The sequence below is a fragment of the uncultured Bifidobacterium sp. genome, assembly GCF_959020155.1.
In the GTDB taxonomy this organism is placed as follows: domain Bacteria; phylum Actinomycetota; class Actinomycetes; order Actinomycetales; family Bifidobacteriaceae; genus Bifidobacterium.
The window spans coordinates 1-42,266 of record NZ_CAUERC010000015.1; the positions used below are offsets into that span (position 1 = coordinate 1).

General features: G+C 60.3%; 34 protein-coding genes, 1 other RNA gene and 1 pseudogene. 27 read left to right on the forward strand and 9 right to left on the reverse strand.

Annotation, left to right across the window (positions count from 1 at the left end):
- Positions 1-81: 81 nt before the first annotated feature.
- A complete protein-coding gene (locus Q5H31_RS05200) occupies positions 82-909 on the reverse strand; it encodes an aldo/keto reductase (RefSeq protein WP_131214911.1) in 828 nt (275 codons plus the stop codon).
- A gap of 105 nt (positions 910-1,014) precedes the next feature.
- On the opposite strand from Q5H31_RS05200, the gene Q5H31_RS05205 reads away from it, so the two are divergent.
- The 8 genes from Q5H31_RS05205 (at position 1,015) to priA (ending at position 8,408) form a co-directional block, all read left to right on the forward strand.
- Positions 1,015-2,490, forward strand: a complete 1,476-nt coding sequence (locus tag Q5H31_RS05205) for an FGGY-family carbohydrate kinase (RefSeq protein WP_193020049.1) — start codon at positions 1,015-1,017, stop codon at positions 2,488-2,490.
- Between the two features lie 12 nt (positions 2,491-2,502).
- The gene (locus Q5H31_RS05210) at positions 2,503-2,796 is read left to right on the forward strand and encodes an acylphosphatase (RefSeq protein WP_060662257.1); all 294 of its coding nucleotides are present in this window, start codon (positions 2,503-2,505) and stop codon (positions 2,794-2,796) included.
- A 101-nt stretch (positions 2,797-2,897) separates the two neighbouring features.
- Positions 2,898-4,295 (forward strand): histidinol dehydrogenase, encoded by a 1,398-nt coding sequence (hisD, locus tag Q5H31_RS05215; protein ID WP_060662256.1) that lies wholly within the window; start codon positions 2,898-2,900, stop codon positions 4,293-4,295.
- Positions 4,292-5,452, forward strand: coding sequence for a histidinol-phosphate transaminase (locus Q5H31_RS05220; RefSeq protein ID WP_007052518.1), 1,161 nt, complete (start codon positions 4,292-4,294; stop codon positions 5,450-5,452). Before hisD ends, Q5H31_RS05220 begins: the two co-directional genes overlap by 4 nt.
- 85 nt (positions 5,453-5,537) lie before the next feature.
- Positions 5,538-6,137 carry an imidazoleglycerol-phosphate dehydratase HisB gene (gene hisB, locus Q5H31_RS05225; RefSeq protein WP_007052519.1) on the forward strand — a complete coding sequence of 200 codons (600 nt, stop codon included), beginning with the start codon at positions 5,538-5,540 and terminating at the stop codon, positions 6,135-6,137.
- On the forward strand, positions 6,137-6,931 hold the full coding sequence (locus tag Q5H31_RS05230) for a hypothetical protein (RefSeq protein ID WP_021975231.1): 795 nt from the start codon (positions 6,137-6,139) through the stop codon (positions 6,929-6,931). Before hisB ends, Q5H31_RS05230 begins: the two co-directional genes overlap by 1 nt.
- Before the next feature lie 34 nt (positions 6,932-6,965).
- Positions 6,966-7,613, forward strand: a complete 648-nt coding sequence (hisH, locus tag Q5H31_RS05235) for an imidazole glycerol phosphate synthase subunit HisH (protein ID WP_007054384.1) — start codon at positions 6,966-6,968, stop codon at positions 7,611-7,613.
- Between the two features lie 69 nt (positions 7,614-7,682).
- Positions 7,683-8,408 (forward strand): bifunctional 1-(5-phosphoribosyl)-5-((5-phosphoribosylamino)methylideneamino)imidazole-4-carboxamide isomerase/phosphoribosylanthranilate isomerase PriA, encoded by a 726-nt coding sequence (gene priA / locus Q5H31_RS05240; RefSeq protein WP_007054385.1) that lies wholly within the window; start codon positions 7,683-7,685, stop codon positions 8,406-8,408.
- A 103-nt stretch (positions 8,409-8,511) separates the two neighbouring features.
- Here priA and Q5H31_RS05245 read toward each other — a convergent pair whose 3' ends face one another.
- A complete protein-coding gene (locus Q5H31_RS05245) occupies positions 8,512-9,945 on the reverse strand; it encodes a DUF2252 domain-containing protein (RefSeq protein ID WP_007052523.1) in 1,434 nt (477 codons plus the stop codon).
- Positions 9,946-10,093: 148 nt separating this feature from the next.
- Here Q5H31_RS05245 and glnA point away from each other — a divergent pair, with 148 nt between their 5' ends.
- Positions 10,094-11,431 (forward strand): type I glutamate--ammonia ligase, encoded by a 1,338-nt coding sequence (glnA, locus tag Q5H31_RS05250; RefSeq protein ID WP_007052524.1) that lies wholly within the window; start codon positions 10,094-10,096, stop codon positions 11,429-11,431.
- A gap of 217 nt (positions 11,432-11,648) precedes the next feature.
- Positions 11,649-12,104 (forward strand): annotated as a pseudogene (locus tag Q5H31_RS05255) (MFS transporter); the annotation flags it as partial.
- A gap of 79 nt (positions 12,105-12,183) precedes the next feature.
- Here Q5H31_RS05255 and Q5H31_RS05260 read toward each other — a convergent pair.
- From Q5H31_RS05260 to Q5H31_RS05270, 3 genes are read right to left on the reverse strand one after another with little or no spacing between them, the layout of a single operon-like run.
- Positions 12,184-13,155 carry a hemagglutinin gene (locus Q5H31_RS05260; protein WP_302457560.1) on the reverse strand — a complete coding sequence of 324 codons (972 nt, stop codon included), beginning with the start codon at positions 13,153-13,155 and terminating at the stop codon, positions 12,184-12,186.
- Positions 13,152-17,288, reverse strand: coding sequence for a DUF3418 domain-containing protein (locus Q5H31_RS05265; RefSeq protein WP_302457561.1), 4,137 nt, complete (start codon positions 17,286-17,288; stop codon positions 13,152-13,154). Before Q5H31_RS05265 ends, Q5H31_RS05260 begins: the two co-directional genes overlap by 4 nt.
- Positions 17,278-17,934, reverse strand: coding sequence for a class I SAM-dependent methyltransferase (locus tag Q5H31_RS05270; protein WP_007054390.1), 657 nt, complete (start codon positions 17,932-17,934; stop codon positions 17,278-17,280). The genes Q5H31_RS05265 and Q5H31_RS05270 overlap by 11 nt, the downstream gene beginning before the upstream one ends.
- A 158-nt stretch (positions 17,935-18,092) precedes the next feature.
- Here Q5H31_RS05270 and hflX point away from each other — a divergent pair, with 158 nt between their 5' ends.
- Positions 18,093-19,598 carry a GTPase HflX gene (gene hflX / locus Q5H31_RS05275; protein ID WP_007052532.1) on the forward strand — a complete coding sequence of 502 codons (1,506 nt, stop codon included), beginning with the start codon at positions 18,093-18,095 and terminating at the stop codon, positions 19,596-19,598.
- A gap of 180 nt (positions 19,599-19,778) precedes the next feature.
- On the forward strand, positions 19,779-20,741 hold the full coding sequence (locus Q5H31_RS05280) for an L-lactate dehydrogenase (protein WP_007052533.1): 963 nt from the start codon (positions 19,779-19,781) through the stop codon (positions 20,739-20,741).
- 141 nt (positions 20,742-20,882) lie between these two features.
- Here Q5H31_RS05280 and Q5H31_RS05285 read toward each other — a convergent pair whose 3' ends face one another.
- Together Q5H31_RS05285 and lexA are read right to left on the reverse strand one after the other, a co-directional pair.
- The gene (locus tag Q5H31_RS05285) at positions 20,883-21,821 is read right to left on the reverse strand and encodes a cation diffusion facilitator family transporter (RefSeq protein ID WP_060620859.1); all 939 of its coding nucleotides are present in this window, start codon (positions 21,819-21,821) and stop codon (positions 20,883-20,885) included.
- A gap of 165 nt (positions 21,822-21,986) precedes the next feature.
- A complete protein-coding gene (lexA, locus tag Q5H31_RS05290; RefSeq protein ID WP_007052535.1) occupies positions 21,987-22,712 on the reverse strand; it encodes a transcriptional repressor LexA in 726 nt (241 codons plus the stop codon).
- A 150-nt stretch (positions 22,713-22,862) separates the two neighbouring features.
- Here lexA and Q5H31_RS05295 point away from each other — a divergent pair, with 150 nt between their 5' ends.
- Complete coding sequence (locus Q5H31_RS05295; RefSeq protein ID WP_053495491.1) at positions 22,863-23,213, forward strand: LysM peptidoglycan-binding domain-containing protein; 351 nt, start codon at positions 22,863-22,865, stop codon at positions 23,211-23,213.
- A 16-nt stretch (positions 23,214-23,229) separates the two neighbouring features.
- On the forward strand, positions 23,230-23,706 hold the full coding sequence (gene nrdR, locus Q5H31_RS05300; RefSeq protein WP_060620860.1) for a transcriptional regulator NrdR: 477 nt from the start codon (positions 23,230-23,232) through the stop codon (positions 23,704-23,706).
- A gap of 134 nt (positions 23,707-23,840) precedes the next feature.
- Here the strand turns inward: nrdR and serA are convergent, their stop codons facing one another.
- Positions 23,841-25,040: a phosphoglycerate dehydrogenase gene (gene serA / locus Q5H31_RS05305; RefSeq protein ID WP_302457562.1), complete on the reverse strand. Its 1,200-nt coding sequence runs from the start codon at positions 25,038-25,040 to the stop codon at positions 23,841-23,843.
- A gap of 10 nt (positions 25,041-25,050) precedes the next feature.
- Positions 25,051-27,330, reverse strand: coding sequence for an AAA family ATPase (locus Q5H31_RS05310; protein ID WP_302457563.1), 2,280 nt, complete (start codon positions 27,328-27,330; stop codon positions 25,051-25,053).
- Between the two features lie 332 nt (positions 27,331-27,662).
- Here Q5H31_RS05310 and mraZ point away from each other — a divergent pair, with 332 nt between their 5' ends.
- From mraZ to ssrA, 13 genes are all read left to right on the forward strand, one after another.
- A complete protein-coding gene (gene mraZ / locus Q5H31_RS05315) occupies positions 27,663-28,184 on the forward strand; it encodes a division/cell wall cluster transcriptional repressor MraZ (RefSeq protein WP_012577222.1) in 522 nt (173 codons plus the stop codon).
- On the forward strand, positions 28,184-29,263 hold the full coding sequence (gene rsmH, locus Q5H31_RS05320; RefSeq protein WP_302457564.1) for a 16S rRNA (cytosine(1402)-N(4))-methyltransferase RsmH: 1,080 nt from the start codon (positions 28,184-28,186) through the stop codon (positions 29,261-29,263). Before mraZ ends, rsmH begins: the two co-directional genes overlap by 1 nt.
- Positions 29,264-29,269: 6 nt before the next feature.
- Positions 29,270-29,719, forward strand: a complete 450-nt coding sequence (locus Q5H31_RS05325) for a hypothetical protein (RefSeq protein ID WP_012577224.1) — start codon at positions 29,270-29,272, stop codon at positions 29,717-29,719.
- Positions 29,716-31,518, forward strand: coding sequence for a penicillin-binding protein 2 (locus Q5H31_RS05330; protein ID WP_302457565.1), 1,803 nt, complete (start codon positions 29,716-29,718; stop codon positions 31,516-31,518). Before Q5H31_RS05325 ends, Q5H31_RS05330 begins: the two co-directional genes overlap by 4 nt.
- Positions 31,519-31,544: 26 nt before the next feature.
- Positions 31,545-32,417 (forward strand): hypothetical protein, encoded by an 873-nt coding sequence (locus tag Q5H31_RS05335; RefSeq protein WP_011067982.1) that lies wholly within the window; start codon positions 31,545-31,547, stop codon positions 32,415-32,417.
- Between the two features lie 48 nt (positions 32,418-32,465).
- Positions 32,466-33,917 carry a UDP-N-acetylmuramoyl-tripeptide--D-alanyl-D-alanine ligase gene (murF, locus tag Q5H31_RS05340; protein ID WP_302457566.1) on the forward strand — a complete coding sequence of 484 codons (1,452 nt, stop codon included), beginning with the start codon at positions 32,466-32,468 and terminating at the stop codon, positions 33,915-33,917.
- 44 nt (positions 33,918-33,961) lie between these two features.
- Entirely contained in the window at positions 33,962-35,068 is a 1,107-nt protein-coding gene (gene mraY / locus Q5H31_RS05345) for a phospho-N-acetylmuramoyl-pentapeptide-transferase (RefSeq protein WP_060620866.1), read from the forward strand.
- Positions 35,069-35,122: 54 nt separating this feature from the next.
- The gene (gene murD, locus Q5H31_RS05350; RefSeq protein ID WP_302457567.1) at positions 35,123-36,568 is read left to right on the forward strand and encodes a UDP-N-acetylmuramoyl-L-alanine--D-glutamate ligase; all 1,446 of its coding nucleotides are present in this window, start codon (positions 35,123-35,125) and stop codon (positions 36,566-36,568) included.
- Positions 36,555-37,772 (forward strand): putative lipid II flippase FtsW, encoded by a 1,218-nt coding sequence (gene ftsW / locus Q5H31_RS05355; protein ID WP_060620867.1) that lies wholly within the window; start codon positions 36,555-36,557, stop codon positions 37,770-37,772. Before murD ends, ftsW begins: the two co-directional genes overlap by 14 nt.
- Before the next feature lie 15 nt (positions 37,773-37,787).
- Positions 37,788-38,969: a glycosyltransferase gene (locus Q5H31_RS05360; protein ID WP_302457568.1), complete on the forward strand. Its 1,182-nt coding sequence runs from the start codon at positions 37,788-37,790 to the stop codon at positions 38,967-38,969.
- A gap of 100 nt (positions 38,970-39,069) precedes the next feature.
- Complete coding sequence (gene murC / locus Q5H31_RS05365) at positions 39,070-40,608, forward strand: UDP-N-acetylmuramate--L-alanine ligase (protein ID WP_302457569.1); 1,539 nt, start codon at positions 39,070-39,072, stop codon at positions 40,606-40,608.
- 134 nt (positions 40,609-40,742) lie between these two features.
- Positions 40,743-41,672 (forward strand): cell division protein FtsQ/DivIB, encoded by a 930-nt coding sequence (locus Q5H31_RS05370; RefSeq protein WP_065436265.1) that lies wholly within the window; start codon positions 40,743-40,745, stop codon positions 41,670-41,672.
- A gap of 196 nt (positions 41,673-41,868) precedes the next feature.
- Positions 41,869-42,265, forward strand: a transfer-messenger RNA (tmRNA) gene (ssrA, locus tag Q5H31_RS05375).
- The last annotated feature ends 1 nt before the right edge of the window (position 42,266 follow it).

Here is a 42,266-nt window from a genome sequence, read left to right on the forward strand (position 1 = left end):
CGCGGTCTAGGGCTGTATCCTAATTAACAACGTCCAACAAACGGGGCGCAGTTCACTTTGCGTATCTGGACCGATAAAGGTCTAGAAATTGAAATTGTCCGGATCAGCACCGTTGCGCTTGCCGGTGTTGATGGCGGAGATGGCGGTCATATCATCGACCGATAGGTTGAAGTCGAAGACCTCGAAGTTCTGCTTGATACGCTCGGCATGAGTGGACTTGGGCAGCACGATGATACCGCGCTGGATGTGCCAACGAATCACTACCTGTGCAGCAGACCTGCCGTACTTGGCACCGATTCCGGCCAGTACTGGGTTGCTGAGTAGGTTACCGCCGGTGCCGCCGAGCGGACTCCAAGCTTCAGTGTGAATGCCCTTGGCACGCAGCTGGCCAATAAGCTCTTGATTGGTGAATTGTGGGGAAGACTCAACCTGGTCTACAGCAGGCACCACATCGCTATGGGTCAGTAGCTCATCGATATGATGCTTTTGGAAGTTGCTGACGCCAATGGCCTTGGCACGGCCAGAGGCATAAATCTCCTGCAAGTCGTCCCATGCCTGCTGCCAGCCGTCTGCTGGCCAGTGAATCAGATACAGATCCACATAATCCACGCCCAAGCGGTCGAGGCTTTCTTGGAATGCATCCTTGCCGCGGCGTGCGCGAATATCGTCATTCCACAGCTTGGTGGTCAAGAAGAAATCGCTGCGCGGCACACCAGCACGGCGAATACCTTCACCCACTGAAGCCTCGTTGTGGTAAATCATTGCGGTATCGATATGGCGGTAGCCATTCTCCAGAGCCGTCTGCACCGCGTTCACCGTAGTATCGCCATCCGGTGTCTGGAATACGCCCAAGCCCACCTGCGGGATGACAGTGCCGTTGTTCAGCATAATTGTCGATTGAATTGCCATAATGCCTCACTAGTCGTAGTATTCGTTCAATTTCCCATTCTAGAAACAAGACGATGCAATAAGCCGCGTTTTGCTGGCAAAGAATGATTCTTTTTCAGCGCTACGATGAACGATATGACTACGGAATATGTGGCTGCATTTGATGCGGGGACCACGGCGTTGAAGGGTGCCTTAGTTAATGGGCAGGGTTGCATTGTAGCTAGTGCGAGTAGCGAACTTGACCTTATTATCAACGGTGACTATCGGGAGCAGAGCCCCGATCAATGGTGGCAAGCTTTCTGCTCGGCCTCCAGGCACATGATTGAGCAGGCGCGGCAATCCGAGTCAGAATTCAATGTGACTCGCATTCGTGGCATCATTTTCAGCGGTCAGATGCAGGATGTTATTGCTTTGAACGGCGAGCTCAATCCCGTCCGCAATGCCATTCTGTATTCGGATGGCCGAGCCGAGGAACAGGCCAAGCAACTCGCCGAGACATATCAGGGCGGTGCAGAACGTTTCCTGAACACCGTTGGTAACCGGCTCGAAGGCTGCTTGCCGTTGCCCAAGTTGATGTGGCTGCGTGAACACGAGCCGGAAACGTACGCGCGCATTCGTCATGTATTGATCAGTTCCAAGGACTACTTGATCGCCCAATTAACCGGCGAATGCGTGGGCGATGTGGCGGCTTGTTCCACAGCCGGTGCCATGAATATCCGTAATGGCCAATGGGATGTCGAATTGTGCGAGGCCGCAGGGATCGACATGACCATATTGCCGCAACTGCATAATCCGCAGGACTGCATTAGCATAGTGACGGAATCCGCTGCACAACGCACCGGTTTCTCCGCCGGAACTGCGGTATACACGGGCATTGGAGACGCGGGTGCCACCACACTTGCCAGCGGTGTCAGCCACCCTGGTCAATACAACATCAATATCGGCACCTCAGGCTGGATCGCCACCGTTTCGCCCGAGCCGTTCACTGACAAGCCAGGTGCTGAGAATCTGGCATTTGGCGTGGAAGAAGGCTTCGTGAATGCCGTGCCATTCCTCAACGCCGGTGACGTGCATAAATGGGTTACCGGCGTATTCGCTGATGGCGATTACGCAGAGGCGCATCGTCTTATCGAAACATCCAAACCCGGCTCCAACGGTGTGATGTGCCTGCCCTATTTGGTAGGGGAGCGGTTCCCCGTAATGAACCCGAATATTCGCGGGGCCTATGTAGGCCTCGATCCAGACACCACCAAGGCAGACATGATGCGTGCCGCGCTTGAGGGTGTGGCCTTCTCCATTCGTCAAGGTATGGAAAGTTTTGACGCCAAACCCACCGAGATTTCCCTGATTGGCGGCGGAGCCAGAGAAAATGCGTGGTGCCAGATTCTGGCCGATGTGTTGGAGCATCCTATTGAAGTGTTCGCCAATGCCGATATTCTGCCAGCAGTGGCAATGGCCTCGTTGGTATTCAATGTACCAGACCTGCTGCAATCAGTATGCGAATGCACTGTATACCAGCCGAATCCTGACACCGCACGCACATATGCCGACGCATACCGGCGATTCCTGAGCCTCTACCCAATGCTGCGAACGATGGATTAGGAACTGAGCATCATGAGGCAATCGGCGAATTTGGTCCGCAAACATATAGTGGTCACCGGACTGGTGCAAGGCGTGGGATTCCGTTATTTTACGGTGACTCAGGCACGTCGGCTTGGTGTACAGGGCTGGGTGCGTAATTGCCGCGATGGCTCGGTTGAGCTGGAAGCACAAGGCAGCAGCGACGCAGTGCAAGCCTTGGTTGAGCAATTAGCCATTGGCCCGCGATGGTCCGAAGCGAGTCACGTCGCCGTGCATGACATGCCGATTATCGATGAGACCGCTCGGGCATTTGGCGTGCGTCAATAACCTGTATCACGAACCCACATCACGCACGATAATCTCACGATACGGGTGAACATGGGCGTTCCTCGCCGCTTAGGCCTCGCACATTGCTACGATGGGGCGTTATGAGTGAGAACATCATGCGAATCATTGACCTGCGTGGTCAGAACCTGTCCCGTGCCGAACTGCTCGCCGCGATGCCGCGTGCTGCAATGGGTACTTCCGAAGCCACCGATTTGGTGCGTCCGATTCTGGACGATGTCAAAGAACGCGGCGCCGCTGCCCTGCGCGACTTCGAGGAGAAGTTCGATCACGTGCGTCCCAAGAACCTGCGCGTGCCGGTCGAGGCGATCAAGGACGCCCTGACCACGCTCGACCCCGAAGTGCGCGCCGCCATCGAGGAATCGGTGCGCCGCGCCCGCGCCGTGGCCGCCAACCAGGTGCCGAAGGACTTCTACACCGATCTCGCCGAAGGCGCCCGCGTGGCCGAACGCTGGATTCCGATTCAGCGCGTCGGCCTGTATGTGCCCGGCGGCAAGGCCGTCTACCCGAGCTCCGTCATCATGAACGCTGTGCCGGCCCAGGCCGCCGGCGTCGAATCGCTGGCCATCGCCACCCCGCCCGCCCGCGACAATGAGGAAGGCCTGCCGAACAAGACCATCCTCGCCACCTGCGCCATCCTCGGTGTTGACGAGGTATACGCGGTCGGCGGCGCTCAGGCCATTGCCATGTTCGCATACGGCGCCAAGGGCAGCGAGCCGCAGGACGGCGACATCCTGTGCGATCCGGTTGACAAGATCACCGGCCCGGGCAACATCTTCGTGGCCACCGCCAAGTCGCTGGTCTCCGCATTCGTGGGCATTGACGCGGTTGCCGGCCCCACCGAAATCGGCATCATCGCCGACGAAACCGCCAACCCGAGCCTGCTGGCCGCCGACCTCATCGGCCAGGCCGAGCACGATGAGCTCGCCGGTTCCGTGCTGTTCACCGACTCCACCGAGATTGCCGACAAGGTGCAGGAGAACCTCAAGTACCGCGTGCCGCGTACCGAGCACGCCGAGCGCGTCCACACGTCGCTGTCCGGCACCCAGTCTGCCATCGTGCTGACCGACGGTCTCGACCAGTCCATCGACGCGGCCAACGCCTACGCCGCCGAACACCTTGAGATTCAGACCAAGGATGCCGATGCGGTCGTCAAGCGCATCAAGAACGCCGGTGCCATCTTCCGCGGTCCGTACTCCCCGGTGCCGTTGGGCGACTACATGTCCGGCTCCAACCACGTGCTGCCCACCGGCGGCACCGCCCGCTTCGCCGCAGGCCTCGGCGTGCACACCTTCATGAAGCCGGTCGAAGTCATCGAATACGACGAGGAAGGCCTCAAGGCCCTCGCCGCCCGCATCAACGCCTTCGCGGTATCCGAGGACCTGCCCGCCCACGGCGAGTGCGTGCTCTCCCGCTTCGTCAAGGATCCGTATGACAAGGCCACCCTGCGCGAGCAGGAGAAGGAAGCCGGTCTGCGATGAGCTCGATTCCTGCAAACCTGCCGCTGCGCAACGACCTGATCGGTGAGGAGCCGTACGGCGCTCCCCAGCTGGACGTGCCGGTGTGCCTGAACGTCAACGAGAACCCGTATGCGCCGGACCCGGCCGTATGCGACACCATCGCCAAGCGTGTGCGTGAAATCGCCCCCACACTCAACCGATACCCGGACCGTGAGCACATCGAATTGCGTCAGGCATTCTCCGATTACCTGGCCCGCGAATCCGGTACCCGTCTGGACGTGGACGAGCTGTGGGGTGCCAACGGCTCCAACGAGATCATGCTCCAGCTGTTCCAGGCTTTCGGTGGCCCGGGCCGCACCGCACTCGGTGCCGACCCGACGTACTCCATGTACCCGGAGTACGCCCGCGACACCTTCACCGGTTGGAAGCTCGCCCACCGCAACGCCGACTTCACGCTGAACGTCGACAAGGTGCTTGAGGCCATCGCCGAGGTCAAGCCCTCGATGGTGCTGCTCACTAGCCCAAACAACCCGACCGGCACTCCGTTGCCGATGGAGGATATCGAACGTATTCTCGCCGCCTGCGAAACCGCTGAAGTGGTCGGCGCGGGCGAGGGCGTGCATCCGATTCTCGTCATCGACGAAGCGTACGTGGAATTCCGCAAGCCCGGCACCCCGAGCGCCGTGAGCCTGATCAAGGACCACCCGAACTTGGCCGTCAGCCGCACCATGAGCAAGGCCTTCGCCTTCGCCGGTGCGCGAGTCGGCTACCTGGCCGCGTCCAAGGGCATCATCGACTGCGTGCGTATCGTACGTATGCCGTACCACCTGTCCGCCGTGACTCAGGCCGCCGCACTGGCCGCCTTCGAACACACCGACGAGCAGCTGAGCCGTGTCGAGCACCTGCGCGAAACCCGCGAGGCCACCGCCGCATGGCTCAAGGAACAGACCTACAAGGACCAGCCGCTTGAAGTGGCCGAATCCGGCTCGAACTTCCTGCTGTTCGGCGGGCACTTCGACAAGCGTGAAGCCATCTTCGACGAGCTCCTGAAGCGCGGCGTACTCATCCGCGTGGTCGGACCGGACGGTTGGCTGCGCGTGTGCATGGGCACCGACGAGGAGATGGAAACCTTCCGTAACGCCCTTGTTGAAGTGCTTCGTATAGTGGAAGCAGCATAAGGGACGTTTCTTTCCGATTGCGGCGAGACCCGAAGCGATTCGAGTCCCGCCGCAATCCAATATGACGAATCACACAGGAGACATGATGGCAAGAACCGCGCACATCGTCCGCGAAACCAGCGAATCACACATCGACCTCGAACTGAACCTCGACGGCACAGGCAAAACCGATATCGATACATCCGTGCCGTTCTACAACCATATGATGACCGCGCTCGGCAAGCATTCGCTGATCGACCTGACCATCCACGCCCACGGCGACACCGACATCGACGTGCACCACACTGTGGAAGATACGGCCATCGTGTTCGGCGAAGCTCTGAAGCAGGCTCTCGGCGACAAGAAAGGCATCCGCCGCTTTGCCGACGCCACCGTGCCGCTCGACGAGGCGCTGGCCAAGGCCGTGGTCGACATTTCCGGCCGCCCGTACTGCGTGTGCAGCGGCGAGCCCGAAGGCTACGAATTCTGCATGATCGGCGGCCATTTTACCGGCTCGCTGGTCCGCCACGTCATGGAATCCATCGCCTTCCACGCCGGCATCTGCCTGCACATGCAGGTGCTCGCCGGCCGCGACCCGCACCACATCGCTGAAGCCGAATTCAAGGCGCTGGCCCGTGCGCTGCGCTTCGCCGTGGAAATCGACCCGCGTGTAGACGGCGTGCCCAGCACCAAGGGAGCCCTGTGATGACCGACGACAAGTTCGATCCGGACGAATCGCACTTCTCCGACGAGGAGCTTGAGGCTGCGCTCGCCGGATTCGAGAAAGAATTCGCGGACGATTCGGTATCCGGCGATGCCAGTGATACCAGTGATGCCGATAAAACAGCGGACGCTGCTTCAGCGAAGTCCGATTCCGACGCGAATGATGATACGGCTGATAAGGCTTCCGCTGATTCCGGCCGGCCTATGACCGACGACGTCACCGGGTCCGTTGCGGATGCGGTGAACGAGGCCATGGCCGATGTGGTCGACCCCTCGCTCGGCTTCGACAACGAACTCGCTGGACTGTTGGGTAACAAGGCGAAGGTGGCGCTGATCGTTACCCGTCTTGCCTCCGCCGAACTGTTGGCCGCGTTCTGCCAGCTGTCGGACATCTCCGCCGCATGCATCGGTGCCAATCAGGGGGCCGTCGCGGTGCTGAAGAATCTGGACGGCGACGGCCCGGAAGCCGCAGCCAAGGACCTGACCACCGTGGTATCCGGCATGGCCGTGATTCTTGCAGTCAATCGTGCCGACAAGCTCGAAGTGGCCATGTACGTGCAGGGAGAGGCCGGCCAGAGTTTCGCGCCGCCCGTGCTGTTCACCTCCACACCGCGCTTCGTCGAGGACCTGATGCTCGGCATCGTAACCCTGAACCAACTCAAGACCCAAGGGTTCGAAGTGGTGGATTCCGCTGGACTCGACCATGATCAGGCGATGCAGATTCTCGCCAACCACACTAGGCGCGGACGTGGCGGGCGCGGCTCCCGCATCGAATAGACGCCAACCAAACCAGTAGGGGATAGGAGAGCAGATGACCACAGCGGTTGTTTTCGATTACGGTTTCGGCAATGTACGTTCCATGGTGCGTGCGCTCGCCAATCTTGGCGTCGACACCACCCTCACCTCCGACTACCGGCAGTCGTTGGAGGCCGACGGCCTAGTCGTGCCGGGCGTGGGTGCGTTCGCCGCATGTATGGAAGGACTGAAGAAGGTCGACGGCGACCGTGTGATCTATGATCGCATCCGCGCTGGCCGCCCGGTGCTCGGCGTGTGCGTGGGCGAGCAGATCATGTTCGAACACGGTCTGGAGCACGGTGCCCATGCCGCAGGCATCGGACTGATCGGCGGTTCGGTGAACCTGCTGGACGCCGACGTGGTGCCTCACATGGGATGGGACACGATCGAGGCCGCCCCCGATTCGGTGCTGCTCAACGGCGTGGAGAACGAACGGTTCTACTTCGTGCACTCCTACGCCGCGATGGAAGTGAAGCCGGCGGATACGTCCCGCTTCGACATCGATCTGAGCGATTCGCCCGAACGCGTGAGCTGGTGCTCGTACGGCCGATCGCGCTTTGTGGCCGCCTACGAACACGGCCCGCTGTCCGCCACGCAATTCCACCCGGAAAAGTCCGGGGACGCTGGCTCCCAGCTCCTCAAGAACTGGATCGCCACGCTGTAAAAAAGCATGAAGCTCCCTCTGACGAGGGAGCTCAAATTGTGTATAAGTAACTGAAGAAAGGCTCTTCTTATGTCGTTGACTCTGCTGCCCGCCGTCGATGTACGCGATGGCAAGGCCGTGCGCCTGCGCCAAGGCGAATCCGGTTCCGAAACCGATTACGGTTCGCCGTTCGAGGCCGCCCGTACTTGGGTTGAGGCCGGTGCCGAATGGATTCACCTGGTCGACCTTGATGCCGCTTTCGGTACGGGCAACAATCGCGATCAGCTGCGAGAAATCGTTCATGAGCTCGGCGACCGCGTGAACATCGAACTGTCCGGCGGCGTGCGCGATGACGCTTCGTTGGACGCGGCCCTTGAGGCCGGTGCCGCCCGAGTGAACATCGGCACCGCCGCTTTGGAGAATCCGGATTGGACCGCCTCGGTCATCAAGAAGTACGGCGACCGCGTGGCTGTTGGTCTGGATGTGCGCGGTCACACACTGGCGGCGCGCGGCTGGACGCGCGAAGGCGGCGACCTGTTTGAGACCATGAAGTTCCTTGACTCCGTGGGCTGCTCGCGTTACGTGGTAACCGACGTGGCTAAGGACGGCATGATGTCCGGCCCGAACATTCAATTGCTGAGTGAAGTCGCTGAACGCACCGACGCCAAGGTCACGGCTTCCGGTGGTATCTCCAAGCTGGACGATTTGCGCGCCATCAAGGAACTGGCTGAAATTGGTGTTGATTCTGCCATCCTCGGCAAGTCCCTCTATGCACGTGCGTTCACGCTCCAGGAAGCGCTTGAAGTAGCGAAGTAGGCAAAGGACTCGCCTTAGCGAGACTGTTAATCTACCTTCGCTCAGCTATCGCTTCACTCAGACCCCTCCTACGGACAGCCCATTGGGCTGTCCGCTTAACGGCTCAGCAAGGGAGGTCGCCGGATTTGAGGAGCTTTTTGAAGACGGCGTAGTCTTCATCATTCTGTTCGGCGTAGCTGACGGCGAATGAGGCGATGGCCTGATCGAATTCGTCGGTGCCACCCATGTAATTGGCGATCGCAATCGAATCGCCGGTGCGGGCGTGGGCGTGCGCCAACGACCATGCGCACATGCGTGACAGATCGCTCAATCCCGAAGCGTTGAGATTGTCGATATCAATCGACCCCTTGCCATTCCACAACTGGCGCACGTAATAGTCGCGCGGTCGGCCATCCTCGGCCATAAAGCTCGACCAACCCAACAGCACATCGGCCGTATTCTGAATCAGCTTCTGCCCCTGAACCACGCGCTCACCGTGCGTGGCGTACGGCGACGCGCCGCAGTAATGCTCGAGCACGGAATACGTGGCCTCCTTCATCTGAATCATCATCGGATCGTCGATATCACGCGCGATCCACACCGACGTCCACGCGCGCTGGCCCACCGAGCCCACGCCCACCACCTTGCGGGCCGCGTCCTGATAGCGCAAATGATCGAACACCCAACGGCGATCGTCGTACAGGGAATGCCGGTAGCTCTCGAACAGCGTGTCTATACGTGCCTGCAACGCATCCAAGTCGGCGTAATCATCCAGCTGATTGATCGGCACCAGCTCGGGCGGATTGGATTTGAACCTGAGCTTGCCGCTCTCATAACGGCACAGTTTGGCCGCCGCCGCGTCGTTATCCTTCAGCAGCGCCTTCATGGCCGCCTCGCGCAGCACACGGCTGCGTTTGGAACCGGTGGTCTCGAAGCGGTCGAGCGTCTCCTCCACGTCCAGGTGCTCGTACCACGCGTCAAGGTAATCCATTTCGGAGAACCACTTCATGCGTGTGCGGTACGTGTGTACGCACTGGACCACGGCGGCGCGACGGTCCTTCTCCTTGATTTTGTTGGCGCGTCCGCAGATCTCCACCGAGGCGGCGAGACGTTTCAGATCCCATTCCCACGGGCCGATAGCGGTTTCGTCGAAATCATTGATATCGAACACCAGACGGGCGGAAGGGGAGCGGAAAATGCCGAAATTGCCGATATGCGCGTCGCCCACGCACTGCACCGGAATGCCAGTGACCGGCGTGGAAGCCAGGTCATTGGTCATGATGAGCACGGTGCCCCGGTAGAAGGTGAAGGGGCTGGCGCTCATACGCTTGTAACGCAGCGGAATCAGATCCGGTACGCGAATCGCGGACTGCTCCTCCAAAAGGCTGATCGCCTCACGCCGGCCCTCCTTGACCTTCCAGATGGCATGTGCGTCCAGCGGCGCCTTGGTACGAGTGGCGATGCCGGCGCGCGAACGGTCGCGCGGGTCGGTGGCCTGTGTCCAGCTGGTCACGTCGACGGGCGGATTGGCGGATGGGGTGAGATGATCTTCGCTCATAGTCACTACCATAGTGCCGTGCCGGCATGGGCCTGAACCATGCCTGACATGCGGACCGGGGCATGTTGATGAAATCTCGCGACTCGCAGGTGACGAACAGTGAGATGTTAACGCCCTTCGTAACACGGTTATGGAACGATAGGCGACTATGGATAAACAGCAGGAGTTTGCGCTGCGCACGGTCGAAGAACGCGACGTGCGCTTTATTCGTCTGTGGTTCACGGACGTGTTGGGAACACTGAAGTCCGTGGCGATTGCTCCGGCCGAACTGGAAGCCGCGTTTGAGGAGGGTCTCGGCTTCGACGGTTCCGCCATCGAGGGCATGACCCGCGTGTCCGAAGACGATATGATCGTTCAACCCGATCCCTCGACGTTCCAGATCCTGCCGTGGCGCGGTGGCCCGCAAGGTACCGCCCGCATGTTCTGCGACATTCTGACCCCGGACGGCGAGCCTTCGCTCGGCGATCCACGTCACGTGTTGAAGCGCACGCTCGCCAAAGCCAAGGACAAGGGCTTCACGTTCTACGTGCATCCGGAAATCGAGTTCTACCTGTTCGAAAGCCAGGACGACTGGTCCAAGGCCCCGACCCCGATCGACGAGGGCGGCTACTTCGACCACGTGCCGCGCAGCCCAGGCATGGACTTCCGCCGCGCCACCGTGAACATGCTCGAGCAAATGGGCATCTCGGTGGAATACTCGCACCATGAGGCGGGGCCAGGCCAGAACGAGATCGATCTGCGATACGCGGACGCGCTCACCATGGCCGACAACATCATGACATTCCGTACGGTGGTCAAGGAGATTTCCTTGGAGCGTGGCATTCACGCCAGCTTCATGCCCAAGCCCCTGGCCGACGCGCCCGGTTCCGGCATGCACACGCACCTGAGCCTGTTCGAAGGCGATTCCAACGCCTTCTACGAGGCCGGTCAGGAGTTCAACATGTCCCTGACCGCCCGCCAGTTCGCCGCCGGCATCCTGTACCATGCGGCCGAAATCTGCGCGGTCACCGACCAGTACGTCAACTCGTACAAGCGCCTGTGGGGCGGTAACGAGGCACCAAGCTACATCTGCTGGGGCCACAACAACCGTTCCGCGCTGCTGCGTATCCCGCAGTACAAGCCGGGCAAGGGCAACTCCGCGCGCATGGAGTTCCGTGCGCTCGACCCGGTGGCCAACCCATACCTTGCCTACTCGGTGCTGCTGGCCGCCGGTCTCGACGGCATCGATAAGCAGATGCAGCTGGGCGAACCCACCAGTGATGACGTGTGGGAGCTCACCGACGGCGAACGTCAGGCTATGGGCATTCAGCCGCTGCCGCGCTCGCTGGACGAGGCGCTGAAGATCATGGAGAAATCCGATTTCGTGGCCGACGTGCTCGGCGAACACGCCTTCGGCTACTTCCTGGACAACAAGCACCAGGAATGGGAGGAGTACAACCAGCAGGTCACGCCTTACGAGCTGAAGAAGTATCTGCCGAAGCTGTAATCGCAAGCGTTGCACATGTGCCAAACCCCGTCGATGATTGGTCATCGGCGGGGTTTTCTATGGCGTGTCGTGGTGGTGGGTAGTGGGCAGAGGTGGGAATAACGTTGTCGCTGAGTTGGTACGAAAAAACGATTGACATAACCGACGAATCAGCTTGTAGTACGAGCGAGAGCACTCAAGAGAGCACCCATGACGAACGCACCTGCGAACACCGCGCGTACCGGCCGGCACTTGGGTGGCCGATACCTTTGGTTGGCGTGTCACCTTTGCCTTGGTCTCGGTGCTCACCGCCGTGCTGATGGCATCGATGGCAGTGTCTCTGCCACGCAACTCGCATCCGGCGAAGATCGGTTTCCTGAGGCAATTCCGCCTGTTCTTCGACCGCCGCATCCAGCTCGGCGTGGCGGATGTGGTCTTCGGCGCAGCCGCCTCCTATGTCTTCTACACGTATCTTTCGCCGATCATGCGCGACGAAATCGGCGTGCCCGAACGCTATATCAGCATCGGCTTGGTGATTTACGGCTGCGCCTGCCTGTGGAGCAACCTGTACGGCGGCAAGCTGGCCGACAAAGGTCATGGCGTGGAACCATTGACCCACATTCGACCGATCTACTGCGTGCAGGCCGTCTGCCTGTGTCTGCTGGCTTTCGCCTCGCTGCTGGCGGTTGGTGCCACGACCCTGCTGCGTCCATACGTCGAACGCTGACAGTGTTGGCCGAGTCCAATCGGACAAGACCGGTCAGCTGCCGTTATCAGCTTCGCGGCGAACCGAACCAGCTGGTGTAGATAAGCGCGAAGTTGCGGTTGCCATAACTGGAGCAGGAATCGCCGGTACCGTTGCCAGCGGCCAGTGCGGCGATGTTCGGCTGGTAGGGCGTATAGATGTAGAGCAGGGCGGTCGCCTTGTTCTCGATATACACTTGTGCGCCGCCGCATGCCGCGTTCGGATGATATTGGATGTAGTTGAGATTGTGCGCCGTATACCCGTACTGTTCCTCGTGCTCGAGATAGTAACGGTACCGCTTGGCCGCGCCATACACCTGCCGAAAGAATCCGGCATAGGCGGGATCGCAGTCGGCGGTATCCGGACAGTTCAACCCCATCGCCGCCATAAGCTGATAGTCGCTGGGATCGACGGCAGTGACCAGATGCTGCTCCTTCTGCATCACGGTGAGCAGCACTTTCTGGCTCACCTTGCAGGCGCGGGCCGACTGGTCGATGATTGCCGCCGCCGACTCGCCTTTGGTGCCTGTATAGTCCGCGCACAGGCCTTCGCCTGACTCGTTCGATGTGTCGAAGGTCATCGCGGCCAGCGAGCCACCTTGTGTGTCCAAAAACGATTGGACTTCGGCCTGACTCATCGCCGAACCGTTGAAGAACTGACCATCCGAAATAATATTGCCCGGATTGAAATCGTATGTTCGCGTCAGTTCCAGCTGTGCCGCCTCGGCTGCGCGAACCTGTGCCCGCCAGTTTGTGAAACGAACCAGCCCGGCCACCAGCGCTACGACAACGACCACCGCCACCGTGGGAATCAGCACCATCTTGATACGGGTCGGCCAGTTCGCCTTACGCCAGGAACGCTTCAGAACATTGATCGGACCGTGCCTACGATTGCGTTTCCTGTTCCGATTGCCGAGGCGTCCGCGCACTTGCCCACGCTGTGATGACGGCTTGCGCGTGCGCTGGCGCGTGGCCTGGCGACTTGTTTGCCGTCCGGTCACGCCAGCGCTTTCTTGATACGGTTGAGCGAAGCCGGCCCCTTGGTGCCAAGCTCCTGCGCCCATAGGGACACGTAGAACTCTTCAAGCATCCAACGGGCCTGTTCGGCCTGCTTCATCAATGCCTCATGCTTCGGGCCGGCCGGCTCCGCCTTGGCACGGGCCAACGCCTTATCAACCACCTGACGGGCCTCGTCGGCCTGCCAAGCCCACTTGACATCACGGTTCTTATCGGTTTTCGCCTTATTGAGTCGGCTCAGATCGGCTCTCAAATATCGGCTCAACGACTTCAGCGCATCCGGGGGAGTGCGCCCGATGAATCCGGGGTAGACGAGCGTGGCGATATGGTCGCGAATCGACTGCAACACCGAAAGCATCGGCAGATCAGCCTTGCCGCCAGTGGCCTTGTCGACCTCGGCATAAGCCTTGAGCACGGCGATCACGTCATGCGCCACCTGATAGACGGTGTCCTCGTACACTTCGCGCACATCGAGCACCGCATTGGCTAACGCCTCATCGTCCGAGAGCCTGTCGACATTCGGCATCAGCCGTTTGACCGTGGCCAGCTGCAGGTCTTCGACCAGATCCTTGGTGGACTTGTACGGAGCAGAAGCCAGCATCAACGCCTCGGTACCCAGCCAGCGCGACGAAATGCGTTCGGCCGGCAATCGCAACGCATCCAATGCGCCACGCCAGAGCATCGTGGCCCGGGACTCGGTGGTGGCACCCGCCTTATGCAACAGGTTCGCCTGACTGACCAGCTTGCCCTGTTCTCCAGCCTGATCGGCCTGCTTCTTGACCATTTGACGGGCCGACGCCTCCGCCTGCGCGGCGAACTTGCGTTGCAGCGCCTTCAGATCCTTGGACACACCCAGCACCTTGATGGGGCCGCGCGCATGCCGGCGTCCACGAGGGTGCTTGCCGGCCGGCAGTTGCTGCTCCACCGAGAACGTGACTCTGAGATACGGGGAAAGACGCTCGACCAGTTCCGGCCCCAACACTTCGGGATGAATCTGCGCACCCTTGGTGGCGATGGCCGCCTTGGTGAACACATGTGCCAGATCGGGCCAGCCAACGGTCGTGCCATCCTCATCCACCGGCGGCAGATTCGGCTTCTGCTGCGAGCCCGAGCCCGGCAGATCCGGGTAATGCTCGTCGATCCAGTCACGAATCGCACGCGCGGCATCCGGGGCTGGCACGAACTGGACGCGCAGCTGCTTGGGTAGCGCCTTGATCATCGACAGGATCAGCTCATCCAACAGACCCGGCACATTCCATGTGAACTGGTCGGGCGTGATACGCGAGAGCGCCTTCAACGGCACATGCACGGTGACGCCGTCGGCCGGGTCGGCCGGATCGTACACGTAGCTCAGACGCAGGTCGATGGGTTGGCCGTCCGATCCGGTCGTATGCCAATGGTCGGGGTAATCGTCCAGACTCACCGAATCGCTGGATGCCAGACGCTCCACCTTGGCCGGGTCGAAATCAAGCAGATTCGGCTGACGGTCATGCTCGGACTTCCACCATTTCGCCAGATCGGCCACGCTGGTCACATCGTTGGGAATGACCGCGTTGTAGAAGTCGAACAGATCCTCGTCGGACACGGTATCCGCCAGCTGGCGGGTGCGGCTCGCATCATCGGCGGCATCCTCGAGAATGTCGCGGTTTTTGCCCACGAAGTCGTCGTAACTGAAACGCTGCTGAATATCGCCCTCGACCAGACCCTGGCGAATCAGGAAGTCGCGCGCCTCAAGTGGATTGATGCGTCCCCACTGCACGGCACGGTCCTGTACGATCGGCAGACCATACAGCAGCACGCGCGCGGTGGCCACAGCCGAGCCACGCGAACCCGACCAGTGCGGATCCGCATACGTGGTGCGGGTCAATTGGCCGGCCAACGGTTCGGCCCACGCGGGGTCGATGGCCGCCGAATAGCGGGCCCACAGGCGAGAGGTTTCCACCAGTTCGGTGCTCATCACCCATGACGGGGTCTTCTTGGCCACGGCGGAAGCGGGGAACAGGGCGAAACGGGTGCCGCGTGCGCCCTGATAATCGTTCTTCGACTGCTTCTGGGCGCGTTTCATCGCACGGGCGCGCGCCGAACCGGTCAGCCCCGCGAAATCGGAGGCCTTGGGCTCGCGCACCACCTGCATGCCCATCATCGACAGCAATCCGGCGAGCATCGACTTGTGGATGCCGTCCGCATCCCACGCGCAGCACAGCGAATGCGCGGCCTGCTGATTCAACGGCAGCTGGCGGATCTCCAAGCCTGGGCGGGAGGCGGGCAGCGGGTCGCCGACCTTGAACTTCAGCTCCTTGCACATCTGGCGTAGCTGGGAGACGAGATCTTTCCACTGGCGCATCCTCAGCCAGCTGAAATACTCGGTTTTGCAGATACGGCGCAGCGCGTTGTTGCTCGGGTCGCCGTCTGCTTGGAACACGCGGTCCCAGATATTCAGGGCCGTCAGGAAGTCGGAGGTCTCATCCGCATACCGGTTGTGGATGCGGTCGGCATCCTCACGCTTGTCGTCCGGGCGTTCACGTGGGTCCTGCAAGCTCAGGAACGCCACGACCACGAGCACCTGGGCCAGAAGATTCGGCGAACCGGTTTTCGCGGCCTCGATAACCATACGTCCCAGACGCACGTCGATGGGGATGCGCGCCAGCTGACGACCGGTATGGGTGAGCGTCACCTCGCCGCGCTTGCGGCCGATGGCCTTGAGCTCGGTGAGCTCATTGAAACCGTCCGACACGGCCTTCATATCCGGCGGATCGATGAACCCGAAGTTCGTGACGTCCTCGGCCGTGCGGGCCACGCCCACCGACAGCATGTGGAGTACCACGGCACCCAGCGAGGTACGCAGGATTTCCGGCTCGGTGAAGCGCGGACGGGTCTCGTAATCCTCACGCGAATACAGGCGGATCGCGATGCCGTCGGCCACACGGCCGCATCGGCCGGACCTCTGGTCGGCACTGGCCTGGCTGATCGGCTCGATCGGCAGACGCTGAACCTTTGCGGTCTTCGAATACCGGGAGATACGGGCGGAACCGGGGTCCACCACATACCGGATACCGGGCACGGTCAGCGAGGTCTCAGCCACATTGGTGGCAATGACGATGCGCTGGTGAAGGTGCGATTCAAACACCTTATGCTGGTCGGCGGCGGACAGTCGCGCGAACAGCGGCATGATCTCGATGGCATCCGGCCGGCGCATGTCGTCGGCGCGCGGGCCGTAATGATGCCGCAGTGCGGCCTCGAACTCGTGGATGTCGCGCTCGCCGGAGGCGAAGACCAGAATATCGCGGGGACCGCGCTCGTGGGAGGAGTGAATCACCAGCTCGGCGCAGGCTCGAGCCACGGCGGTAGGCATATCGGTGATGCCGTCATCGGCATAGGAGGCACCGGACCGGCCGCGGGGCCGGTCGGAATCGGATTCCGCGATGGCGCTGGCCAGCTCGTCGTAATCGGCGTCGCCGGGGCGGGCGCCCACCGCGAATCCCGGCACTTCGCGCATCAACGCGGGCGCGGTGCCAAGCGGCTCGTAGACCACCTGCACGGGGAAGGTGCGGCCGGAAACCTCGATTACCGGCACCTTCTCATGCAAGGCGTGCTCGAAATGCTCCTGGAACTTGACCGAATCGATGGTCGCGGAGGTAATGATGAGCTTCAGATCGCGGCGCTGAGGCAGCAGTGCCGTCAGATAGCCGAGCAGAAAGTCGATGTTAAGACTGCGCTCATGCGCCTCGTCGATGATGATCGTATCGTATCGGGTGAGTTTCGGATCGCGCTGGATCTGGGCGAGCAGAATACCGTCGGTCACGACCCTCAATCGTGTGCCGGGCGAGCTTTCGTCGGTGAAACGCACCTGATAGCCGACCTCGTCACCGAGCTTCACGCCCATCTCCGAGGCGATACGTTCGGCCACCGTGCGTGCGGCGATACGGCGAGGCTGGGTGTGCACGATCTGCTTGCCGTGCGTGCCACGGCCAAGCTCAAGCAGGATTTTCGGCAGCTGTGTGGTTTTGCCCGAACCGGTCTGGCCGGACACAATAACGACTTGGGAACGTTTGACCGCGCTGGCTATCTCATCACGCGCGGCAGATACGGGAAGTTCTGCGGGATACTCATATTTCATGACGAACTTCAATGATACGGAAGCCCTTGGAGCTCGCGTATTTGCTCGCAGTGAACCCCTCGCCGAGCGCATCGTCCAGCCAGGGGATCAGCGAATCGGAACCGAGATTCTTCTGCACTACGAGATAGGCGGCACCGCCCACCTTGAGCTTCGGCAGCCAAGCCATAAGCAATGTATGCAGCGCTTCCTTGCCGACTCGGATCGGTGGGTTCGACCAAATCACATCAAACGTGAGGTCGCTCGGCACCGTCTCGCAGAACGCCGGCTGGTTCTCGGCAGGCAGGGGAGTGCTGGACTCGTCCACCTGAGCCGTATGAATGTTCGTGTGGCCGTTCGCCTGTGCGTTGGCATGGGTCAGGTCCACCGCGCGCTCGTTGACATCCACCGCCCACACGTTCGCTTCGGGCGACTCAAACGCCAATGTCAGGGCGATAGGGCCCCAGCCGCAGCCCAAATCCAGAAAATCGCCGGTAAGCGGCGGCTCGGGCGCATGCTTCAGCAATACCGACGTACCGAGGTCCACGCGCGAGCCGGAGAACACGCCGTTCGACACCTGAGCGGTCGCCTCATGGCCGCGCAACGTTACGTTCAATGTGCGGCGCACATCCTTCGATGCGGGTTCCGCAGAGAAATACTGTTCTGCCATGGTCGCTCCATTTCTGCGGGATTCGCCGCTCTCGTATGCCGACCTGTATCAGCCGGCCTATGCCGGTACGTGCCGATCTATGCCAGCATGTCACCTCATGTGATGATAATAAAGGACCATAGAAGAATCGTGAACCATTCCAACCAAACGAGGCGCACTTGACCGACAACACCCAGTACACCGACATCAACCGCGGCAACAACGACGTTACCCCTGAAGGTGTGCTGGCCGAGCAGTCCGAAGTGTTGCTCGACGACAGCCAGCGCGCGACCGGCTGGCATGAGGACGCCAACCAGGAATGGGAGGAGCGCGAGGCCCGCAACGAGCTCAAGCATGTCGCCGGTCTCGGCGAGCTGCAGGACGTCACCGAAGTCGAATACCGCAAGGTGCGTCTGGAACGTGTGGTGCTCGTCGGCGTCTGGTCGTCCGCCGTCACCACGCAAGCCAAGGCCGAGGAATCATTGAGAGAGTTGGCGGCGCTCGCCGAAACCGCCGGTGCGGTGGTATGCGATGGTTTGCTGCAGCATCGCTCCAAGCCGGATGCAGCCACGTACGTTGGTTCCGGCAAAGCCAAGGAGATTGCCGGCATCGTGGCGCGTGAGGAAGCCGATACGATTATCGTGGACGACGACCTGCCGCCGTCACAGCGCCGTGCATTGGAGGACGCCGCCAAAGTCAAGGTGGTGGATCGCACCGCGGTGATTCTGGACATCTTCGCCCAGCACGCCACCTCGCGTGAAGGTAAGGCGCAGGTGGAGTTGGCGCAGCTCGAATACATGCTGCCCCGACTGCGTGGTTGGGGTGGTTCGCTGTCCCGTCAGGCCGGCGGTCGCGCGGCCGGCGCGGATGCGGGCATCGGATCGCGAGGCCCGGGCGAGACCAAAATCGAAATGGACCGTCGTGTAATTCGCACGCGTATCGCCAGACTGCGCCGTCAGATTCGTGAGATGGCCCCGGCACGTGAGGTCAAGCGCGGTTCACGCCGTCGCTTCGGCCTGCCCACAGTGGCCGTGGTCGGCTACACGAACGCCGGCAAATCCTCGTTGACCAACCGTCTGACCGGTTCGGCCGAACTGGTGGGAAACGCGCTGTTCGCCACATTGGACACGGCCGTGCGCCGCGCCAAAACCCGCGACGGACGCGCTTACGCCTACGTGGACACGGTCGGCTTCGTGCGCCGCCTGCCCACCCAGCTGGTCGAGGCGTTCAAATCCACCCTGGAAGAGGTGGCCGAGGCCGACGTGATCCTGCATGTGGTTGATGGCTCCCACCCTGACCCGTTCTCTCAGGTCGACGCGGTCAATGACGTGTTGGCGGACATCGAAGGCACGGCCTCGATTCCGCGTATTCTCGTATTCAACAAGGCCGATCAGGCGGACGAGGCGACTCGTGAACGACTCGCCGCGCTGCAGCCAGATGCGTTCATCGTCTCCGCCTATACCGGTGAGGGATTGGACGAGCTGCGTACCGCGGTCGAAAGTCTGCTGCCGGTCCCGCATGTGCATGTCAACGCTCTGCTGCCGTATGCCGCTGGCTCCCTGATCTCTCGTGTACGCGAATACGGCAAGGTAGACAAGGTGGAGTACCGCGATGATGGCATACAGCTTGAAGCGGACGTTGACGCCCATCTTGCCGCTCAGGTGGTCGAACAGTCCATTGACTAACGTGATAAACATCACAGTATATTCGTGAGCGCTAACAACCGTTGAAAACATTACCATACGGTTATCAAACAGGGTGGTGTGCTGGTAGCAAAACGTCTTAGCGGGTTTATAGAGTGAAGACGTTAGTTACAAGGCCTGCCATTCATCAGCAGACCGCCTTTGAAGAGAGGTTCATCCATCATGGCGGAAACTACCGTTAAGCCCACGAAGCTTGCTGTTATTGGTGCCGGTGCCGTTGGCTCCACCCTCGCCTTCGCCGCTGCCCAGCGTGGCATCGCTCGCGAGATCGTGCTTGAAGACATCGCCAAGGAGCGCGTGGAAGCCGAAGTGCTCGACATGCAGCATGGCTCCAGCTTCTACCCGACCGTGTCCATCGACGGTTCCGACGATCCTGAGATCTGCCGCGACGCCGACATGGTCGTCATCACCGCTGGTCCGCGTCAGAAGCCGGGTCAGTCTCGTCTTGAGCTCGTTGGCGCTACCGTCAACATCCTCAAGGCCATCATGCCGAACCTGGTCAAGGTGGCTCCGAACGCCATCTACATGCTCATCACCAACCCGGTCGACATCGCTACCCACGTGGCTCAGAAGCTCACCGGTCTGCCCGAGAACCAGATCTTCGGTTCCGGCACCAACCTGGACTCCGCTCGCCTGCGCTTCCTGATTGCCCAGCAGACCGGCGTCAACGTCAAGAACGTGCACGCCTACATCGCCGGCGAGCACGGCGACTCCGAAGTCCCGCTGTGGGAGTCCGCCACCATCGGTGGCGTCCCCATGTGCGACTGGACCCCGCTGCCCGGCCACGATCCGCTCGACGCCGACAAGCGCGAGGAGATCCACCAGGAAGTCAAGAACGCCGCTTACAAGATCATCAACGGTAAGGGTGCCACCAACTACGCCATCGGCATGTCCGGCGTCGACATCATCGAAGCCGTCCTGCACGACACCAACCGCATTCTGCCCGTGAGCTCCATGCTCAAGGACTTCCACGGCATCTCCGACATCTGCATGTCCGTGCCGACCCTCCTCAACCGTCAGGGCGTCAACAACACCATCAACACCCCGGTCTCCGACAAGGAGCTCGCCGCTCTGAAGCGCTCTGCCGAGACGCTGAAGGAAACCGCCGCCCAGTTCGGCTTCTGATAAAAAATCGCTGTACGGAGCGCCTTTCGCACCGCACAAGACTCGACCTACCTTTGTAGGCCTTCACCTTGTGCGGCACGAAAATCGCACACGTACAGCGATTTTTTATACCCTGCTGAATGCTCCCGTTGGGAGCATTTTTTATTCGTGGAGTTCGTTGGAGGAGGGGGAGCTATAGCCCTCGGGCTCGAGCTGGAAGGTGGTGTGGGGGACCGAGACCGGGAAGTGCTCGCGCAGGCAATCCTGCAGTTGGGTGAGGATTGTGGCGGCATCTTCCATGGTGAGGTCTTTGTCGACTACCACGTGGGCCATCAGAATCGGCATGCCGGTGGACACCGTGCTGGCGTGGAGGTCATGCACGGCAAGCACATGCGGCACGTCTTCCAGATGTTCGCGTACCTTATCGAGGTCAAGTCCATCCGGTGTTTCCTCCAGCAGCACCTTGACCGCGTTGTGCAGCAACTTGATGGCGCGCGGAATCATCATCAGTGCGATGACGGCACCGGCCACGGCGTCGAAGCCATTCCATCCGGTGGGGATCATTACCAGGGCAGAGGCCACCACGGCCACCGAGCCAAGTGCGTCATTCATCACCTCGAGGAACGCGGCCTTCATATTCATGTTGTCTTCGCGCTGCGAGGCAAGGATGAAAATCGAGATGATATTTGCGGCAAGACCCAGAATGCCCGCGAACAGCAGCAAGCCGATATCGTCGATTTCCGCTTTGGAACCGCCGAACAGACGCATGCCGGCCTCCACCAACGCATAGATGCCAACGATGAGCAGCACCACGGCACCTGCGGCAGCGGTGAGCACCTCAAGCCTGGCCCAGCCCCAAGTACGAGTGTTGTTGGGCTTGCGGCGCATCAGTATGGCGGTGATTGTGGATGCCGCCAGCACGGACATGTCGGTGAGCATATGACCGGCATCCACCAGCAGGGCCAATGAGCCGGTTAAGACAGCCGACACCATTTCGATGAGGAAGACCGAACCGGTTACGGTCAACGTGGCAATCAGCCTACGCTGGTGCGCGGCAGGGTTTATGGATGTGGATGGTGCGGGTGCATGGGTATGAGCCATATGTACTCCTTCGCTCTATCGAGTTGAAACCGCTTCTCAATACCATTTGCGATATGGTCTGAATACGACGAAACCCCGGCGCGAGGCCGGGGTTCCGTAAGCTGTGCGTGACTATAGCACGACCGGCGCGATTCGGTGCACGCTGATCAGCTGGTGGCGAACAGGCTACAATTTGCGCAGCACGGTGACCACCTTGCCCATAATCGTGGCATGTGTGCCGTCGATGGGCGAGTATGCGGGGTTGTGCGGCATCAGCCAGACATGGCCGTTTTCCTTGCGGAAGGTCTTCACCGTGGCCTCGTCATCCAGCAGAGCGGCGACGATATCTCCGTTGACGGCGGAATTCTGTTCGCGCACCACCACATAGTCGCCATCGCAGATAGCGGCATCCACCATGGAATCGCCGTGGACTTCCAGCATGAACAGGGTGCCGGAGCCGGTCAGCCGTTCCGGCAGACGCATGACGTCGTCCACATGCTGTTCGGCGGTAATTGGCACGCCGGCGGCAATACGGCCAACGAGCGGCACATCGTGTGATTCGGCAATGGCTTCGGCGGGGAATTGGTATATCTCCGCCACATTACTGGTGCTGGTTGCCTCTTCGCTGGCTTGGGAGGGCTTTTCGGCATTCGGGGCGGATCCTGCCACCACCTCGATGGCTCGACCCTTGTTCGCGTTCATGCGGATGAAGCCCTTGTCTTCCAAAACTTGTAGCTGATGCTTGACCGAAGACGGACTTTTGAGCCCGGCGGCATTTCCGATTTCCCGGAAAGAGGGAGCGAAGCCTTGTTCGTCGATATGCGTGCGAATGGCGTCCAACACTTTGCGCTGGCGGTCGGTCAGGGTGGACTCGTCCGGCTTCTGCTTGGGGGAGAAGGGAATGGTGCTCACGTCAGGGCTCCTTTCGTTATGTCACCAGCATAACGTGTTGTTCGTGTGAAATCAAACATCTGTTCGAGTTTCGACTTGACCGTGTCGAACGTTTGTGCCATTATAAGAACAGTTGTTCGATAGAACATCTGTTCGAGAGAGGTGGTCGTGATGACTGGTTCAATGGTGATGGCCCCGGCCCGTAGCGCACGTGTAGCTATGCAGCATGCTGGAACGTCCCGCCGGAATGCGCGTGGGAAGATTATCGCAGTGATGGTCGCCTTGGCGCTGGCCTGGTGTGGTTTCGGCGCGCTTACCGTTCAGCGGGCCCAATCGGATACGGGGGCCACGCAGGTGACCGGTTATATCGTGCGGCCGGGGGATACGCTCTGGTCATATGCTTCGGCTATCACGCCTGCTGGTCATGATGTATCGGAAACGGTGGATGAGCTGATTGCGTTGAACAATCTTGAGTCCGGATCATTGCAGGCCGGGCAGCGCATTATTGTTCCGGTTGAGTAAATGAAACCCGAGCGGCATGGTTTTTCCGCCCGTACACGTTATTCTGGGGAGCATGCATTGTCCTTTTTGCCAGAACCCCGACACCAAAGTCATTGATACGCGCATTAGCGATGACGGTCATTCCATCCGACGGCGTCGCGTATGCCCGAAATGCAGCAAGCGTTTTACCACGGTGGAAACCAGTATGCTGCTGGTCACTAAACGTTCGGGTGGCGTGGAGCCATTCAGTAGAGACAAAGTGATTTCCGGCGTACGCAAAGCTTGTCAGGGGCGGCCGGTCAGAGAAGAGGATCTGAAGCTGCTGGGACAGAAAGTCGAAGAGGATCTTCGCTCCCGAGGCCTTGCCGAAGTCACCTCAGATGAAGTGGGCAAAGCCATCCTGAAACCGTTGCGTGACTTGGATGTGGTGGCGTACCTTCGATTCGCGAGTGTGTACCAGGACTTTGCAGGTCTGGAGGATTTCCAAAGCGCCATTGATGGTTTGCGTGAATAATATGCGAATGCCATGCACCGTGATATGCGAGTGATTCGCAAACCATGGTGCGAGCCAATCATGAAGCCCAGCACTTATGAAAGAGACCCGTCATGATGACGGGTCTCTTTCATATCAATCGAGGATGAGCTGCGTCAGCTGATGACACGCATGCGAATGGTGCCTTCGATGTTGCGCAGTGCTTCAAGCGTGGCGGCGCTGGGCTTCTGAGCCACGTCGGTGACCACATAGCCAAGTTCGCCTTCGGTTGCCAGCGACTGGAAGGAAACGTTGATGTTCTCCTCGCCGAGCACATGATTGACATGAGCCAGCACACCAGGAAGATTGTCGTGCAGATGGGCAATACGGCACACACCCTCGCACTCACCGAGGTTGATCTGCGGTAGGTTCACGGACAAGGAGGTAGAACCCCTGAACCAGTAATCCTCAAGACGCTGAGAGACGAAATGGCCGATGGATTCCTGAGCTTCCAAGGTGGAGCCGCCAATATGAGGAGTCAGAATCATATTGTCTTCATTGGCCAGTGAGGTCTCGAACGGATCTCCGCTCTTCTTCGGTTCAACGGGGAACACGTCGACCGCCGCGCCAGACAGATGGCCGGAATCGAGGTGCTGCTTCAGAGCTCCCAGATCGGCGACGAAACCGCGCGAAAGGTTAATGAAAATCGCGTCCTGCTTCATGTGGGCGAATTGGTCTTCGCCGAAGAAGCCGGTGTTCGACTTGCGGCCATCCACGTGCAGGGTCACGGCATCGGACTGTTCCAGCAGTTCGTTGAGGGTGTCGCAACGGTGGGCATTGCCCAGTGCCAGTTTCTCCTCAATGTCGTAGAACACCACGCGCATGCCGAGGGCCTCGGCCAGTACCGACAGCTGGGAGCCGATGTTGCCGTAGCCGATGATGCCGAGGGTCTTGCCTCGCACTTCATGCGAGCCGGAAGCGGACTTGTCCCACAGGCCATGCTTGATGTGATGCGTGTGTGCGGGAATGCGGCGCATCAAGCAGATGATGTCGCAGATCACCAATTCCACCACGGAACGGGTGTTGGAGTAGGGAGCATTGAACACGGCGATGCCACGCTTGCCGGCATGTGCCAGATCGACCTGATTGGTGCCGATGCAGAAGCAGCCGACGGCGCTGAGCGTAGGACGCGCATCCAGCACGCGGGCTGTGACGTTGGTCTTGGAGCGTACGCCCACCAAGTCCACGCCATCCAGCGCATCGATGAGTTCGTCCTCGCTCAGGGCTCCCTTCATGGTCTCGACTTCGAAACCGTGGTCACGCAACGACTTGGCCGCGTCGGGGTGAATGTTTTCCAATAACAGTGCTTTGGGCATGCTTCATACCTTAGATGTTCAGGGACTTCTCGTCTGTTTTTGTCCGAACTATAACCAGTTTCTGGGTCGGCCTGGTCATTGCCACGTACAGGTCCGAGGCGGCGACCAGGCGGCTCGGCGCGTCATCCTCGATGAGACCGGGCTCGACCACCACGACGGCATCGAACTCCAGACCCTTGACCGTTTCAGTGCCGCAGACGCTGATTTGCTCATCCCATTCGGGCTGCTCGATGAGCCTTGCGTATTCGGCCGGGTCAAGAATGACAGCCAGTTTGCGGCGCACGGCATCGCGCACCGGGGCGATGAGATTATCCGGACAGATGACGGCGATGCGGCCGGTGCCGTCTGCCGAAACGAATTGTTCGGCAAGCTGCGCCGCCTGCTCGGCCGTCGTTTCCAGCAAGGACGACATGTCGGGCACCACATTGCGGGACACCGAATCGGGGATGGTGCGCACCGCATTGACCGTGGAGATGTAGAGGCCTTCCTCCTCGGCAAATCGTGAGGCAAGTTCGGAAACTTCCTGCGGATTACGGTAGTTGATGGTCAACTCGTTCAAATCCCAGTGGCTTTCGCCGAACAGGCGGTTCATCGATTTGCTCCAGCGTCGGGTGCCACCCAGCGCCGAAGTCTGCGCCACATCGCCCACGATGGTGAACGAGCGGGAGGGGCAACGGCGGATCAACATACGCCAGTCCATGGCGGTCAATTCCTGCGCTTCATCGACCACGATGTGCCCGTAGGTCCATTCACGGTCGGCCGCGGCCCGCTGCGCGGTCAGCTCAGCGTCGTCCCCGTTCATCTGGTCGAGCAGCATCTGACTGGAGACGATGCCTCCACCCAGACCGGTCGCGGCCAGAGTGTCTTTGGCATACTGCTCTTCGGCGGCACGACGTGCGTCGGCGGCGGACTGGCGGGCCACCGCCTTGGGATCGGGGCCCAGCATATCCATTGCTTCGTCGAGCAGCGGAATATCGGAGCGGGTCAACGGGGAGCCTTTGGGACGGGCAAGTGCCGCGATGTCGTTGTCGGTCAGCCAACCAGCCAGAGACTTCAGACGTTCGGGATGGGCGAACAGCTGATCGATGAGCCATGGGGCGGTCATCGGCAGCCAGCACAGGTTCAGGGTCTTGCGCACCTGCTCGTTCATACGCAGCAGTGACATCGCGCGGTTCAGCTCCGCCTGATCCGGCGTGTAATCAAGCTGTTCGGCATAACGGTTCTGCATGCTGGTCAGCATCGAACGGATAAAGGTCTCGCGGGCCTTGTTATGAGGTTGCCGGGTGCGCTTCGCGTCCGCCTGCGCCTGTTCGATATCAGTGGCCAGCATCGGTACCTGAATGCCGCTAATGGTTACTGTCGGCAGAGCAGCGGGAACACGCACGCGTGCGGCGATGGCATTGGCCACTACGGAGGTCATGCGTCGATCGCCCTTGAGCTTGGCTGCATAAGGGGAGTCGACCGCCGTGGCGGTGATGCCGGGAATCAGATCGCTGATGGTGCGTGAGACCACGCCGGTCTCGCCCAAGGAGGGCAGCACCTGATCGATGTAGTGCAGGAACGCCGAGCTAGGGCCAACCACCAGCACGCCGGAACGTTCCAGCGTGCGCCGGTGCGTGTACAGCAGGTAGGCGGCGCGATGGAGCGCCACGGCCGTCTTGCCGGTGCCGGGGCCGCCCTGCACCACCACGGCGCGATTCATGTCGGAGCGGATGATGCGGTCCTGCTCGGCCTGAATGGTGGCCACGATATCGGTCATCTTGCCGGTGCGGCGTGAGCTCAACGAAGCCAGCAGCGCACCCTCGCCGGTCAATGTGCCGGCGGAAGACGCCTGGCCGACCTGGTCTGAATGCACGTCGAGCACCTCATCCTCAACGCCCACGACTTCGCGGAAACTCAAGGTGATATGCCTGCGCATCACGATGTCGCCGTGATTGGAGGGGGTCGCCTCATAGAAAGGACGTGCGGCTTCGGCACGCCAGTCGGTCAGAATCGGCTCATGGTCCGGGCTCGACAGGCCGATGCGGCCGATGTAATGACGGTCGCCGTTCTTGGCATCGAGGCGACCAAACACCAGCCGATCCTCAACGCTGCGCAATTGCGTGAGGCGGTTTTCGTACATTGTGGCAAAGGAGTCTCGTTCGCTGCGTTGCGTGGGGGATCCGTGGGAGCCGGCGGCGCGTACGGTGTCCAGGCGTTGCCACATCTCGGCTCGCAGATCATCCAATCGTCCATAGGCGCGATCGACGGCCTGCTGCTCCTCATGCAGCTGGGAGGCGTAACTCGACATGCTGTTCTCTTCGTTCCATTTCCGTGGGGCAGAAAAACTTAAGGCATTCAAATTTACCGCACACCCCCTACGTCAGTGATGCGGACAACCCGGAATAGGTGAATTCAGCGTGAATTCACCATGCTGCTTGGTCGGTGGAGTGCACAACGTGGATTGGATGTGCGGAGCGTCCATTCGTGCGACAGTCGTGGCCGACACGCGCAATCCATCGGTAATCGCCCTAAAAGGGTGAGCAAATCGTGCAGGAGTGGGGAGAAATGGGGAATCGTGGGGTAGACTGGTGAACCAGTTGGCCGAAGTGTATCCCACGTAACGATGAAGGAGGTGGAGCCATGGTTGCCGATCAGCCGATTCGCGACGCTGATGCCAACGCACAAGGCTCCACCACTATGGCCGATCTCATGGCTGGTCTGCCGCCATTGCTTCTCGGCACATATACGCCGAAGATCGATGCCAAGGGCCGTATGGCGCTTCCGGCCAAATTCCGCTCCCAGCTGGGGCAGGGCCTGGTTATGGCCCGAGGCCAGGAACGATGCGTGTACCTGCTGCCGTTCGATGAATTTCGACGCATCGCCTCGCAGATTCAGCGTGTGTCGGTGGGAAACAAAGCCGCCCGCGAATACCTGCGTGTGTTCCTTTCCGGTGCCGTCGACCAGCAGCCGGACAAGCAGGGCCGCGTACTGGTGCCGCAGATGCTGCGCGATTACGCCAATCTGGGTTCCGACGTCGTGGTGATCGGCGTTGGCACCCGTGCCGAACTGTGGAATAAGGACACGTGGGAGTCCTACCTCGCCGAGAAGGAAGAGGGATATTCCGACATTGCTGACGATGTGTTGCCGGAGGTGGAATTCTGATGGTTGATGTGGCGAATATTCATCTGCCGGTATTGCTTGACGATTGCGTGAACCTGATGGCGCCTGCCCTGGAACATGAGAACGCCATCGCAGTGGATTGCACTTTGGGCCTTGCCGGCCATTCCATCGCCTTCCTCAAAACCGCGCCTCAGGCTCGGCTCATCGGCATTGACCGTGACAGCGAAGCGCTGGGGCTGGCCGCCGAACGCATGGAACGGGAGGGGCTCGCCGATCGATTCATCCCAGTGCATGCCGCCTTCGATCAGCTTGATCAGGTGTTGACGGACCGAGGCATAGAACGTGTGGACGCCGTATTCATGGATCTGGGATTATCCAGCCTGCAGATCGACGAAACCGATCGAGGCTTCTCCTATTCGCATGATGCGCCACTGGATATGCGCATGGACGTCAGCCAGCCGTTGACGGCCGAACGGATTCTTGCCACCTATGATGCGGCGGAACTGGTCCGCATATTCAAGGAATACGGTGAAGAGCGTTTCTCGCGTCAGATCGCCCGCGCCATCGTGGCACGTCGAGACAAGGAGCCGTTTACCACCACCGCACAGCTCAACCGTCTGGTCGATGAAGTGGTGCCGCAAGCCCACCGCCCGGCGGGCAATCCCGCCAAACGCGTCTTCCAGGCGTTGCGCATTGAAGTCAACGGCGAATTAGACAAGCTCGCCTCCACATTGCCGCAAGCCGCGAACCGACTGCATGTCGGGGGACGACTGGTGGTGGAATCCTATCATTCGCTCGAAGACAAAACCGTCAAATCGTTCATGGCACAAGGGCTGCGAGTGGATGTTCCGGCTGGCCTGCCTGTCATACCGCCGGATGCCCAACCGTTTTTCACGGATCTCACGCGAGGTGCCATCAAGGCCGACGAACATGAAATCGCAGCCAACCCGAGATCGGCTTCGGTGCGGTTGCGGGCGGTGGAAGTCAGCCGTGATATTCCGTCACGATGGAGGAAACGCTTTACGCAAACCGCGCAGGGCCTGAATGACATCAAGATACAAGGCTCCGCGTCTCCGGGCAGAGCCAAAAACACAGCACGAATTCGTACAAGGAGGGGATAACGGCATATGGCAACCGCACGTAACATTCGGTCGAACGCGGCTCCGGCCTCGAACCGGCCGCACACCAAGCATCAGTCCTCCTCCCGACCTGAGCTGCGGGTGGTCTCCAACCCGCGTGGAGACGAGCGGGGCAATGTCGTCGGACGGGTCATCGAATGGACCAGAACAAGAAGCGCACCGCTGGTGCACGTGGCCATCGCAGTGATCTTCCTCGTCGGCACCTTGTTCGGCGCGCTGATGCTGCGTACCCAGATGGTGCAGAACTCGTTTGAGGCGGCACAGATCGAAACCAATATCAACAGACTTACCCAAGATATCGAAGACGATCAGGCCAAACTCGATCAATTAGTCGCGAACCTGCCCGACAAGGCCAGCGACATGGGCATGGTCCCGCAGCAGGGATCAGTGTCCATCGACTTAAGCGGATACCAGTCCAACAAAGGCGGAACCCAGTGAACACCATTCGTCGCATCGTAGAGTTCGCCAAGGTCAAGACCTTCGCGTTCAAATGCATTGCCATCGGCGCCGCATTGGCGTTGGTGGCGTCGGCATGCGTGATTCAGCTGGCCTCCACCCAGCTCATCGGTGGCCGTCAAACCGCACAAGCGGCCACGGCTAACCGCACCCTGACCGTGACGTTGAGCGCCAAGCGTGGGCGTATCCTCGACGCCAACGGCTCCGTGCTCGCTCAAAGCGTGGAGCGTTATACTATCGTCGCCAATCCGGAGGCTGCACAGGAGTTCGAGCCGATTACTTGCAATGACAACACCCGTGATTACTGCCACGAAATTGACGGCAAACCCGTGGGTGCTACCGGAGCGGCGGCCGTGGGCCGACTGCTGGCCAAAGTCCTGGATATGAACGCCATGGAACTGGGCGCTGATCTGTCCGGTACCGGGCAGTATGTGATTCTGAAGAAAGACGTGACCCCACAGGTCAAGCGCAGCATCGAGGCGTTGCACCTGGGCGGTATTGTCTGGGGTGAGCTGAGCAGTGAAAGACTGTATGCGGATGGCGATCTCATGGGCGCGCTGCTTGGCGGCGTGAACGACAACGGCGATGGCGTCGCCGGCATCGAGCAGGTCGAGAACAAGACGCTTACCGGAACCGATGGCCATGAAACCTACCAGCGTGGTAATGGCGGCGAAGAGATTCCCGGCACCATGACCGAATCGGTGGCGGCCAAAAATGGCGACGATGTCACCCTGACCATTGACCGTGATGTGCAATGGTATGTCAAAAAGGCCTTGAAGGAGGCCGAGTCCAAGTATGGTGCAGCGTGGGCGATCGCCGTGGTGCAGGATGTCCAGAGCGGGGAGATTCTCGCACTGGCCGATAGCGATGAAGTACAGGCTGGTACCGATGCGGCGAAGATGAGCCCGTCTCGGGCCGTGTCCGAAACCTTCGAGCCTGGTTCGGTGGGCAAGGTCATCTCCATGTCCGGCTATCTGCAGACGGGACTGCATAAGATGAGCGATCAATGGTCGGTCCCGGACCACATCACACAGAAGGGCCAGACCTACAAGGACTCATTCGACCACGGCACTGAGCGCTGGACGCTCGCCGGCATTCTGCAGAACTCATCGAACGTCGGCATGATTATGGCCGGGGAGAACTATCCGGATGAGCAACGCTACGAGTACCTGACCAAATTCGGCATCGGACAACCGACCGGACTGAACCTGCCCGGTGAATCGAGCGGTCTGCTCACCAGCCCTTCGGCATGGGATCTGCGTACGCGCAACACCATCCTGTTTGGTCAGGGCTACGCCGTCAACGCCCTGCAGCTCAACAACGTGGTGGCCACCATCGCGAACAAGGGCGTCAAGCAGCAGCAGTCGATCATCAGATCAACCACCGATGCCAATGGCAAGACCACTGAGACCAAGAAAGGCGAAGCCACCCGCGTGGTAGATGAAAAGGTCGCATCGGACATGATGAATGCGATGGAATCAGTGGCGGAGAGCTACAACAAGTTCATCAAGGTCGATGGTTACCGCATGGCCGCCAAGTCCGGTACCGCAGAGGTGCAGGGTTCGGATGGCGCGCTCTCGTCCATTCTCTCCGATTATTCCGTGGTGATTCCCGCGGACAACCCGCGCTATGCGGTCACCGTGGTGCTGAAGGATCCGAATGGTGTGTTCGGCGGTCTGACGGCCGGCCCTGTTTCCGCACAGATTTGTGAGTTCCTTATGCAGAAATACGAGGTGCCTGTCTCCAGTCCACGAAAAAATGCTATTCCAGTCACGTGGTAAGGATCAGGGGAGAAAGGCGATAGCCCATGAGTGCAGTGAGCGAATCCATCGCCCAGCGGGTGACCTTGGGAATGCTGGTCGAACGGTACGGTTTTGAAGTCGATCCACCCTTCGCCACCAATGTCACCATTACCTCACTCAGCGATGCCGTGGATACCGTGATTCCCGGCTCGCTGTTCATCTGCACGCATGAGCAGGAACCCGATGTACTGCATGCCGCACAGGCAGGTGCCTATGCGGCGTTGCTGCCACGCGCGTCCAAAGGACAGATCGCCAATGCCGATATACCGTTGCTCTACGGCGATTTCGACGATCGCGTACTCGGAGATCTGGCCAGCGGCCTGGCCGGCGGACCATCCAACGCCATGGCGGTGTTCGCGGTGACCGGTGCGGATGAGCAGGCCGTCGACGCAGGCGTGTCCCAGCTCTCCGAATTCCTGCACATGCTGGGCAATCCGGTGGCGGTAATCACCGCATCCGGGTCCACGTCGATGACACGTACCATGAACCTGAACTATCCTCTGGGCATCCTCGATATGCAGCGCGCGCTGTCCGTGTGCGCCGAAGACGGTGTGGCGGCCGTGATCATCGCCATGGATGACCGCACGTTGGCCGAGCATGCGTTGGAATCGGTGAACGTGGATGTGCTGGGCACGGAAGATGTCAACGCAAGCGCAAGCTTGAACGAATTGAAGACACGCTACGCATTCGTTGCGGAACATGACATGTCCATGACCTCGTCGACACCCGAATCGGATGAAATGGCTGCGGATTCACCGGCAATGTATGACCGCGTCCGACTTGGGCACATGTCCTTGGCCATCGCCATGGTACAGGCCGCCGGCGTGAGGAAAAACAACATACGCAGTGCCCTGCATGTGGCCAATAATTTCAATTAAGTCCGTGGATACGGGACGAAGCGTAATCGTAAAGGAGTTTGAAACACCATGGTTCCGATGAGCGTGGAGGAGATCGCCAAGGCCGTCGATGGTCGATTGATCGGAGACGCCGATTCCGAGTCTCGAGCCACCAATACGGTCAGCGACTCGCGGCAGGCCGGCCCCGGATCGGTGTTTGTGGCCATCCGAGGCGAGCGTGTCGATGGGCATGACTTTGTGGCGAAAACCGCTGGACAGGGAGCCACGGTGGCCATCGTCGACCATGAGGTGAAGTCCGATGGCCTTCCGCAGATCGTAGTGAAAGACACGGTCGACGCCCTTGGCGAACTCGCCCGATACAACATCGTTCGCCGCCGCGAGCTGGACGGCGACTTCGATATCATCGGATTGACCGGTTCGGTGGGCAAGACCACCACCAAGGATCTGCTCTCCTCCCTGCTTGCCACCGTAGGACCGACCGTGGCTCCGGTGGAATCGTTCAACAATGAGATCGGCCTGCCGCTCACTGCGTTGCGGGTCGATGAGCACACCCGGTTCTTCGTGGCTGAGATGGGTGCCAGCCATATCGGCGAAATCGCGCGACTGACCCGTATCGCACCGCCGAACACGGCAATCGTATTGAAGGTCGGCGTCGCTCACCTTGGAGAATTCGGCTCCCGCGAACGCATCGCACAGGCGAAAAGCGAAATCGTGCAGGGATTGCTTCCCGGAGGCACCGCGGTACTGAACGCCGATGACGAACACGTGGTTCCCATGGCCGGCCTGGCCAACGGCGACGTGCTGTGGTTCGGCTTGGGATCGTCGCAGGAGCCCGAGGTGCGGGCCATTGATGTCACTGCCGACCGGTCCGATCATGCTGAATTCACGTTGGTCGATGCGGACGGCAACCATACGCCGGTGCATCTGGGCATTCCTGGACGTCACAATGTGATGAACGCGTTGGCCGCCGCAACCGTGGCGATGCGTTACGGTATGGCACCCGAAACGGTGGCACGGATTCTGGCCTCGCAGCACACCATCAGCCCTCATCGCATGGCATTGTCCACGGTGAATCGCGAGGGGACTTCCTTCACGCTGATCGATGATTCCTTCAACGCCAATCCCGACTCCATGAAAGCCGGCCTGAACGGGTTGAAGGCCTGGAACTCAAATGACGGCAAGGAGCCGTTCCGCGTGGCGCTGCTGGGTGCCATGCTGGAACTCGGCGCCGATGAAACGGCATTGCACACCTCGATCGGCACGTATGCGGACGAATTGGGCATCGACGCGATCATCGCGGTCGGTTCCGCCCAAGACCAACATCTCGATGCACTGGCACAGGCTCTGGCGGACGGTGCCCGTCAGAGCCAATCCGCGTCGGTGGATTGCGTACACGACATCGATGCGGCCGAACAGCTGGTCATCGACTTGGCTCGCAACCATCCCGACGCTGTGGTACTGCTCAAGGGATCGCACGCGTCAGGCCTGAGCGCTTTGGCTGAACGCTGGGCAAAGAACTGACCTGATAACCACCCCAAGAAACCGACAAGAAAGAGAAGCTGCACGTGATTGCTCTGATCATTGGAATGCTGGTGTCGCTCATCGTCACCTTAGTCGGCACCCCGCTGCTGATTCGGCTGGTCCACAAGCTGCACTATGGCCAGTACATCCGCCAGGATGGGCCGCAGTCGCATCTGGTCAAGCGCGGCACCCCCACGTTGGGCGGCGTGGTCATCAACTTCGCGATTCTGCTCGGTTGGGCATCCTCCGCACTGTACCGATACCTGCGTTCGGGCGACGTGCCCTCCTGGTCCGCGGCGCTCGTACTGTTCGCCATGCTGTCGATGGGTCTGCTGGGCTTTATCGACGACTTCGCCAAGGTGCGTAAGAAGCAGAACGAAGGCCTATCGGTGGGCGGCAAGTTCATTGGCCAGTTCATCTTCGCCACCATCTACGCGGTACTTGCGCTGCTGATTCCCACCAAATCGGGATTCCCCAGTGCGCAGGCAGGCATCAGCTTCATCGAACAGCCGTTCTTCAACTTCGGCTTCGCCGGCCGTGCCGTAGCCATCATCCTGTTCGTCATCTGGGTGAACTTCCTGATGACCGCATGGACCAACGCAGTGAATCTGACGGATGGACTTGACGGTCTGGCGGCAGGTTCGTCGATGATCGCCTTCACTGGTTTTGGCGTCATCGCATTCTGGGAAAGCTACCACATCAAGGGCGGCAGCCATGGCGGATATTCCTATGCCGTGTCCGATCCTCTCGATCTGACCGTCATCGCCGTATGCGCGGCCGTCGCCTGCTTCGGCTTCCTGTGGTACAACTCGAACCCCGCATCGATTTTCATGGGTGATACCGGTTCCCTGGCCTTGGGCGGTCTGTTCGCAGCCCTGTCCATCGCCACGCACACCGAATTCCTGGCGGTGGTTCTGGGCGGACTGTACGTCATGGAAGCCATGAGCGACGTCATCCAGGTCGGGTACTTCAAGATGACCCACAAACGTGTATTCAAAATGGCGCCGATTCACCATCATTTCGAACTGAAGGGTTGGACCGAAACCAAGGTGGTGGTGCGGTTCTGGATGATCGAACTCATCTTCGTGCTGCTCGCCCTGACGATTTTCTACGGCGACTGGGTCACCCGCTCCGGCCTGCTGTTCAGCTAGCGGAAATCTGGGTGGATTATGCTCACCCACGGAATTCCTATATCAGGAGGAACAATGCAAGTAGCGGATAAGACAGTGGTGATTGCCGGACTGGGGGTGTCCGGCACCTCGTTGGCGGAGGTATTGAGGGAACGCGGCGCCCACGTGATTGGCGTCGACGAGAGGAAGCCCGAGGCCGATCTCCACTCCTTTGATGACGTGGACTGGGACCACGTGGACTACGTCATGTCGTCCCCGGTGTTCAACCCCCGCACCCCGTTCGTGCTGGAAGCCCAACGCCGTGGCATCCCCGTGATGAGCGAGGTGGAATTCGCATGGCAGCTGCGTGTGAATAACGAGCGCACCGGTACTCCGGCTCCATGGATCGGCATCACCGGCACCAACGGCAAAACCTCCACCACCGAGATGACCTCGGAAATGCTCACCGCCTGCGGACTCGACGCGCCGACCGCCGGCAATATCGCCTCCGGAGACATGAGCATGAGCCTGTCTCGTTGCGCCACCAATCCTCAGCACGACGTACTGTGCGTGGAACTGAGCTCCTTCCAATTGCACTTCACCGATTCGCTGGCACTTGACTGCGCGGCGATCACCAATATCGCCGACGATCACCTCGACTGGCATGGCGGGCGCGAGAATTACGCCGCCGACAAATCCAAGGTGTTCCACAACGCCAAACGCGCCATCGTCTACAATGCGCAGGACGCCAAAGTCAGCGAACTGGTGGCCGAGGCTCAGACTGCCGAAGGATGCCGCAAGGTGGGATTCACGCTCGAGGCCCCTCAGGCCGGCCAGATCGGCATTGAAGATGGCTGGATCGTGGACAGGAGCGGCGTGGCCGGCGGCACAGTGGGAGAGTCGGTCAGACTGGCCGCCATCACCGATTTCACGCATCTGGCAGAGCCGGACGGCTCACTGTACCCGCATCTGGTGGCCGATGCATTGACGGCATTGGCGTTGGTGCTGGGACTTGGCGCTGATCGCGATACCGCGCTGAAGGCGCTTACCTCGTTCAAGCCGGGCGGCCATCGCATCGAAACCGTGGCTGAGGCCGCAGTCGAGGGCGGCTCTGTTCGTTTTGTGGACGATTCCAAAGCCACCAACGGTCATGCGGCACGCGCCTCGCTGTCCAGCTTCCCGGCCAAGTCTGTGATCTGGATCGCCGGAGGTCTGGCCAAAGGCAGTCGATTCGAGGACCTGGTCAAGGACCAGGCACACACCATCAAAGCGGCCGTCATCATCGGCAAAGACCAGCAGCCGATGATCGAAGCGTTTGCCAGCCAAGCTCCGGACATCCCGGTGACCATCATCGATCCCGAAGACAACGATACCGTCATGGACCGTGCCGTCGAAGCCTGCGGCACGTATGCCGCCGCCGGCGACATCGTGCTTATGGCTCCGGCCTGCGCCTCCATGGACCAGTTCAAGTCCTATGCGGATCGAGGCAATCGATTCGCCGCCGCAGCCAAGACGTGGAGCGAGGTGCATGGCCTCCACTGATACCCATAAGCGTAAGGCATACAGAGCCCCTGACAAGCCCTCACTCGAAATCGCCGACTACACGGGTTGGCGAAGCTTGCTCAACCCGCTATGGTGCTACCACGGCTTCCGCATGGCCGTGGTGGGGCTGACATGCTTCGGCCTGATCATGGTGTTCTCCAGCTCCACGGTCACCATGGCCGCACTGGGCAAGTCGCCGTTCCTTCAGCTTCTGAACCAGGGCGCGTTTTGCCTGATCGGCTTGGTGCTGGGCTTCGTGGCATTGATGATGCCGGTGACGTTCTGGAAACGGACCGGCGTGTTCTTTGTGGTGGGTGCCTGCCTGTTGCAGGCGCTGACCTTTACTCCTTTGGGCCACGACGTCTACGGCAACAGAGGTTGGCTGGACCTCGGCTTCACCACTATCCAGCCGGCCGAATTCATGAAGTTCGCGATGTGCATATGGCTTCCCTCGTCGTTGCATGCCTGCAGCAAGATGTACCACAAGAAGGGAATCAAAGCATATGCCGCGCCGTTGGTGTTGTATGCGATAGGCGTGGCACTGGTGATGGGCGGCAGGGACCTCGGCACGGCCATGATTCTGGTCTTCATCGGAGGCGTGGCCTTTCTGATCGTCGGGTTCCCCGGCAAATGGATGGGAGTCGGCGTATTGGGCGCGGTGGTTATGGTCGGTGCATTGGCGGTTTCCAGCCCGAACCGCTTGCGTCGTATTCTGGCCACATATGGCGATTGCTCGGCCGCTGACGCGCAGAGCGTATGCTACCAGTCCATTCACGCCAAGTACGCCATCGCCTCCGGAGGTTTTCTGGGATTGGGCATCGGCAATTCGCGGGAGAAATGGAATTACCTGCCGGCCGCCCATAACGATTTCATTTTCGCGATCATCGGCGAGGAGACCGGATTCGTCGGTTGCGCCATCGTATTGCTGTTCTTCGCGATTCTCGCCTGGTGCATGATCGTCATCGCATTGCAGGTCACCGATCGTTATGTTGCCATGGTGCTGATGTGCGTCACCATTTGGATCGTGGGCCAGGCCATGGTCAACATCGGCGTGGTCGTGGGTGTGTTCCCGGTATTGGGCGTGCCTATGCCGTTCGTCTCCGCAGGTGGCTCATCCATGATTATGTGCTTGACGGCGGCCGGACTGGTTGTGGGACTTATGCGCTCTCAACCGCAGATAAAACAGTCGCGTCAGAGCGCGTAAGTAGACTCGGTAATCATGAATCAAGGCACACCACATATCGTTCTTGCTGGCGGCGGTACCGCCGGACATGTCAATCCGCTGCTCGCGGTCGCCGGGGCGATTCGCGACATCGAACCCACGGCACAGGTCACCGTCATCGGCACTGCGGTGGGTTTGGAGAAGGATTTGGTGCCGGAGGCCGGCTACGAGCTCGACACCATCGAAAAAGTGCCGTTCCCGCGTCGCCCTAACCTGTACATGCTGCGCTTCCCGGCAAAATGGAAGCGAGAAACCGCCAAGGTGCGCTCCATTCTTGAAACGCGGCATGCGGATGTCGTGGCCGGATTCGGCGGGTATGCTTCCGCCCCCGTCTACGCCACCGCACATAAGATGGGCATTCCGATTGCCATCCATGAGCAGAATGCGCGTGCCGGCATGGCCAATAAACTGGGCGCTCGTTGGGCCGATTTCATCGGTACCGTGTACGCAGGCACCGGTCTCAAACCGCGTGCCGGAGCCGACGTCGAGCGTGTCGGTCTGCCGTTGCGCCCGGCCATCGCCTCCCTGACCAAACGCATCGGTGACGATCGTGCCGCCGTACGCCGTGAATCGGCCGCGCAGCTTGGCGTCGATCCGAACCGTCCGCTGGTGCTGGTCACTGGCGGATCGCTGGGAGCGCAAAGCCTGAACCGCGCCATCGCCTCCTCCGCCGCAGACCTGTTGGCCCACGCACAAATCATCCACTTGACCGGGCGAGGCAAAATCAGCGAAGTACGCGAACTGGTCACGGCCTCGGCCGGCGCGGACGTGCTTACCGGCATCGGCCCCGAATCGGCCGGACAAGGTGACTACCATACCGCCGAATATCTGGAACGAATCGATCTGGCCTTCGCCTGTGCCGACTTGGTGATTTGCCGCGCCGGAGCCGGATCGGTATCCGAGCTGGCTGCACTGGGTCTGCCGGCCATTTACGTGCCGCTGCCAATCGGCAACGGCGAGCAGCGTTTCAATGCCGAGCCAGTGGTGAACGCCGGCGGCGGCCTTCTGGTCGCAGACAAGGACCTGACCCCGCAGTGGGTGCATGAGCATGTGCCCGATCTGCTCGCCGATCACGAACGACTTGCCGAATTCGGCCGCAAGGCATGGGAATACGGCATCAGAAACGCTGCCGAAATCATGGCCCGGCACGTTCTGCAATTAGCCGAACCATCCAAATAGTATTCAGATATCATCCCGTGCGCGATACAGACCAATCCCGTCCCGCAACACGAGATACGGTCATAATATAGGGTGCTGGAATCCCCAAAGGAGTTTTGAATTGTCTCAAGATCAGCCCATCGTGCTTGACCCCACGTATGCCTCGTTCGATGCTGCGGCCCGCCCCGCGGATCTCGGCGCCACCCATTTCATCGGTATCGGCGGCGCCGGTATGAGCGTTCTGGCCGAAATGCTGCACGCCGAAGGAGTCGCGGTGGACGGCTCCGATCGCGCACACAGCGCCAAAACCGACCGACTTGAAACGCTGGGCATCACCGTTGAATTCGGGCAGCGAGCCGAAAATGTCGCCCAGGCCGAGACCGTGGTCTACTCCAGCGCCATCAAACCGGACAATCCGGAAATCGTCGCAGCGCACGCGGCAGGCAAGCGCATTGTGCATCGCAGTGACATCCTCGCCCTGCTCATGAACGGCAAACGAGCCGTCACCGTGGCCGGAGCGCATGGCAAAACCACCACCAGCTCCATGCTGTCCCACATTCTGGTGAACGCCGGTGCTGATCCAAGCTACGCCATCGGCGGCTTTATCCAAGGCCCGGACGGCACCACGCTGGACGGTGGACACGCGGGCAAAGGCGATATTCTGGTGGCCGAAGCCGATGAATCGGACGGCAGCTTCGCCAAATATCATCCGACCATCGCCATTATCACCAACTGTGAAGCCGATCATCTCGACCATTACGGCGACGAAGCCCACTACCGTGCCGCGTTCGTTGCCCACGCCGGCCGGGCCACCGGTCACGTGATCATCAGCATCGACGACCCCGACGGACTTGCCGTGCTGGAGGCCATGCCCGCCGACGTGAAATCGCGTACCGTCGCCTATGGCACCACCGCACGTGAGGATCTGCCCGATCTGGGCGGTGCCGCGTATGTCTGGATCGCTTCGGAAAGTGAGACCGCAGGCAGCGGCGTCGAACAGCTCACCCTGCATCTGCCGGCCGCGGTGACGGCGGGGGAGCCGGTGTCTCAGAGCGTTGCCCTGAAGGTTCCTGGCGTGCACAATGCGCGCAATGCGGCCGCCGCCATCAGCGCTGCCGTGCTGCTGGGCGTGAGCCCCGCAGACGCGGCCAAGGCGGCCGGCACATTCCTCGGTGCGGCACGCCGTTTCCAGGTGCGCGGCACGGTCAAGCAGGTCACTGTAGTGGACGATTACGCCCACCATCCCACCGAAATCGCGGCCCTGCTGGATGCGGCCCGACGCCGGTACCCCGATTCGACCGTTCGTGTGATCTTCCAGCCACACCTGTTCTCCCGCACCAAGTTCTTCGCGCACCAGTTCGCCAAATCCTTGGCCAAAGCCGATGACGTCATTATCACCGGCATCTTCCCGGCCCGTGAAAAGCAGGCCGATTTCCCGGACATCAGCCCCTCCACCATCGTGGACGCGGCTGCGGGACTCAAGGATGCTTCCGCAGGCACGTGGATTCAGCCGGTCGAGGATATGTGCCTGGCCGCCAAGATGATGGCCATGCGCGCCCACCACGGCGACGTGATCTTCACCGTGGGCGCGGGCGACATCACCGACATGGATCAGGTGCTGCTCACCGCACTTGAGGCCCATCGGGAAAGCTGCGAGTGATGTCCGGGCGCACGGTCAGATCCGGGGGCAATGACAACGGCTCACGTCGTTCGTCCGGAAGTCCCCGCAAGCCGCGCACCATCGGTTCACGCGGAAACACGGGTCACTCGTCGAAGTCTCGCGCTCCCCGGTCCGTGTCTTCCGGGCATGAGATCGACGAGCCGGAGATCATCGACGATGTGACGGTAGCCAAGGGCCAGGCCGGTGCCTTCGTCGATGCACGACGGTTGCGCAGCGAGGATTACGTTGCCGAAACGCTGCACCAGACCACCGGCTCCCTAGGAGTCGTATCACGCCCGAAAGTGGTGAATTTCACCGAACGCGCCAAAGAACGCAAGCGTGCGAACGTACGCGTCGTCGCGTTACGCGTGTTGATTGCGGTCGTGAGTGTGGCTGTAGTGACGGGGCTAACGTGGCTGCTGCTCTTCTCGTCGGTGTTTCGTCTGGAAACCAGCGAGATCGGCGTATCCGGTGCCAACGAATGGGTGAGCGCGCAGACCATCCATGCCATCGCCGATAAGCAGGCTGGAAAGTCGTTGTTCCTGGTCTCCGCCCATGAGGTCACAGAGCAACTCAAGTCCATTCCCGGCGTCAGCGAGGCCAAGGTCTCCAAACAGTTCCCCAAGTCGATGAGCGTGGAAGTCAAGGCGCAACGGCCTGCGGCCATGCTGAAAAGAGGCGATACCCTGACCGCGGTGGATTCCCAGGCGCGCGTGTTGAACTCGGTGAAGAACGCCAACGTGGATGGCATCCCGGTGATCGAGGTCAAGGATATAGACGCCAGTCTCAAGAACCGTTCGGTGAAGGAGGCGCTGGCGATTCTGGGCGCATTGCCGGAATCGATGCGTAAGTCCATTACCAAGGTCACCGCTGAGACGCAGGATTCGGTGACCACCACGCTTAACGACGGTGACCGCGTAATCATTTGGGGAGACTCCTCGCAACTGAAGCTGAAGCTGGCGGAAGTCGAGGAAATCGACAAGAACATCACCGCTGGCACGGCTGGCTTTGCCGGCAAACATCAGATTGATGTTTCCGCATCCCAGAAGCCCATCATCAAGTGACGGCGATTCAGTTGGTTCCGTTGGTTCCGTTGGTTCCGTTGGTTCCGGGGCGGCGTTCGCTCCGTTGGTCCTGCTGACAACGTTGGTCCCGTCAATGCCGGGGCGATGTTCGCTGCCGGCGATTTGCGCGAGTAGCGCCATAGGGTGTATGCTGAAAAGTCCGGCCGAAAAGCCGGAAGCTTGATAACTCAAGATTGGGGGCGATCGGTTTCGACGGTGACCTGTTCGCTGCAGGGAAGCGTGCCGAGAACGCCGGGTCCGCTCGTGGATGACCCCGGCAAAAGAATAAGTGCTAAATCTAACCGCACTGAGTTCGCTCTCGCTGCCTGATTTTTAGTCAGGATTAACCAGTGAGCAGCCGCTCCGTTCACTCCTCCTCGTCTTTGGGAGGATGCTGAGCGTCGTTTAGAAGACTTGCTGATGCAGTTGAGCCTCAGGGCTGCATCGGGACTTTAACTGCGGATATGCTCGCCATCAGTTGTCTGCGACATCGATGGGGGCAGAAAAATCGCCAACTTGGCCAGCAGACTACGCACGTAGAAGACTGTGGGCTCGGTCATCGGACCGGGGTTCAATTCCCCGCGCCTCCACCAA

Excerpts from the sequence above, each read along its gene's own strand:
- Q5H31_RS05200 (WP_131214911.1), bottom strand. The coding sequence starts at position 909 with ATGGCAATTCAATCGACAATTATGCTGAACAACGGCACTGTCATCCCG.
- Q5H31_RS05205 (WP_193020049.1), top strand. The coding sequence starts at position 1,015 with ATGAACGATATGACTACGGAATATGTGGCTGCATTTGATGCGGGGACC.
- Q5H31_RS05210 (WP_060662257.1), top strand. The coding sequence starts at position 2,503 with ATGAGGCAATCGGCGAATTTGGTCCGCAAACATATAGTGGTCACCGGA.
- hisD (WP_060662256.1), top strand. The coding sequence starts at position 2,898 with ATGAGTGAGAACATCATGCGAATCATTGACCTGCGTGGTCAGAACCTG.
- Q5H31_RS05220 (WP_007052518.1), top strand. The coding sequence starts at position 4,292 with ATGAGCTCGATTCCTGCAAACCTGCCGCTGCGCAACGACCTGATCGGT.
- hisB (WP_007052519.1), top strand. The coding sequence starts at position 5,538 with ATGGCAAGAACCGCGCACATCGTCCGCGAAACCAGCGAATCACACATC.
- Q5H31_RS05230 (WP_021975231.1), top strand. The coding sequence starts at position 6,137 with ATGACCGACGACAAGTTCGATCCGGACGAATCGCACTTCTCCGACGAG.
- hisH (WP_007054384.1), top strand. The coding sequence starts at position 6,966 with ATGACCACAGCGGTTGTTTTCGATTACGGTTTCGGCAATGTACGTTCC.
- priA (WP_007054385.1), top strand. The coding sequence starts at position 7,683 with ATGTCGTTGACTCTGCTGCCCGCCGTCGATGTACGCGATGGCAAGGCC.
- Q5H31_RS05245 (WP_007052523.1), bottom strand. The coding sequence starts at position 9,945 with ATGAGCGAAGATCATCTCACCCCATCCGCCAATCCGCCCGTCGACGTG.
- glnA (WP_007052524.1), top strand. The coding sequence starts at position 10,094 with ATGGATAAACAGCAGGAGTTTGCGCTGCGCACGGTCGAAGAACGCGAC.
- Q5H31_RS05265 (WP_302457561.1), bottom strand. The coding sequence starts at position 17,288 with ATGAAATATGAGTATCCCGCAGAACTTCCCGTATCTGCCGCGCGTGAT.
- Q5H31_RS05270 (WP_007054390.1), bottom strand. The coding sequence starts at position 17,934 with ATGGCAGAACAGTATTTCTCTGCGGAACCCGCATCGAAGGATGTGCGC.
- Q5H31_RS05280 (WP_007052533.1), top strand. The coding sequence starts at position 19,779 with ATGGCGGAAACTACCGTTAAGCCCACGAAGCTTGCTGTTATTGGTGCC.
- Q5H31_RS05285 (WP_060620859.1), bottom strand. The coding sequence starts at position 21,821 with ATGGCTCATACCCATGCACCCGCACCATCCACATCCATAAACCCTGCC.
- Q5H31_RS05295 (WP_053495491.1), top strand. The coding sequence starts at position 22,863 with ATGACTGGTTCAATGGTGATGGCCCCGGCCCGTAGCGCACGTGTAGCT.
- nrdR (WP_060620860.1), top strand. The coding sequence starts at position 23,230 with ATGGTTTTTCCGCCCGTACACGTTATTCTGGGGAGCATGCATTGTCCT.
- serA (WP_302457562.1), bottom strand. The coding sequence starts at position 25,040 with ATGCCCAAAGCACTGTTATTGGAAAACATTCACCCCGACGCGGCCAAG.
- Q5H31_RS05310 (WP_302457563.1), bottom strand. The coding sequence starts at position 27,330 with ATGTCGAGTTACGCCTCCCAGCTGCATGAGGAGCAGCAGGCCGTCGAT.
- mraZ (WP_012577222.1), top strand. The coding sequence starts at position 27,663 with ATGGTTGCCGATCAGCCGATTCGCGACGCTGATGCCAACGCACAAGGC.
- rsmH (WP_302457564.1), top strand. The coding sequence starts at position 28,184 with ATGGTTGATGTGGCGAATATTCATCTGCCGGTATTGCTTGACGATTGC.
- Q5H31_RS05325 (WP_012577224.1), top strand. The coding sequence starts at position 29,270 with ATGGCAACCGCACGTAACATTCGGTCGAACGCGGCTCCGGCCTCGAAC.
- Q5H31_RS05335 (WP_011067982.1), top strand. The coding sequence starts at position 31,545 with ATGAGTGCAGTGAGCGAATCCATCGCCCAGCGGGTGACCTTGGGAATG.
- murF (WP_302457566.1), top strand. The coding sequence starts at position 32,466 with ATGGTTCCGATGAGCGTGGAGGAGATCGCCAAGGCCGTCGATGGTCGA.
- murD (WP_302457567.1), top strand. The coding sequence starts at position 35,123 with ATGCAAGTAGCGGATAAGACAGTGGTGATTGCCGGACTGGGGGTGTCC.
- ftsW (WP_060620867.1), top strand. The coding sequence starts at position 36,555 with ATGGCCTCCACTGATACCCATAAGCGTAAGGCATACAGAGCCCCTGAC.
- Q5H31_RS05360 (WP_302457568.1), top strand. The coding sequence starts at position 37,788 with ATGAATCAAGGCACACCACATATCGTTCTTGCTGGCGGCGGTACCGCC.